Origin of the sequence: Mesorhizobium sp. AR07 (genome assembly GCF_024746815.1) — a bacterium.
In the GTDB taxonomy this organism is placed as follows: Bacteria; Pseudomonadota; Alphaproteobacteria; order Rhizobiales; family Rhizobiaceae; genus Mesorhizobium.
Genome location: NZ_CP080525.1, coordinates 2,820,809 through 2,877,345 on the forward strand (window position 1 = coordinate 2,820,809; position 56,537 = coordinate 2,877,345).

The 56,537-nt window shown below is 62.4% G+C and carries 51 protein-coding genes and 2 pseudogenes (2 of these 53 running past the window's edge); 25 read left to right on the forward strand and 28 right to left on the reverse strand.

Annotated features, from left to right (window positions below; genetic code table 11):
• Window positions 1–99, forward strand: the final stretch of a protein-coding gene (locus BPNPMPFG_RS14475; RefSeq protein WP_319945994.1) for a formylglycine-generating enzyme family protein. Its footprint begins 708 nt before the window's first position; the window shows 99 of its 807 coding nt (coding positions 709–807); the start codon falls outside the window, past its left edge; the stop codon is at window positions 97–99.
• A gap of 60 nt (window positions 100–159) precedes the next feature.
• Complete coding sequence (locus tag BPNPMPFG_RS14480; RefSeq protein WP_258596760.1) at window positions 160–603, forward strand: group III truncated hemoglobin; 444 nt, start codon at window positions 160–162, stop codon at window positions 601–603.
• A gap of 101 nt (window positions 604–704) precedes the next feature.
• Here BPNPMPFG_RS14480 and cydC read toward each other — a convergent pair whose 3' ends face one another.
• A complete protein-coding gene (gene cydC / locus BPNPMPFG_RS14485; RefSeq protein WP_258596103.1) occupies window positions 705–2,360 on the reverse strand; it encodes a thiol reductant ABC exporter subunit CydC in 1,656 nt (551 codons plus the stop codon).
• Window positions 2,357–4,129, reverse strand: coding sequence for a thiol reductant ABC exporter subunit CydD (gene cydD, locus BPNPMPFG_RS14490; protein ID WP_258596105.1), 1,773 nt, complete (start codon window positions 4,127–4,129; stop codon window positions 2,357–2,359). The genes cydC and cydD overlap by 4 nt, the downstream gene beginning before the upstream one ends.
• Window positions 4,130–4,298: 169 nt before the next feature.
• Here cydD and BPNPMPFG_RS14495 point away from each other — a divergent pair, with 169 nt between their 5' ends.
• From BPNPMPFG_RS14495 to BPNPMPFG_RS14510, 4 genes are all read left to right on the forward strand, one after another.
• Window positions 4,299–5,879: a cytochrome ubiquinol oxidase subunit I gene (locus BPNPMPFG_RS14495; RefSeq protein ID WP_258596761.1), complete on the forward strand. Its 1,581-nt coding sequence runs from the start codon at window positions 4,299–4,301 to the stop codon at window positions 5,877–5,879.
• Window positions 5,880–5,896: 17 nt separating this feature from the next.
• Window positions 5,897–7,045 (forward strand): cytochrome d ubiquinol oxidase subunit II, encoded by a 1,149-nt coding sequence (gene cydB, locus BPNPMPFG_RS14500; RefSeq protein WP_258596106.1) that lies wholly within the window; start codon window positions 5,897–5,899, stop codon window positions 7,043–7,045.
• 13 nt (window positions 7,046–7,058) lie between these two features.
• A complete protein-coding gene (gene cydX, locus BPNPMPFG_RS14505; RefSeq protein ID WP_258596107.1) occupies window positions 7,059–7,202 on the forward strand; it encodes a cytochrome bd-I oxidase subunit CydX in 144 nt (47 codons plus the stop codon).
• Between the two features lie 62 nt (window positions 7,203–7,264).
• Window positions 7,265–7,972, forward strand: a complete 708-nt coding sequence (locus BPNPMPFG_RS14510; RefSeq protein WP_258596108.1) for a CBS domain-containing protein — start codon at window positions 7,265–7,267, stop codon at window positions 7,970–7,972.
• 103 nt (window positions 7,973–8,075) lie between these two features.
• On the opposite strand, the gene BPNPMPFG_RS14515 is transcribed toward BPNPMPFG_RS14510, so the two are convergent.
• From BPNPMPFG_RS14515 to BPNPMPFG_RS14535, 5 genes and pseudogenes are all read right to left on the reverse strand, one after another.
• Window positions 8,076–8,627, reverse strand: a complete 552-nt coding sequence (locus BPNPMPFG_RS14515; RefSeq protein WP_258596109.1) for a substrate-binding periplasmic protein — start codon at window positions 8,625–8,627, stop codon at window positions 8,076–8,078.
• An 83-nt stretch (window positions 8,628–8,710) separates the two neighbouring features.
• On the reverse strand, window positions 8,711–9,451 hold the full coding sequence (locus BPNPMPFG_RS14520; RefSeq protein WP_258596110.1) for a GntR family transcriptional regulator: 741 nt from the start codon (window positions 9,449–9,451) through the stop codon (window positions 8,711–8,713).
• 25 nt (window positions 9,452–9,476) lie between these two features.
• Entirely contained in the window at window positions 9,477–9,860 is a 384-nt protein-coding gene (locus BPNPMPFG_RS14525) for a VOC family protein (protein ID WP_258596111.1), read from the reverse strand.
• A 20-nt stretch (window positions 9,861–9,880) separates the two neighbouring features.
• On the reverse strand, window positions 9,881–11,452 hold the full coding sequence (locus BPNPMPFG_RS14530; protein WP_258596112.1) for an AMP-binding protein: 1,572 nt from the start codon (window positions 11,450–11,452) through the stop codon (window positions 9,881–9,883).
• Between the two features lie 7 nt (window positions 11,453–11,459).
• Window positions 11,460–12,627, reverse strand: a pseudogene (locus BPNPMPFG_RS14535) (acetyl-CoA acetyltransferase).
• 429 nt (window positions 12,628–13,056) lie between these two features.
• On the opposite strand from BPNPMPFG_RS14535, the gene BPNPMPFG_RS14540 reads away from it, so the two are divergent.
• Window positions 13,057–13,692 carry a transglutaminase-like cysteine peptidase gene (locus BPNPMPFG_RS14540; protein ID WP_413776852.1) on the forward strand — a complete coding sequence of 212 codons (636 nt, stop codon included), beginning with the start codon at window positions 13,057–13,059 and terminating at the stop codon, window positions 13,690–13,692.
• Between the two features lie 37 nt (window positions 13,693–13,729).
• Here BPNPMPFG_RS14540 and BPNPMPFG_RS43160 read toward each other — a convergent pair whose 3' ends face one another.
• Complete coding sequence (locus tag BPNPMPFG_RS43160) at window positions 13,730–13,939, reverse strand: KUP/HAK/KT family potassium transporter (RefSeq protein ID WP_413776853.1); 210 nt, start codon at window positions 13,937–13,939, stop codon at window positions 13,730–13,732.
• A gap of 560 nt (window positions 13,940–14,499) precedes the next feature.
• Between BPNPMPFG_RS43160 and BPNPMPFG_RS14545 the strand changes: the two genes are divergently transcribed.
• From BPNPMPFG_RS14545 to BPNPMPFG_RS14555, 3 genes are all read left to right on the forward strand, one after another.
• Complete coding sequence (locus BPNPMPFG_RS14545; RefSeq protein WP_258596113.1) at window positions 14,500–14,760, forward strand: hypothetical protein; 261 nt, start codon at window positions 14,500–14,502, stop codon at window positions 14,758–14,760.
• 340 nt (window positions 14,761–15,100) lie between these two features.
• Entirely contained in the window at window positions 15,101–15,856 is a 756-nt protein-coding gene (locus BPNPMPFG_RS14550; RefSeq protein WP_258596115.1) for a CDP-diacylglycerol diphosphatase, read from the forward strand.
• A gap of 313 nt (window positions 15,857–16,169) precedes the next feature.
• Window positions 16,170–16,583, forward strand: coding sequence for a hypothetical protein (locus BPNPMPFG_RS14555; RefSeq protein WP_258596117.1), 414 nt, complete (start codon window positions 16,170–16,172; stop codon window positions 16,581–16,583).
• A gap of 260 nt (window positions 16,584–16,843) precedes the next feature.
• Here the strand turns inward: BPNPMPFG_RS14555 and BPNPMPFG_RS43165 are convergent, their stop codons facing one another.
• Window positions 16,844–18,913 (reverse strand): oxidoreductase, encoded by a 2,070-nt coding sequence (locus BPNPMPFG_RS43165; RefSeq protein WP_413776854.1) that lies wholly within the window; start codon window positions 18,911–18,913, stop codon window positions 16,844–16,846.
• Between the two features lie 271 nt (window positions 18,914–19,184).
• Here BPNPMPFG_RS43165 and argE point away from each other — a divergent pair, with 271 nt between their 5' ends.
• Complete coding sequence (gene argE, locus BPNPMPFG_RS14570; protein ID WP_258596118.1) at window positions 19,185–20,354, forward strand: acetylornithine deacetylase; 1,170 nt, start codon at window positions 19,185–19,187, stop codon at window positions 20,352–20,354.
• A gap of 24 nt (window positions 20,355–20,378) precedes the next feature.
• Here argE and BPNPMPFG_RS14575 read toward each other — a convergent pair whose 3' ends face one another.
• From BPNPMPFG_RS14575 to BPNPMPFG_RS14615, 9 genes are all read right to left on the reverse strand, one after another.
• Window positions 20,379–21,314 (reverse strand): LysR family transcriptional regulator, encoded by a 936-nt coding sequence (locus tag BPNPMPFG_RS14575; RefSeq protein ID WP_258596119.1) that lies wholly within the window; start codon window positions 21,312–21,314, stop codon window positions 20,379–20,381.
• Between the two features lie 48 nt (window positions 21,315–21,362).
• A complete protein-coding gene (locus BPNPMPFG_RS14580; protein ID WP_258596120.1) occupies window positions 21,363–22,853 on the reverse strand; it encodes an aldehyde dehydrogenase in 1,491 nt (496 codons plus the stop codon).
• Between the two features lie 21 nt (window positions 22,854–22,874).
• Entirely contained in the window at window positions 22,875–23,549 is a 675-nt protein-coding gene (locus tag BPNPMPFG_RS14585; protein ID WP_258596121.1) for a DUF1028 domain-containing protein, read from the reverse strand.
• A complete protein-coding gene (locus tag BPNPMPFG_RS14590) occupies window positions 23,546–23,971 on the reverse strand; it encodes a RidA family protein (RefSeq protein ID WP_258596122.1) in 426 nt (141 codons plus the stop codon). Before BPNPMPFG_RS14590 ends, BPNPMPFG_RS14585 begins: the two co-directional genes overlap by 4 nt.
• 56 nt (window positions 23,972–24,027) lie before the next feature.
• On the reverse strand, window positions 24,028–25,302 hold the full coding sequence (locus BPNPMPFG_RS14595; protein WP_258596123.1) for a flavin-containing monooxygenase: 1,275 nt from the start codon (window positions 25,300–25,302) through the stop codon (window positions 24,028–24,030).
• Between the two features lie 215 nt (window positions 25,303–25,517).
• Window positions 25,518–26,219, reverse strand: coding sequence for an ABC transporter ATP-binding protein (locus BPNPMPFG_RS14600; RefSeq protein ID WP_258596125.1), 702 nt, complete (start codon window positions 26,217–26,219; stop codon window positions 25,518–25,520).
• Window positions 26,212–26,997: an ABC transporter ATP-binding protein gene (locus tag BPNPMPFG_RS14605; protein WP_258596126.1), complete on the reverse strand. Its 786-nt coding sequence runs from the start codon at window positions 26,995–26,997 to the stop codon at window positions 26,212–26,214. The genes BPNPMPFG_RS14600 and BPNPMPFG_RS14605 overlap by 8 nt, the downstream gene beginning before the upstream one ends.
• The gene (locus tag BPNPMPFG_RS14610) at window positions 26,994–28,169 is read right to left on the reverse strand and encodes a branched-chain amino acid ABC transporter permease (RefSeq protein ID WP_258596127.1); all 1,176 of its coding nucleotides are present in this window, start codon (window positions 28,167–28,169) and stop codon (window positions 26,994–26,996) included. The genes BPNPMPFG_RS14605 and BPNPMPFG_RS14610 overlap by 4 nt, the downstream gene beginning before the upstream one ends.
• Window position 28,170: 1 nt before the next feature.
• Window positions 28,171–29,088 carry a branched-chain amino acid ABC transporter permease gene (locus BPNPMPFG_RS14615; protein ID WP_258596128.1) on the reverse strand — a complete coding sequence of 306 codons (918 nt, stop codon included), beginning with the start codon at window positions 29,086–29,088 and terminating at the stop codon, window positions 28,171–28,173.
• Window positions 29,089–29,280: 192 nt separating this feature from the next.
• Between BPNPMPFG_RS14615 and BPNPMPFG_RS14620 the strand changes: the two genes are divergently transcribed.
• The 6 genes from BPNPMPFG_RS14620 to BPNPMPFG_RS14645 all read left to right on the forward strand — a co-directional run bounded on the left by BPNPMPFG_RS14620 (window position 29,281) and on the right by BPNPMPFG_RS14645 (window position 36,109).
• Window positions 29,281–30,411, forward strand: a complete 1,131-nt coding sequence (locus BPNPMPFG_RS14620; protein ID WP_258596129.1) for a branched-chain amino acid ABC transporter substrate-binding protein — start codon at window positions 29,281–29,283, stop codon at window positions 30,409–30,411.
• Window positions 30,412–30,504: 93 nt separating this feature from the next.
• A complete protein-coding gene (locus tag BPNPMPFG_RS14625) occupies window positions 30,505–31,599 on the forward strand; it encodes an ABC transporter ATP-binding protein (protein ID WP_258596130.1) in 1,095 nt (364 codons plus the stop codon).
• Complete coding sequence (locus BPNPMPFG_RS14630; protein WP_258596131.1) at window positions 31,596–32,513, forward strand: ABC transporter permease; 918 nt, start codon at window positions 31,596–31,598, stop codon at window positions 32,511–32,513. The genes BPNPMPFG_RS14625 and BPNPMPFG_RS14630 overlap by 4 nt, the downstream gene beginning before the upstream one ends.
• Window positions 32,510–33,298 (forward strand): ABC transporter permease, encoded by a 789-nt coding sequence (locus BPNPMPFG_RS14635; protein ID WP_258596132.1) that lies wholly within the window; start codon window positions 32,510–32,512, stop codon window positions 33,296–33,298. The genes BPNPMPFG_RS14630 and BPNPMPFG_RS14635 overlap by 4 nt, the downstream gene beginning before the upstream one ends.
• Window positions 33,299–33,401: 103 nt before the next feature.
• Window positions 33,402–34,439, forward strand: coding sequence for an extracellular solute-binding protein (locus tag BPNPMPFG_RS14640; RefSeq protein ID WP_258596133.1), 1,038 nt, complete (start codon window positions 33,402–33,404; stop codon window positions 34,437–34,439).
• Window positions 34,440–34,492: 53 nt separating this feature from the next.
• Window positions 34,493–36,109, forward strand: a complete 1,617-nt coding sequence (locus BPNPMPFG_RS14645) for a GMC family oxidoreductase (RefSeq protein ID WP_258596134.1) — start codon at window positions 34,493–34,495, stop codon at window positions 36,107–36,109.
• A 121-nt stretch (window positions 36,110–36,230) separates the two neighbouring features.
• Here the strand turns inward: BPNPMPFG_RS14645 and BPNPMPFG_RS14650 are convergent, their stop codons facing one another.
• The 8 genes from BPNPMPFG_RS14650 to BPNPMPFG_RS14685 all read right to left on the reverse strand — a co-directional run bounded on the left by BPNPMPFG_RS14650 (window position 36,231) and on the right by BPNPMPFG_RS14685 (window position 46,403).
• On the reverse strand, window positions 36,231–36,710 hold the full coding sequence (locus BPNPMPFG_RS14650) for a DUF4189 domain-containing protein (protein ID WP_258596135.1): 480 nt from the start codon (window positions 36,708–36,710) through the stop codon (window positions 36,231–36,233).
• A 45-nt stretch (window positions 36,711–36,755) separates the two neighbouring features.
• The gene (locus BPNPMPFG_RS14655) at window positions 36,756–37,424 is read right to left on the reverse strand and encodes a hypothetical protein (RefSeq protein ID WP_258596136.1); all 669 of its coding nucleotides are present in this window, start codon (window positions 37,422–37,424) and stop codon (window positions 36,756–36,758) included.
• A 13-nt stretch (window positions 37,425–37,437) separates the two neighbouring features.
• Complete coding sequence (locus BPNPMPFG_RS14660) at window positions 37,438–37,983, reverse strand: invasion associated locus B family protein (protein WP_413776873.1); 546 nt, start codon at window positions 37,981–37,983, stop codon at window positions 37,438–37,440.
• A gap of 154 nt (window positions 37,984–38,137) precedes the next feature.
• Complete coding sequence (locus BPNPMPFG_RS14665; protein ID WP_258596138.1) at window positions 38,138–43,054, reverse strand: beta strand repeat-containing protein; 4,917 nt, start codon at window positions 43,052–43,054, stop codon at window positions 38,138–38,140.
• Between the two features lie 196 nt (window positions 43,055–43,250).
• Complete coding sequence (locus tag BPNPMPFG_RS14670; RefSeq protein WP_258596140.1) at window positions 43,251–43,670, reverse strand: helix-turn-helix transcriptional regulator; 420 nt, start codon at window positions 43,668–43,670, stop codon at window positions 43,251–43,253.
• 255 nt (window positions 43,671–43,925) lie between these two features.
• Window positions 43,926–44,663: a helix-turn-helix transcriptional regulator gene (locus tag BPNPMPFG_RS14675; RefSeq protein WP_258596142.1), complete on the reverse strand. Its 738-nt coding sequence runs from the start codon at window positions 44,661–44,663 to the stop codon at window positions 43,926–43,928.
• Window positions 44,664–45,224: 561 nt separating this feature from the next.
• Window positions 45,225–45,425, reverse strand: coding sequence for a hypothetical protein (locus BPNPMPFG_RS14680; RefSeq protein ID WP_258596144.1), 201 nt, complete (start codon window positions 45,423–45,425; stop codon window positions 45,225–45,227).
• A gap of 453 nt (window positions 45,426–45,878) precedes the next feature.
• Complete coding sequence (locus tag BPNPMPFG_RS14685; protein WP_258596145.1) at window positions 45,879–46,403, reverse strand: DUF1993 domain-containing protein; 525 nt, start codon at window positions 46,401–46,403, stop codon at window positions 45,879–45,881.
• Between the two features lie 125 nt (window positions 46,404–46,528).
• On the opposite strand from BPNPMPFG_RS14685, the gene BPNPMPFG_RS14690 reads away from it, so the two are divergent.
• A protein-coding gene (locus tag BPNPMPFG_RS14690; RefSeq protein ID WP_413776855.1) for an IS5 family transposase occupies window positions 46,529–47,294 on the forward strand; the annotation gives its coding sequence in 2 pieces (ribosomal slippage) (window positions 46,529–46,854 and window positions 46,853–47,294; 768 coding nt in all).
• Here the strand turns inward: BPNPMPFG_RS14690 and BPNPMPFG_RS14695 are convergent.
• Window positions 47,291–48,328, reverse strand: a complete 1,038-nt coding sequence (locus tag BPNPMPFG_RS14695; protein ID WP_258596147.1) for a LacI family DNA-binding transcriptional regulator — start codon at window positions 48,326–48,328, stop codon at window positions 47,291–47,293. The two genes, BPNPMPFG_RS14690 and BPNPMPFG_RS14695, sit on opposite strands and share 4 nt — an antisense overlap.
• A 273-nt stretch (window positions 48,329–48,601) precedes the next feature.
• Between BPNPMPFG_RS14695 and BPNPMPFG_RS14700 the strand changes: the two genes are divergently transcribed.
• The 7 genes and pseudogenes from BPNPMPFG_RS14700 to BPNPMPFG_RS14730 all read left to right on the forward strand — a co-directional run bounded on the left by BPNPMPFG_RS14700 (window position 48,602) and on the right by BPNPMPFG_RS14730 (window position 55,389).
• Entirely contained in the window at window positions 48,602–49,609 is a 1,008-nt protein-coding gene (locus tag BPNPMPFG_RS14700; RefSeq protein ID WP_258596148.1) for a sterol desaturase family protein, read from the forward strand.
• A gap of 102 nt (window positions 49,610–49,711) precedes the next feature.
• The gene (locus tag BPNPMPFG_RS14705) at window positions 49,712–50,809 is read left to right on the forward strand and encodes a sugar ABC transporter substrate-binding protein (protein ID WP_258596149.1); all 1,098 of its coding nucleotides are present in this window, start codon (window positions 49,712–49,714) and stop codon (window positions 50,807–50,809) included.
• A 116-nt stretch (window positions 50,810–50,925) separates the two neighbouring features.
• On the forward strand, window positions 50,926–51,873 hold the full coding sequence (locus BPNPMPFG_RS14710; RefSeq protein WP_258596765.1) for an ABC transporter permease: 948 nt from the start codon (window positions 50,926–50,928) through the stop codon (window positions 51,871–51,873).
• Window positions 51,873–52,241: pseudogene (locus BPNPMPFG_RS14715) on the forward strand (ATP-binding cassette domain-containing protein); the annotation flags it as partial. The gene BPNPMPFG_RS14710 and the pseudogene BPNPMPFG_RS14715, both read left to right, overlap by 1 nt.
• A 119-nt stretch (window positions 52,242–52,360) precedes the next feature.
• On the forward strand, window positions 52,361–53,824 hold the full coding sequence (locus BPNPMPFG_RS14720; protein ID WP_258596150.1) for a phospholipase D-like domain-containing protein: 1,464 nt from the start codon (window positions 52,361–52,363) through the stop codon (window positions 53,822–53,824).
• Window positions 53,825–54,037: 213 nt separating this feature from the next.
• Window positions 54,038–54,838 (forward strand): endonuclease/exonuclease/phosphatase family protein, encoded by an 801-nt coding sequence (locus BPNPMPFG_RS14725; RefSeq protein ID WP_258596151.1) that lies wholly within the window; start codon window positions 54,038–54,040, stop codon window positions 54,836–54,838.
• A 125-nt stretch (window positions 54,839–54,963) separates the two neighbouring features.
• Entirely contained in the window at window positions 54,964–55,389 is a 426-nt protein-coding gene (locus BPNPMPFG_RS14730; RefSeq protein ID WP_258596152.1) for a hypothetical protein, read from the forward strand.
• A 63-nt stretch (window positions 55,390–55,452) separates the two neighbouring features.
• Here BPNPMPFG_RS14730 and BPNPMPFG_RS14735 read toward each other — a convergent pair whose 3' ends face one another.
• On the reverse strand, window positions 55,453–56,537 hold the 3' portion of the coding sequence (locus tag BPNPMPFG_RS14735) for a glutamine synthetase family protein (protein WP_258596153.1). The gene runs 310 nt beyond the window's last position; only the last 1,085 of its 1,395 coding nucleotides appear in the window; its start codon lies beyond the right edge, outside the window; its stop codon occupies window positions 55,453–55,455.

Genomic DNA, 56,537 nt, shown 5'->3' on the forward strand with positions numbered 1-56,537 from the left:
TGCGCGGTCGGCACGCCGCCCGACAATCTGGGTTTCCGGCTTGTCCGCGAACGCCTCAACGTCGTGCGAGCCGCCCTGCGGCATCTTGGATTCTCTTGACCCGTGGATGCCGCGTTTCGAGGCGAGAATCGGAAGAGAGCACAAGCCGAAAGGACTAACATGAACTCATCTGCCATCGATCAGGCGCGACCGACCGCCGAGCAGCCTCTGGCTGATCTGGGAGTTGACCGGACGAGCATTGGCGCGCTGGTCCGCGAATTCTATTCCAGACTGCGAAAAAACGACCGGCTCGGGCCGATCTTCGCGCGCGAGATCACCGGCGACTGGGAGCCGCACCTTGAGAAAATGACCGATTTCTGGTGTTCCGTCATTCTCAAAACGGGCGACTATCACGGACGGCCGGTGCCTGCGCATTTGAAACTCAAGGATGTGACCGAGGCCGATTTCGATATCTGGCTAGGCATCTTCGGTGAGACAGCAACGGCGCTCTTTGTCTCGGAAACGGCTGCGGTATTTGTCGATCGCGCTGAACGCATTGCGAAAAGCCTGAAGCTGGCGATGTTCTTCCACGCCGGCCCAGTTCCGGTGGTTCGCGATCGGTAAGTGCCGAGCCGAGACAGGAATGATTTCGTGGCTCAAGGCAATCACCCAGGGGGAGATCGTCTTACGATGAAGCTTGCAGGCAGCGGAAAGCCGCCCGTCGCTCAAGCAGTCTCCAGCCGTCCATCGACGATACGAAGTATGCGATCAGCCGCACCCAGCGGCAGTGCGGCATGCGTGGCAAGGATGACGGTACGGCCCGCCGTTGCCGTGTTGAGATCGGCCAGGAATGCCAGCTCTGCTTCCCGATCGAGACCCGATGTCGGCTCGTCAAAGGCGAGGATCTCCGCTTCCGACAGCAGCGTCCGCGCCAGGCAAAGCCGACGTGCTTGACCGACGGACAAGGTTCGCCCGGTTTCGCCAATGAATGCGCTGAGCCCCTCGGGCAGCCCACGCACGAAATCCGCAAGCCGGGCGCTGGCCAGCGCATGCCAGAGTGCGGCATCGCTTGCTCCGGCACGGCCAATCAAAAGATTCTCGCGGATGGTCCCCAGCACAACAGGCGAGTCCTGGCTCAACAACGAAACCCTCTCGTGCAGATCACGCTGGGCGACGGTGCGGATGTCCGCGCCGCCGATGGAGATCGTTCCGGCTTGTGGGTCGTGCAGGCGCAACAGCAGAGCGAGGACGGTCGACTTTCCCGAACCGCTCGGGCCGATGATCGCGATACGGCTGCCCTGCTTCACGCAAAGGTCGAGGCCACGCAACACAGGGCGTCGGGGGTCGTGACCGAAGGTGACGCTTTCAAAGCGCACGTCGCCGTTGGGCAAGCGTTGCCGACAGACCGGGTCATTGACCATGGGCTTGCTGGTCGAGATGGCCTTGAGCCTTGTGGCGGCGGCGGCGGAGACACCCAATCTGGCCACGCCGCGGACGACCGCGCCGATTGCCTCGAAGCTGGCGATGGTGCCGAGTAGCAGACCCGCCAGAAGTGGACCGTTAATTGCACCGGCGTGAACGGCGGCAATGCCGAACCATAGCACGCTTATCATCGCGGCACCCGCAAGCGCCTGGGTGACTGCTGCCGCCAGCGTGCCGGCCATTCCCAATCGGCGCCGCGCGGATGCGAGCCGCGCCGCCGAACCCGCAAAGGATGCACGCGCCGTCCTCGTTTCACCAAAGGCGATCAGGTCGGCGTGACCGTCAATGCCATCCAGCACTGCGATGCGCGCCTCAGCGGACGCTTCGACGAGCTCCGTTCCCATGCGACGAGATGCCAGGATCAGCACGACCGGCATGGCCAGGACGGCGAGGCCAACCAATACGGCATAGGAAAGGCCCGCCGCGGGGATGAAAGCCCACAACGCGGTCGCCATGCCCGTACCAAGCACAAGCGCGGCGAGCATGGGACCGATGGCGACAAGAAATACCGTATCCAGCGCATCGACGTCAGCGGTCAGGCGACTGACGAGATCGCCATGGCGAAGGCTGCGATCGGCCAGCGGCACGCGTGGAAACAGGCTGGCAAACAGCCATCCCCGCAGATCGGCCAGAAGGCGCAGGGTCGTGTCGTGACCGAAGACCTTCTCGCCATAGCGCGACAGGATTCGAATGAAGGACAGCCCGCGTATCAGTGAGGATGGACCGAACAGGTTGAAACTCGCGGCGGCCGTTGTCAGCGCCGCCGCCGTCAGGAACCAGCCGGAAACCGAAAGAAGCGCAATCCCGGCGGCGAGCGTGAGGATGGACAACAACAGCGTCCACCCCAGTCGCGCGACGTGGCGCTGAAACAAGGGGCGGAAGAACCAGAACGCCGTCATGCCACGCTCTCCAATGCCACTGCCGGCCGCGCGGCACGCACATGCGGCCCCGGCAGGACCTTCGCCCCGACAATCCTGTAAACGTTGCCCATCCGCGCGGCGACGGCCGCCGAATGCGTTGCCACGATCATCGTCCTGCCGACAGCGAACGCCATCAGGGCATCGAGGACCTGAGTCTCAGTCTCGGCATCAAGATGCGCGGTGGGCTCGTCGAGAAGGATGAGGCCGGGGTCGCGCAGGAAAATCCGGGCAAGCGCCACGCGATGCGCCTCGCCGCCCGAAAGCCCGATACCACCCTCCCCGATCAGCGTATCGAGGCGATCCGGCAACGCGATCGCGAAAGGCAGCACCTCGGCGCGCCGGGCGGCTTCGTGTATTTCGGCATCACTGGCGGACCTACAACCCAGTCTTATGTTTTCGGCGATCGTGCCGTGGAACAAGCGCGGCCGCTGGCCAAGAAAGGCGATACGCGCCCGCAATTCAGGCTCAGCAATGTCAGCAAGGTCCCGACCGTCCAGCCGGATCGTGCCATCGACCTCCCGCATGCGGGCAATGGCCTCGAGCAGCGTCGACTTGCCGATGCCGCTCTCGCCGACCAGCGCCACATGTCGCCCAGCAGGGATCAGGAGCGACGTGCTGTCGATGACGAGGCGGCGAGAGTCCGGGGTGCGCAAGGAAACGCTGTCCATATCCACGGCAACTGGCGCGGCTGACGGGCCTGTGAAAGGCCGCTGACTGATCGCTTCGGGCGTGGCGAATTCCGGCAGGCCGTCGAATTGCCTGGCCAGTTCAGCCACCGCCGCCTTGGCAGCGGCACGGTCATGATAATGCGCCGCCAGCAGTCGCAGCGGCTGATAGACTTCCGGTGCCATCAAAAGGCAGAACAGCCCTGCCTGAAGCGTCAGCACCGAAGGGCGAAGATCGACGAAGCCGAGGAAGGTCAGACCGACATACAACGCCACCCCTGCCACTCCGAGTGCCGCGAAAAACTCCAGCACCGCGGACGACAGGAAGGCGATCTTGAGGACAGCCAGGGTGCGCAAACGCAGACCCTCGCTCGCCAGCATCACCGCACGGGTCTCGCTTTCGGCGCGGCCAAACAGCTTCAGGGTCACGATTGCGCGCAAGCGATCGGCGAACAGGCCGGACAGACGCGTAAACGCTTCGGCTTGCGCCCGGCTGGCGGCTTCGGCGCCCCAACCAACCAGTGCCATGAAAAGCGGGATCATCGGTGCGGTGACAAGAAAGAGCAGGCCCACGACCCAGTCGAAGGGCAGAACCATGACGGCGAAGGCGAGCGGCAGGATCGCCGCCTGTGCCATCGCCGGCAGGAAGCGGACAAGGAAGCCATCCAGGGATTCGATCTGGTCAATGATTGCCGAACTCAGCGCTCCCGATGACCGGGCGGCCGTCCAGTCGGGCCTGTGATCGAGCAAGGTCGCGTGAAATGCCGATCGCAGCAAGAACTTGATGCGCTCAGCGGCCACGATGCCGCAGCGCTCGGCTACGATCACAAGCCCAATGCGAACGGCGAAAAGGCCGGCAATGCCTAGCACGGGCGTCAGCAGAGCATGCGGCGAAGCGCCTTCGACGATCGCGCGATGAAGAACCGAAGCAAGAAGATAGGCCTGCCCGACCAGCAGCAAGCCCGAAATCAGAGGCAGCGCGACCGCGACGGCCATCGGGGCACGCGCGTGCCGCCACAGACGCATCATCCAGCGCCCTTGGTCGCGGAACGCCTCAGTCTGTTTTGAGCCTGTCTGCTGCATTCCGCTTGCCCTGCTGTCACGGCACCGATCCGCACGTTGCCACCGGTAAAGCTATTGCCCCCAGGCGCGGCGGATCGCTTTGATCGAGATCAATGCCGGTCCCATCGCCACGGCCTAGCTGAAGAGACGCCCGGCAAACGGCCGGCATCAATCGGGGCAGGCAGGCATGATCGATTTCACCGTTGTCGACCTTTCACGGCTGCAATTCGCAGCCACGGCGATGTACCATTTTCTGTTCGTGCCGCTGACGCTCGGCCTCTCTTTCCTGATGGCCATCATGGAGAGCGTCTATGTCATGACAGGCCGCGATATCTGGCGGCGCATGACGCTGTTCTGGGGCACGCTGTTCGGAATCAATTTCGCCATGGGCGTCGCTACCGGCATCGTCATGGAGTTCCAGTTCGGCATGAACTGGAGCTACTACAGCCATTACGTCGGAGACGTTTTCGGCGCGCCGCTCGCGGTCGAAGGGCTGATGGCCTTCTTCCTCGAGGCGACATTTATCGGCCTGTTCTTCTTCGGATGGGACAGACTGTCGAGGGTCGGCCACCTCACCGTCACATGGCTGGTCGCGCTCGGGGCCAATTTCTCGGCGCTATGGATCCTGATCGCCAATGGCTGGATGCAGAACCCGGTCGGCTCCGTCTTCAATCCCGATACGATGCGGATGGAAGTCACCGACTTCATGGCCGTGATCTTCAATCCGGTGGCGCAGGCCAAATTCGTCCACACGGTGAGCGCCGGCTACACCACCGGCGCCATGTTCATGATGGCCATCAGCGCATTCTTCCTGCTGCGCGGAAAACACATCGAGCTCGCCAAACGATCGATGGTGGTCGCGGCAAGCTTCGGCCTCGCCTCGGCACTGTCGGTCGTCGTGCTTGGCGACGAGAGCGGCTATGTGGCAACCGAACAGCAGAAGATGAAGATCGCCGCGCTCGAGGCCATGTGGGAAACGGAACCCGCGCCGGCAAGCCTCACGCTTTTTGCCATCCCCGGCAAGGACGGCAACCGCTTCGAGATCAAGATTCCTTGGGTGTTGGGCCTGATCACCACGCGCAGCCTCAACACCGAGCTCCCCGGCATCCACCAGCTCGTCGATCACGCCGAACAACGCATCCGCAACGGCATCATCGCATCGGCCGATCTCGACACGATCCGCAAGGACCCTGCCGACAAGCTGGCGCGCGCGGACTTCGCACAAAATTGGCACGATCTTGGCTATGCGCTTCTGCTCAAGCGCTATCGTGACGATGTGCAGGCTGCGACGCCCGAGGACATCCACAAGGCCGCGCTCGATACAATCCCCGATGTCGCCACCCTGTTCTGGAGCTTCCGGATCATGGTCGGGCTTGGCTTCTACATGATCCTGTTCTTCGCCACCGCCTTCCTGTTGAGCGCCCGCAACAAGCTCGGCGAGAACCGCACCCTGCTCAGGATCGCGCTGTTCAGTCTGCCAGTCCCCTGGATCGCGATCGAATCTGGGTGGCTGGTGGCGGAATATGGCCGGCAGCCCTGGGCGATCGAAGGCGTGCTTCCAACCTTCTACGCCGCATCGGGGCTGACGCTGACGGACCTTGCAATCAGCCTGGGTTTCTTCCTGACGCTCTACACCAGCCTTCTGATCGTCATGGTCATTCTGATGGTCAAGACCATCAAGGCCGGCCCCGGCCCGCAGGATGTTACCGCCGATGGCTTGGATGGCGCAGTCAAAATCCCCGAGGGCGCATTCGCCCGACCCGTCCGCTGAGCGAGGAGCACGCAACCATGAACACGATCCCCCTCGACTACGAAACCCTCAGGCTGATCTGGTGGCTTCTGCTCGGCGTCCTCCTGATCGGCTTTGCCGTCATGGACGGTTACGATCTTGGCGTCGGCGCGCTGCTGCCATTCGTCGCTTGCAACGACGACGAAAGGCGCGTCCTGATCAACCTGCTCGGCCCGACCTGGGAAGGCAACCAGGTGTGGCTTGTGCTGGGTGGTGGCGCCATCTTCGCCGCATGGCCGGCACTCTATGCCGCATCCTTCTCCGGCTTCTACCTGGCCATGATCACGGTCCTGTTGGCGCTGATATTGCGACCGGTCGCATTCAAGTTCCGCGGCAAGATCAAGGATTCGCGCTGGCGTGCTATCTGGGACTGGGCATTGTTCATCGGAGGCTTCGTGCCGGCACTGATCTTCGGCGTCGCGGTCGGCAATGTCCTGCTTGGCGTCCCTTTCAACCTCGATGCCACGCTCAGGCCCTCTTACGCGGGTAATTTCTTCGGCCTGCTGCGCCCCTTTGCGTTGGTATCGGGTCTGCTCAGCGTCGCCATGCTGGTCACACACGGTGCCGTTATCATCGCGGCGCGAACCGAAGGCACGGTCTCCATGCGGGCAAGGGTCTATGGCCGCTACGCCGCTATCGCGAGCATCGTCCTTTTCGCTCTTGCCGGGCTATGGGTGTCGTTCGGGATGGACGGCTATGTCGTTACCAGCACACAGGATCATTTTGGCCCATCAAATCCGCTTGGCAAAATGGTGACGACGGGCACCGGCGCATGGCTCGCCAACTATAGTGCCCATCCATGGATGATCATCGCGCCCGCTCTCGGCCTGCTAGGCTCGCTAGTCGCCTATATCGGTTTGAAGGGCGATGCCTGGAAAACATCCCTACTCGGAAGCACCCTGGCCATCGTCGGCATCATTTCGACCGCAGGCCTATCGCTCTTTCCCTTCCTGCTGCCAAGCTCGCTCAATCCGAATGCAAGCCTGACCGTCTGGGATGCATCCTCCAGCCACCTGACCCTGTTCGTCATGCTGCTGGCGACCATCGTCTTCCTGCCGCTGATCATCGCCTACACCGCGTGGGTCTACCGCGTCATGCGCGGCACCGTCACAGCCACTTCGATTGGCCGCAACCCGAACGCCTACTGAAGGATTGAACGTCATGTGGTATTTTTCCTGGATCCTCGGGGTCGGCCTCGCCTGCTCCTTTGCCATCCTCAACGCCATGTGGTTCGAGATGCGCGAGGACCGCCGAACCGTAGCCCTACATGCGAGCAGGCCCGGCACCGGCGGTCACGATCGATGAGCGCCCCAATGGCCAACACCGACCAATGACGAAATTCTGCAGGACGTTTGAAGGACACGAACATGCAAGTCGAAGCAGTCATGACATCACCAGTCGTCGGCATCGAACCATCAGCGTCGATCGCCGATGCGGCAAGGCTGATGCTCTCCAAGAAAATCAGCGGCCTTCCTGTCATTCGAAGCGACGGCGCTCTGGTTGGAATTGTCAGCGAAGGTGACTTTCTGCGCCGGGGAGAACTGGGTACGAAACGCAAGCGTTCGCGTTGGCTCGAATTTCTTGTTAGCCCCGGGAAAGTTGCCGACGAATACATCCACGCCAACGGGCGCCGGGTTGCAGAGGTGATGTCGGACAGCGTCGTCACGACGACCTGCGATGCATCCCTTGAGGACGTCGTCGAATTGATGACCCGACATCATGTCAAACGGCTTCCGGTCGTTGAAGGCGGGAGAGTTGTCGGCATCATCGCTCGTTCAGACCTATTACGTGCATTGCTTCGCGTCCTGCCAACCTCGGATTCGTCGGGCATGGGCGACGAACAGATTCGCCAGAACATAGTCGCTGAACTGGCTGGCCAAATCTGGTCAGGCACGAGCATGATCCACGTCAAGGTCGACAAAGGTGTCGCCGAACTGAGCGGAGCAATCTTTGACGAACGCGAGCGCCTGGCGGCTCGTGTCGCAGCCGAAAATGTCGTGGGAGTCAGAGCCGTGACAGACCACCTTTTCTGGGTTGAGCCTGTGTCTGGCATGGTAGTCGATCCGATGGCTTGAGACGCGACACGTTCTGAATGCACCTGCTTACGGTGAAGTAGTCAAATACGTTCCCTCACCGGAGAGGAAAGCCGTCAATGCAGCCTGCTCTGGCCGCTTCGTGCTACGCGCGGCAACGAAGTGCGAAACGCGGCGAGTCGGAGTGGGGGAAGGCACCCTCACCCAAGAGTGCCGTCAGCCGCCCGGAGATTTCGACTTCGATCCCGCCGATCCTCGATGGATCTCGAAACACCGTGACGGTCTCGATCAAGTCCCGCATCGCCTCTGCAGATTCGGAATCGCCAGTAGCAATGCCCTTTGCAAGCCCTGTTTGAAGCTGGCGCTTGACGGTGATCGCGATGTTGTCCGAGATCAGGTCGCAGCGGCTGGTATTCAGTGCCGAGATAATCCCAGAGATCGGCACTTCATAAAGTTCGATTTCCGGCACGCCCAGCGGTTCGAAGATGGCACGGACCATGTCGATGTCCGTGCCTTCCACCTTACCGCTGGTGGGGTTCTTGTAGGCGTATGGAACGTCGTTGGATGAGCAGACAACGACCTTCTTGGCCGCTTGAATGCGGCTGAGCGATTCGTCGGCAGCACTTGCGGCGGACGAGGCAAAGGCTGCGGCGGCGCAAAGCGACGCGGCGACCAGAAAACTGCGCTTAACTGACATGATCATTCCCCTTTTTGGTTATATGATTGATTGTTCATTGTTAACAATATTTTGCCGTGAAATGTGTCTCCTTTCGCTCGTTCCTAAGACGCCGAGAGACCGATATGGCCGCCGCGAATATGTTCTTCGGATCGGCCTGCCGCCTCGCGGAGCCATTCAACCAGACGTTCGCCATCTGCGGTGTTGTGTTGCGCGGCAAGCCGTTCGGCCTCGCCAGCCCGGCCTTCCCGCATCGCCGAGATAAGGGACTCATGGGTGACGATGTAGTCCTGCAGAGAAAGAAACTTGCTGACCAGGGACTGATAGAGGCGGACCTGGCCGGCGATCAGTGCGTAGTGTGCCTGCAGGGCGGAATGCTCGGTCAGTTCTGCGATCGTCAGGTGAAGTTGGAAGTCCGCTTCCACCGCGCGCGTCCGCACGCCGGACGTGACCGCCTTGACGACTTTGTCGTAGGCTTGGTCCAGCCGGCCCCGTTTCTCTTCGGTGATGGTCTCGGCGAGCAGCCGTGCAGCGAAGGCCTCCAACGTATTGCGTAGCGTGAACAGCTCCCACGCGTCGCGAGAGGTCAGCGACCTCACGCTGTAGCCGCGGTAGGGTTCCTGGACGATGAGCCCTTCGTGAACCAGAAGCCGCAGCGATGCGCGGATCGTTCCGCGGCTAAGCCCAAACGACTCGGCAATCACCTCTTCCGTCAGTTTCTCGCCGGGCGCAAACACGCCCGTCAGGATCGCGTCGCGCAGCTTGTCGGCGGCTTGCGCATCGAGACTGCGGCGGGTCACCTCCATTTGCGGAGCGGGTTTGCGATTCAGTTTGGGACGAGCCATGGAATGAGCCTTGAATGGATGCGGGTCAGGATGTGTAGCATGCAACTTCAATGAGATTCCTGTCTGGATCCCGAAAATAGACCGAGCGCATCGCGCCGCCTGCGCCGGTCTGATCCACAGGCCCCACCTCGATGGGAATCTTGAGCGCGCCCAATTCCTGCACGATGTCGTCGATGCCGCCTTCGGCTATGAGGCACAGATCGCCCGTCCCCGGCGCGGGAATGTCGGCATGCGGCGTATATTCGGCGCGATAAGGATGAAGGTTGATCTTCTGGTTGCCGAAATGCAGCGCATTGTAGGTACTGTCGAACACGACATGGCGCATGCCGAGCACATGCCGGTAGAAATCGATGGTCTGCGCCATATCCCTGACGGTGAGCACCACATGATCCAGACCTTTAATCTTCATTGTCGCCACCTTCTGCTTGGTCAGGCCGCGCGTTCGTGCTCTTCCGCGAGCCTTTTGATGATCTCCCGCTTCAGCACCTTGCCATAGGCGGACTTAGGCAGCTCCCGCCAGAACACCACATGGTTGGGAAACTTGTATCTTGCGATGCGGCCGTTGAGGCCGTCGATGACATCCTTCGCAGCAATCTCGCAGCCGGCTTTGGCGACCACCACCGCCACCCCGCATTCACCCCATTTTGGATGCGGCATGCCGACCACCGCCGCTTCGTCGATCCGCTCGTCGTCGAGGATCGCCTCTTCTACTTCGCGCGGATAGACGTTCAGTCCGCCGGAAATATACATGTCGGAAGCGCGACCGGTGATATGGAGAAACCCGCGCTCATCGAGGAAGCCGAGATCGCCGGTGTGGAACCAGCCGTGCCTGAAGGCTTTCACTGTCTCTTCCGGATCGTTGTGATAGCCGAGAAAAGCGGCTTGGCCACGAGCGCATATCTCGCCCTTTTCGCCGGAAGGAACGCGCCGACCATCGGCGTCAAGGATGGCGACCTCGACGCCGGTGCGGGGAACACCGCAGCTACCCACGGCCTCGTCTGACAAGTCGGACGCCGGCAACCCATGCTGGCTTGGTGACAACACGGTGATGTTCGCTGTGAATTCGCCAAGGCCGTAATGCTGAACCAGAACGTTTCCGAGCTTGGCAAGGGCGAGCGCCTGATCGGAGCGGAACATCGGCGCTCCGCCATAGTTCACATGACGCAGCGAACTATGATCATGCAAATCGACGGACGGGTGCTCGACAAGGGTCTTGAGAAGTGTCGGAACGGCAAAGAAGTTTGTCACCTTATGCTGCGCAACCGTCTTCCAGACCGTTTCGGGATCGAGCGACGCGCCGGTTAGGATGATCTGCGACGCCCCCCGCGCCACATGGGCCAGGGCATGAATCCCGGCGCCGTGCGACAGCGGCGTGATGACGAGCGAGGTGTCGCTCTCGCTGGTACCGGGAAACATGTCCGCCAGATGGTTGGCAACGACAAACGCCAACTGGCCATGCGTGAGCACGGCGGCCTTGGGGCGGCCGGTGGTACCCGATGTGTAGAAGAACCAGGCCGGCTGGTCCCGATCCACATCCGCCTCGACAAAGCGTTCGTCGCCGTATTCGACGAGTTGTTCGTAGACGAGACTGTCATCAAGTGCACAGTCAAGGCAGATGGATAACGGCGCCGGATCCAGCTCGGCGCGCGCCGCCTCGCAATGCTCCGCGAATTCGCTGTCGAAAACGATCGCCCGCGCCGATGCGTGTCCGGCCATGTAGGCGACCTCGGCCGGCGTCAGGCGGAAATTGACCGGAACCCAGATCGCGCCCAACTTGAAGCACGCCCATTTCACCTCGAAAGCGCGGTGACTGTTGCGCGCTTGGACCAGGATCCGGTCGCCTGGACTGATGCCGGATTTGACCAGTGCGTTGGCAAGCCGATTGACCCGCCGGTCGACCTGCGACCAGGTAAGAGTCCGCTCCGGAACGATGACGCCCGGACGATCGGCGAAGCGCCGTGCGTTCTGGGTCAGGAAATGGCCTATGTTGAAAGTCGACATCAGCGCCTCACCTGAGCGGTTCGAGGATAGTGGCGTAGTTGGCAACCGAAACGCCGCCCATGTTGAAGACCCCGCCCAGCGCAGCGTCCTTAACCTGCATGTCGACCCGCACCGCCGGTTACCTGCATGGCGGCGTTCACCAGCATCGAGACGCCGGTGGCGCCGACGGGATGGCCTCTGGCCTTCAGCCCGCCGAATGGGTTGACAGGGAGTTCGCCGCCCATTTCGGTCATGCCGTCCTTTATCGCCCGGGCACCCTCGCCTCGCGGCGCAATGCCCAGCGCCTCGTACTGGATGAGTTCCGAGATGGTGAAGCAGTCGTGCAGTTCGATGAAATCGAGATCGCGGGTGGTCAGGCCGGCTTGCGTCATTGCGCCGGACCAGGCACGCGCCGCTCCCTCGAAGGACGTAAGGTCTGACCGCCTCGACAATTGCAGGTAATCGCTGGTCTGGCACATGGCGCGCAGCGCCACGGCTTTCTTCATGCGCAATGCGATGGCGGCATCCGTCAGGACGAGCGCCGCAGCACCGTCGGAAATCAGCGCGCAATCGGTGCGCTTCAGCGGGCCTGCGACGACCGGATTGCGATCCGATGCGTTTCGGCAGAATTCGAAACCGAGATCCTGGCGCATATGCGCCAGCGGATTGGCGACGGCGTTTCGATGGTTCTTGGCAGCGATCCTGGCCAGCGCGTCGGACTGATCCCCGTATTTCTGAAAGTAGGAAGAGGCTATCTGTCCAAAGACGCCGGCAAAGCCGCCCTCGATCGACCTTGTCTCATCGACGTAACTCGCCTTCAGCAGCGCCGGGCCGACTGAGGCGCTATCTAGCGCCGTCATCTTTTCAGCACCGATCACCAACGCAAAGCGGGCCCGCCTCGATTCCACGGCGCGGGCCGCCTGATAGACCGCGGCCGAGCCAGTGGCACAGGCATTTTCAATCCTGGTCGCTGGCCTGAAGCGCAGATCCGGGCTGCCGTTCAGCACGAGGGAGGACGCAAAATCCTGTTCGACAAGGCCCGGATTGAAGGTGCCTACGAAAATCTCGTCGATCTCCCCAGCTTGAAGGCCGGCGTCGGCCATCGCGGCAGCGGCCACGCCTGCAATCAATTCCTCAAGGCCGGCGTCCAGCCTGCCGAATCTGGAGTGCGACCAACCAATGATGCATGTGAGCATTTCAAGCGCTTCCGGCTGCGAATTTCGAAGACCGTCGCGCGTTTTTAGTTAATTGTCAACAATTGATTTTAATTCACTCAAAACTCAGGATTTGGCTCGAGACTGAGGGGCATTCCGCTAACTGGACTTGGCAGCCGCTCTCTGCCCGTGTTGTGGCATCCACGCGCATACCAACCACACTGGTGCAGTGAACCGGAGTAACAGCCGATTCATGCCAATTATCTGCAATTGTAGGGATGGAAGTGGCTCAACGTTAACCTTTTATTAAACATTTAATTGACCTCGGCCGCCGTTTTGGGATTAGCTCATGGCTAATATGGGCGTTGCGGCGTGGTGGTGACGATGATGAGGCGTTGGCCTGTCGTTGGGATGTTTCCGATATTTCTTGGTTTGGCTTCGCTGGCAAATGCTGGATCCGTCGGGCCACAAATGGCCGCGCAACCCTACCCTTCTTCGTTCAGTAGTTACGCGATTGCCTTCGAAGCGACACAGCCTCGCAGCACGCCCATGGGTTCCGCGACCTTTGCCGCCGTCGGGGGGAAGACGAGCATTCCGTACGGCTGGGTGGATTTCTGCGGTCGGCGTCCGGAGCAATGCGAGGTCCCAGCCCTGCCGGCGGCGAACCTCAAGCTCACACCTGGGACCTGGAGCACCCTTGACCGCGTCAACCGGGAGGTGAATGGCTACATCGTACCGGAGAGCAATCTTGAGCATTGGGGCACGAAGCTGGATCACTGGGACTATCCGGTCGACGGCAAGGGCGATTGCAAGATCTACGCGCTGTTCAAGCGCAAACTATTGCTCGACGCCGGATTCCCACGGCAGACTTTGCTGATGACGGTTGTTTACGACCTGCACGGCGAAGGCCATGCCATCCTCACGGTGAAGACCGACAAGGGCGATTTCATCCTCGACAACCTCGTCAACAGCATTCGCTCCTGGGATGCCACTGGCTATTACTTTCTCAAGCGCCAGTCGCAGCAGAACCCCAACATCTGGGTATCGATCAACCTACGAGGCGACGCAGCTTTTGGATCCGGCAACAACCGCAACGCGGTGAATTGATCCTGAGCGAAGGCGCTGGCAACCGACCCTACGCCGGTCAAACTGGAATTTGCCGACCGATTTCGACAAGCCGATCGTTGGGCACTTTCAGGTAGTCGCTCATCTTCGCTGAATTGCGGCTCATGGCAGCGAATGGCTCCCTTTGCCAAGCGGGCAGGCCTGGGCGGCATAGAAAGGCTGAAAAAAGCGCGTTAGAACGCGACTGCATGATAGACGGCGTTCTCCACTGCCTTGCCACGCATTGCATCTTCCCTCACCTGATCACGACAGCTCCGTAGAACCGCGCTACCCGCTTCTGAAAGCGGAGTGGTCAAATTCCAGCCGCTTGAGGAAGGTCTGTCCCGACACCCCCTTGTAACCGAAGTCGGCGTTGGCTTAGGCCAGCGCCTTGACGTAATAGGTCTGCGCGGTGCCGTAGCGGTGCTGAGCCAATTGACCAAACTCCATAGGCTGGATCCGCTTGGGTCGGTGGTATGGTCGGTCATGGCCTGGACCGTCGGTGTTCCTTGCGGCCCTTGCTTGGCCGACCGCATTCTTGTCCTCGAGATTCGTTGACAAGAGCGAACGTGACTGCGTGCGCGAGCCTCATTGCGGGTGCGACCGGCGCCGCCAGAAGCCGGCTAGGCCCGGGCCCTATCCCTCGGCCACGCCTTGCTCCTGCGATAGACCGTCCGGTCCTCCGACACGTACTCGGCCTGCAAGGTGACGAAATCGGCGATGCCACCGATTCACGTCGGCCGACCGCAATATTACCAAACTGTAATGTTGCAGCAAGGTGTCAGACAGAATGCCTCGTCACAGTGTCCCATGGCCGATACGGGCCAAGTGGAGGAAAATAGAATGTACAAGAAACTTCTTTCCGCAACGATTCTGGCGATGCTCGCAACCGCTCCCGCGCTTGCGGCGACAGAATATTTCGTCGCCCAAAAAGCAAGCGACAAGACTTGTTCCGTCGCCAAGATCAAGCCTGACGGCAAGACCGCGATGATGGTCGGCAAGACGTCTTACAAAACCGAGGCCGAAGCGACGGCGGCGATGAAAGCAGCCGCCGAATGCAAGAAGAAGTAGGGTCTCGAAAAATGCCCGATGGCGCGCGTCGTGGCGGGTGCCTGTTGGCATAGGATTACGCTTCCATTAGCGTTGGGCGCGGATTACCGGCCGGCCGGGCGCTCTATCGCTCCGGTCAGGCCCGACAGCCCGATGGTAACCCCTGAAGGCTGTCGGGCCGTCCTTTGCTTCGATCGAAGTCGGCTTCCAGTCGCGATCCCGCTCCGGCTGCGAGGTTAACATCACCGATTGTGATTTCCTGACGGGAACGGAACTTCGCGCGCCCTGCGATTGTATGATGACCCGAACCATATCCTGAGAGATTCTCGCGCCGCTCGCTCCGGTCGTTTGAGAAGAAACAATGTTGCAGGGCTTCTTGCAATGCAGGGGTCTTCGGCTGTTCGTGACATTGTTGGTCGCTGTGTCAGCCACTGCCGGCTACGCTTTCTTCGAACGCAAAATATTATGGGAGGTGGTGCAGACCTGCGCGCTTGCAAGTGCGCGCCTTGGCGTTGCCTTCCCCTGCGAAGAGGTGATACTGAACAAGCAAGGGGATTATGGGTCGGTCCTCGTCAAATCACCTCTACACCGGACCGAGTTTCTGCTGGCGCCAATCACAGCAGTTGCGGGCTTGGAGAGCCCATCCGCCCGTTCCACTGATAGCGCCCAACTATGGAACCGGGCATGGGAAGCCCGACAGAAAGTTGAAGCAAGACTCGGACGCGGCCTGCCACGATCAGCCGTTGGCCTGGCGGTGAATTCCCGAATTGAGCGGTCCCAGGATCAGTTACACATCCACGTCGATTGCTTGCTAGCGTCGGTGGAAAGGACGCTTGCCTTGGATGGGCCGAAGAAAGACGCGCCTTGGCAACCCTTTCCACTGATGTTGAAGGGGCGACCATATTGGATAATGGCAGTGGATGAGCCGGATCTGCGAACCACTAACGTGGTCGGCCTGGTTGTTGCCGGTTTGCCTCAGGCACAACACGCTATGGATGATTTAAATGTTATCGTCGTCGGTGCAACGCTGGCTGACGCGAGGCCGGGATTCTACATTCTGGTGAACTGGGGAAAGGCAGCTGAGCGCCTCCTCGATCACAGATGTACATCGCGCTAGCCACCGCCTGGCGGTCAAAGCCGATCATTCGACCAACTTGCCCCTACCAGCGCGGCATCCGGCATCATGATCCTGGGGTCGGGGGTTCAAGTCCCTCTCCTGACTCGAACCTCCGGTGGCGAACGAACGCGCGCTAGATCAAGCAAGGCCCCGTCTCAAAATCCCTGACGACGGACATTGAGGATCACGTCAAAAGGCAGATCATGGCGCCGCGGCTCCATGGACAACCCTGCCCTCGCATTCTAAAAAGCGGTCGCGGGCACGCACCACATGAGTCGGACGCGGGCCGCGGTTTCAGTCCAGAGGGAAGAGCATGCGCATTCGGTCGATGATGATGGGTGCAGCCGCCTTGGTGGCGGTTGGGACGTTCGCTGTGCACGCGCAGGCCGAAGGGTTCGAAAACATCGTGCTGTCCGCAAGCAAGGACGCGAAAGAGACTCAGGCGACATTTGCGCCGGATACGGCCAAGATCTTCCTCTCCGCCGACCTGACCGACGCGGTGGCCTCGGGATCAAAGCTAACCGTGAGCTGGATTTCGGTGGATTCGGGCGGTGTCGCGCCGGCGAACTACAAGATCGACGAGGTCAGCTTCGAAATCGGCAAGATCGAAAACCATGTCGACGCCTCGATGACCAAGCCGGATGCCGGCTGGCCGGTCGGCACCTATCAGGTGCAGATCGCCGTTGACGGCACGATGAAGGAAGCGGTCGACTTTTCCGTGAAGTGACCGGGGCGCGCCAGGTGGCCCTACTCCACGAGTAGGGCGTCGCAGCCCGCCATCGACGCGCTTCAGATTTACTTTCAATGCCGGTAAGCCATACCATCCATTCAACAAAATCAAACAGTTGCGTGGGCAGTCGTGCGCGCGCAGCTCGTCCTTGTTGATGCAGCGGTCGACCCACTGGCCTCGACGGCCGACGCCCTGATGAGGCGCAGGCAGCTTTCGGCATTCGGGAACATACGCACGGAACAGGTGCGCCGGCGCACTTATTCCGCGGCCAACGCCGTGACCTCGCGACGGAAGGGCAGCGCATCGCCGATATCGGCTTCGTCCAGCTCGCGTGCGAAGCGGTGGCCGGCGTAAGTCGCCCAGGCGATCGGACCCGGCGCCTCGGCATCGCCGATGACCTTGATCGAGCGAATGCCGCTGTCGGCCCACGCCTCCCGCCGCGTCTTCAGTTCCTGCCAGACCCCATCGTCCTGTTGGCGCGACGTCACCAGCACCACGGCGTCCGCGGCGATGTCGTGCCGGATACCCGTATAGGCGCATGCTGTGGCAACGCCTCCCGGTACAATGCGCGTCACGGTCCGATTCAGCACGATCTCGACGCCGAGCTCGGCCAGCCGGCGATGGATGGCGCCCTGCTCCAGCGTGTTGCGGGTCCAGTCGGAGACATAGGCGGATGGCGTCACCAACGTCACCTTCGCGCCCTGGCGCGCCATCAGCTCGGCCAGAACGCCACCCATGTAGTAATGGTCGTCGTCGAACAGCACGACGTTGCCGGTCGGCACATTGCCACCCATCAAATCGTCCGGCGTGTAGACCGGCATGGCCGGATCCACCGGCATCGGCACGACATGCGCGCGCGCCACGCCGTCGCGGCGCCATGTCGAGCCGGTGGCGATGGCGATGTTTTGAAAGCCGAAATCCAGGATGTCTTCGGCCGACAACCGGCTTTCGAAATAGATGTCGACATTGGACATCTGGCTGAGCTGATACTGGCGATAGTCGCGCACGCGTCCCCATGCGGAGAGGCCAGGCAAGCGGCACTCGCGCGCCACGCGGCCGCCAAGTTCAGTGCCGGCTTCGGCGATGGCCACCTGGTAGCCGCGCTGGCCGAGTGCACGAGCGGCCTCCAGCCCGGCCGGACCGGCGCCGACGACCAATACGCTCTCGCTGTCGCCCTTGGCCTGCATCCGTTCCGGATGCCAGCCCTTGCGCCACTCCTCCATGAACGTCGGGTTCTGCGTGCAGCGCGAGATCGACATGGTCATGTCGCCGGTGATGCAGATGTTGCAGCCGATGCATTCGCGAATGTCCTCGATCCGCCCCTCTTCCACCTTCTTCGGCAGGAAGGGATCGGCAATCGATGGACGCGCGCAGCCGATGAAATCAAGCGTACCGGACCTGATCATCTTCACCATCACATCCGGCGACGTAAAGCGCCCGACGCCGACGACGGGCTTCGAGGTCAGCTTCTTGATGCCGGATACGAGGCTTTCCTGCGCGCCCTCCTCCTTGAACCGAGACGGCCCGGAGCAGTCCTCCCAGGCGCCATGCGCCAGATCCCAGAGATCGGGCAGGTCGGCGTGCATCTCGATCATGTCGCGCACTTCGGAATTGGCGAAGCCAAGCTCGCCGATCATCTCGTCCAGCGATAGCCGCAGCGTCAGGCCGCAGGTGTCGCCGATGGCATCCCTGCCCTCTTCGATCAGCTCGCGCATCAGCCGCGAGCGGTTTTCCAGCGAGCCGCCATATTCGTCGCTGCGCTGGTTGGTGGCGGTGGACAGGAAGTGCTGGATGATGCCGAAGCCGTGCGCGCCGTAGAGGCACACCAGATCGAAACCTGCCATCCTGGCACGTTTGAAGGCATTGCGGTGCCAGCGGCGCAGGTCGCGGATATCCTGCTTGTCCATGGCGCGCGCCTGAACCGGATCGTTGGTGAAGGTCCGAATGGGCAAGGCCGACGGTCCGCGTGGCACTTCCTTGGTGTAGAGGTTCGGGCCGTTGATGCCTGAATAGGCCAGCTGGATGCCGGCCAGCGCGCCATGCTGATGCATGGCCTTGGCCATCTTGGCCAGAGCCGGGATATCGGCGTCGTCCCACAGCCGGAGTTCGATGAAGGGCGTGATCTCCGAGGTATGGTGCATCTCGGTCTGCTCGGTGAAGATGACGCCCCAGCCGCCTTCCGATTTGATGCGGCGCATCTCGGCCGCGGCGGATGGATCGCGGTAGCCGCCGCCATTGCAATGCGGAACCTGATAGAAGCGGTTCTTGGCGGTCACCGAACCGATCTTCACAGGCTCGAACAGAATATCGTAGCGTGGATCGCGCATGGTGCTTCCTTCCTGCCAGCGTCGCATCGCGGCATGCGCGATCATGGGTTTGAGCCCTGGCGCAAGCCGGTATGCCCAGTGGGTAGATGCCGTGAACCTACTCATAAGTCGCGGCACGCCCTGGGAAACTACAGATTTCTTCTGTACCGATTAGGCGCGCCCTAATCGGCCTGGATTAGCATCCGGTGAATCCCGGCAGAGCCAAATGCGACTTCAAGGCCGCCACCGCGCGATGCTAGATAGCGCGCACGGGCAACGAGACATAAGACGCATGGACAGCATCCGGATTCTTGAAAAGCTGATCGCCTTCCCGACGGTGAGCCGCGTTACGAACCTCGACCTTATCGGCTTTGTGGCTGATATGCTCGACGCGCATGGCATTGCCTGCCAGATCATCCGAAGCGAGGATGGCCACAAGGCCAATCTCTTTGCCACCGTCGGACCGGCCGACGCTTCCGGCATCATGCTGTCCGGCCACACCGACGTCGTTCCCATCGACGGGCAGAACTGGACGCTGCCGCCCTTCGAGATGACCGAGCGCGACGGCAGGCTTTACGGACGCGGTGCGGCTGATATGAAGGGCTTCGTCGCCTGTGCGCTCGCGGCATGTCTCGCGGCCGCGAAAATGCCGCTGCGGACCCCGTTGCACCTGGCGCTCTCCTACGACGAGGAGATCGGCTGCATCGGTGTGCGCAGCCTGATCGACATGCTGCGGGCAGCCCCGCAACGGCCGCTGCTGTGTATCGTCGGCGAGCCGACCGACATGCGGGTGGCGACGGGTCACAAGGGCAAGCTTGCCGCACGCGCCATCTGCAAGGGACGCGAGGGCCATTCGGCACTGGCCCCGCTGGCGCTCAACGCCATCCATCTCGGCTGCGACTTCGTCGCCGCCTTGCGTCGGGAACAGGACCGGCTGGCGCGTGATGGCGCCCGCGACGGCGACTACGACATTGCCTACACAACCGTCCACGTCGGCAAGATGAACGCCGGCGTGGCGCTGAACATCGTGCCGAACCTCTGCCAGGTCGACTTCGAGATCCGCAATGTCGCGGCCGACGACCCGCACGAGATACTCGAACGCCTGCGCGCCGAGGCTTCGCGCATTGCCGTCGAAGCCTCGACCATCGCGCCCGAGGCGGCGATCGACATCGACATCACCAACACCTATCCCGGCCTGGATACGCCGGTCAGTTCGCAAGCCATCGCTTTCGTCAAATCGCTGACCGGCGCCAACGACACCATCAAGGTTGCCTTCGGCACCGAGGGCGGCCTGTTCAGCCGCGATCTCGGCACGCCGACGGTCGTGTGCGGACCGGGCTCGATGGCGCAAGGGCACAAGCCGGACGAATTCGTCAGCCTCGAGCAGATGCACCGCTGCGACGACATGTTGGAAAAATTGCTGCGCCGGCTGGCCGATCACCAGCTTCTTCTAGCGCACTGAGCGGCGCCGGTTTTACTGAAACGCTTAGCCGACTGCGCGCTCTGCGCCGAACACGCCTTGCTCGACCACAAAATGCCGGCAATGGTCGATGAACGCCTGGACGGTTTGCGTGCGATGTTCGGAGTTGGGCAGGGCGACGCCCATGGTCAGGGGCCGCAGGTCGCCGTCCAGCGGCACAAAGACAAGCGGCTTGCCATCCGGCGCCAGCGTGTTGAGCGGCCGCATATTGGCGATGCCGTAGCCGAAGCCGTTCGCCACCATCGAGCGCATGACCGCGATGTCGCCGGTGCGCTCGGCAATGTTGGGCCGGATTCCCCGTTGGTGGAACGCCGACAGGAAATATTCGCGACTGAACGGCAGGTCGAGCAACACCATCGGCTCGTCGGCCAGTTCCTCCGTCGTGATCGACGCCTTTGCCGCGAAGCGATGCCCCGCCGGCAGCATGACATAGGCCGGCACCAGCATCAGCGGCTCGAAGGTCATGTCCTGCGACAGCTCGAGATCGTAAGTCAGCGCAAGGTCGATTTCGCCGCGTTGCAGCATCTCGAGCAATTGCCCCTGATTGCGCTCGAACTGCCGCACGCGCACATCGGGATAGGCGCGCTCGAACCGCATGCGCAGAGCCGGCAGCACAATCTGCGCGAACGTCAGCAGGCATCCCACCGCCAGCGGACCGCGCACCTTTTCCGCAAAGTCGCCGGCAACGTCATGCAAGGCGTCGGCATCGTTGAGCAGCCGGGCGGCTTCCTTCAGGAAGACCCGGCCGCCAGCCGTGAGCGAGAGGCCGTGCGAATGCTTGCGGACAAAAAGCTGAACGCCGAACTCGGTTTCCAGCTGGGCGATGGAGGCCGAAATCGATGGCGGCGAGACATTGACCTGTTCGGCCGCCTTGGCGATGGAGCCCGCCTCGCCCACGGCGACGAAATATTCCAGCTGTCTGAGCGTGAAGCGTAGCGGCATGCTGGCTATGTTGCCGGTTTGGGTGCTTCGATCAAGCCTTGGCGCCCATCAGTATTTGATCCATGTCGTTTTGAGCGCGGTGTATTTGTCGAGCGCATGCAGCGACAGGTCGCGGCCGAAGCCGGATTGCTTGAAGCCGCCGAACGGGGTCATCGGGCTCAGCGCGTCGACCGTGTTGACGGAAACCGTGCCGGCATGGAGCCGGCCGGCGATGCGGTGCGCACGCGACAGGCTGTCGGTCCACAGCGATGCTGCCAGCCCGTATGGGCTGTCATTGGCGATACGGATCGCCTCGGCCTCGTCGTCGAAGGCGATGACCGACAGCACCGGACCGAAGATCTCGTCCCGGGCAATCATATCGGCAGGCGCGACATCGTCGAAGATGGTGGGCTGGACAAAGCTGCCGCGCCCGTTGACCGTGACCAGATCGCCGCCCGCGACCAGGCGCGCGGTTTTCTTGCCCGCCTCGACGAACCGCATGACATTGGCCGCATGGCGGGCATCGACCATGGCGCCCATTTTCGAAGCCGGATCGAGCGGATCGCCGGGTTGCATGGCCGTCGCGCGCCGCACCAGTTTGTCCACGAGAGCATCCTTGATGCCGCGTTGTACGAGCAAGCGTGAATTGGCGGAACAGACCTCGCCCTGGTTGAAGAAGATGCCGAAGGCCGCCATATCGGCCGCCGCATCGAGATCGCTGCAATCGGCAAAGACAAGATTGGGGCTCTTGCCGCCGGTTTCCAGCCAGACCTGCTTCATGTTCGACTGGCCGGAATACTGCAGGAACATCTTGCCCACTGCAGTCGAACCGGTGAAGGCAAGGCAATCCACATCCATATGGCGGCCGAGCGCCTGGCCGGCGGTTTCGCCGAGGCCTGGCACCACATTGAGCACGCCAGCCGGCAGGCCCGCTTCAACAGCCAGTTCCGCTAGCCGGAGCGCCGACAAAGGCGACTGCTCGGCTGGTTTCAGCACCACCGAATTGCCCGCCGCCAGCGCCGGCGCGCACTTCCAGGTCGCCATGTCGAGCGGGAAATTCCACGGCACCACCGCGCCGACCACGCCGAGCGGCTCGCGTCGCACCAACACCAGATCGCCTTCGCCGGTCGGCGCCACTTCGCCATAGATCTTGTCGATGGCCTCGCCATACCATTGGAAGATCGCGGCCGAGCCGGGAACGTCGACCGTGGCTGCATCCCTGACGAGCTTGCCCATGTCGAGCGATTCGAGCAGGGCCAGTTCATGCAGGTTTTCGCGCAGCAGCTGCGCCAGCCGCAGCAACACCTCCTTGCGGTGCGCCGGGCTAGTACGTGACCAGACGCCGGCGTTGAAGCTGCGCCGTGCAGCAGCAACGGCCAGATCGATGTCTTCCTCGCCACAGGACGCCACCTCGGCCAGCACTTCACCGGTTGCCGGATTGACGCTGGCGAAGGTCCGGCCTGAACGCGCCGCAACCGTCTTGCCGTCGATGAACGCCCTGTCGCGAAACCGGATCGCGGACGCTTTGCCGATCCAGTCCTTGTGGCTGAGTTCGCTCATCGCAGGCATCCCCTGTCTTGACTATTCATCGCCCGGCACGCCGTAGCTCGGCGCATCGGACGGGTTTATCGCGCGGGTCACATAGGCATCGAGTTGCGGCTTGTAGATTTCCCACAGCCTCGCCAGTTGCTCGATCGGGCAATCGTCGGTCCAGTCGCAGCGCAGGTCGGCGACCGGCCACGCGACCTCGCGCACCAGCTTCATGCCGGCCGAATGGACCGGGCCGGCCTCGCCACCCGCCTTCAGCGCGGCGCGCATGGTCGCGATGAGGCGGTCGCCCAGATGCCCTTCCGATGCCAGAAAGGCCTCGACCATGGCTTGCGGCACGCCGTCATGGGCCAGCATGTTGCCGCCGCAGGCGACATTGTCCGCATGCGCTTCAGCCCAGATGCCAAGCGCCCTCGGGCCGGAATGGATCGCGGTCGTCCCGGCGGCATCGACAGCCAGCACCTGCCGGTATTCGCTGTAGGCGCCGGTGCGCTTCAGGATGGCGACCGCCTCGGCGGCCGACGCGCCGCGCGCCAGCAATTCGAGTCCCCGCAACCCAAGCGTCGGATCGGTGACGTTCTGGCTGGCAATGGCGCCGACGCCCGCCTGCGCATAGGCGCAGCGCGCCGCCACCGCAGGGGACGAGGACGATACCGCGACCCCGAACATGCCGGTGCGCTCGCACCGCGCGACAATGGAAAAGGTCATGACTGCTCATCCGGGATCACGGCGGTGCCGTCGATCTCGACCAGCCAGTCCGGCCGCGCCAGGGCTTGCACGACAAGGCCTGTCGAGACCGGATGCACGCCCTTGATGTACTCGCCCATGGTGCGGTAGACCGCCTCGCGATGGCGCACGTCGGTGATGTAGACCACCACCTTGACCAAGTGCTCCATGGTGCCGCCGCACTCTTCGATCAGCTGGCGGATGTTCTGCATGACCTTGTGCGTCTGCTCGACCGGATCGTGGCTGTCGATGTTCTTGGCCGTGTCGAGGTCCTGCGGGCACTGACCACGCAGATACACAGTTCTGCCGCCCCGCGTAACGACCGCCTGACACAGATCGTTGTCGAGCTTCTGCTCGGGATAGGTGTCCTTCGTGTTGAACTTGCGAATTCTTGTATGCGCCATCTTGGTCTCCGTCGGATCAGGCTCGAGGTCAGGACGTCCGTTTCAGTTGCCGTTGCCTATGCCACCTTGGTCTCGCGTATCGCGGATGCGTGATAGGCTAGGTATTTGCGCTGCGTGGAAATATGGTCCGCCACATGCTGGGCGTCATGCCAGACGCCCCAGATGAAGCTGGAACCCCTGCGCGATTGCCACGGCAAGCCCAGGAAATAGATCCCGGGTTCGATCGAAACGCCGCGCTGATGCTTCGGCTTGCCTTTTTCGTCGAACACATCGACGCCGAGCCAATTGTAATCGACGGTAAATCCCGTAGCCCAGATGATTGAGCTTATTCCGGCTTCAGCCAGGTTCAGATCGAGAATGGGATCGGTCACGCATTGCGGATCAGGCCCGATCTTGCGGGCATCTGGCTCTTCGGGAAGGTCGAGGCCATTGCGGGCAACATAGACGTCGGCTTCGTCCAGCACCGACATGTAGTTCGCATCGCCGCGCGCGATATTCCTGGCCAGATCGGGTGCGAAGACCATGACACCGTCCTTGTACGATTCCGTCCGGCCAACCAGCGTCATTCCTTGCCCGGCAAGACGCCGGAAGTCGATCGTCTGGCCGCCACGCGCACCGCTCACCGCGATGGTGACATGTTCCGTGCCAGGCGCCGGGGCTTGGGCGTCCCATTTGCCTAAAACCCCCAGCCACCAGCAGAAGTCACGCTCGCGATAGGCCCGCGGCGGCCGATCATGCGGCCCGACCGAGAGGTAGACGCGTCGTCCCGCGCGCTGAAGTTCGTCCGCGATCTGCACCCCAGAAGACCCCGAGCCAACCACCAGCACCGCCCCCTCGGGCAACTGGCCGGGATTGCGATAGGCGCTGGAATGGATCTGCATGAGCCCGGCATCTCCGGAGACGATGGCCGGGACGACGGGATGCTGGAAAGCTCCGGTGGCGGCAACCACGCTTCTGGCCTCGATCACGCCATCCGAGGTCTCGACCTGGAAACCGGGCCGGCCGACCAGCCTTTGCACTTTCCTGACCTCCACGCCGCAGCGGACAGGGGCGGCGATCATGTTCGCATAGGCGACAAAATAATCCGCCACCTTTTCCTTGGCGATAAAGGCGTCGGGGCCTGCATCCGGAAACTCCATACCCGGAAAACGGTCGTGCCAGGCCGGACCATTGGCAACCAATGAGTCCCATCTTTCGGTGCGCCAGCGTTCGGCGATACGCTGCCGCTCGAGGACGAGATGAGGCACGCCGCACTTGCTCAGATGTTCGCTCATGGCCAACCCGGCCTGGCCGCCACCGACAACGAGCGTGTCTACCTTTTCGACTGGCATTTCAGCGGCCCTTTCTGGCTCTTCCCGAGAGTTTCTGCGCATGCGACGGAGGTCTGATCTTTGGTTTAACGGAGGGACCGGGCAGCGAAAATTACGATTTCATGTGGCAGTGGTTAGCCTGTCCCTAAATGCTGGGAGGCATGGCCGCAGATGTGGAACGCGGGACTTGGCATCGGAGATCATCGCCATGACGACAGACGCAATTGCCGGACGGCTCAGAGATAAAGGCTTCTGGCCGCTTTGGACGAGAGCAGCTCCCTTGCCGGTCCTTCCTGGGCGACCTTGCCCTTGACCAGGACATAGCCGCGATCGGCGATGCCCAGTCCCATTTCCGCGTTCTGTTCGATCAAAAGGATGGTCGTGCCGCGGCGATGGATCTCCCGGGTGATCTCGAAATACTCGCCGATGAGCTTGGGCGAGAGCCCGAGCGATGGTTCGTCCATGATCACCAGCCTGGGTTCGCCGATCAGCGCGCGTGCCAGCGCGACCATCGCCTGTTCGCCGCCCGACAGGGTGCCGGCGACCTGGCGCAAACGCTCCCGGATACGCGGAAACAGATTGCTCATCTTGTCCAGTTGCGCCGCGAAGTTGGGCCCCCGGCCGGACACCGCGTCGTAGCCCAGGCGCAGGTTCTCGATCACGGTCAGGCTGGGAAACAGCCGGCGCCCTTCCGGAACGAGGCCGACACCGAGCGACGCCAGGTTCTCCGTGCCAAGCGTCGCCATGTCCCTGCCCATCACCGCGACCTTGCCGCGCTGGGCCTGCACGACGCCGCAGACGGTCATGAAGGTGGTCGTCTTGCCGGCGCCATTCGGCCCGAGCAGGCAGACCAGTTCGCCGGGACGAACGCTCATCGCCACGCCGCGCAGCATCGGCACCGCACCGTAGGAGGTATCGACATCGCTGAGCTCAAGCATGGGCGACAGCCTTCCCGAGATAGGCTTCCTGGACGCGCGGATCGGCGCGCACCGCCGTAAAGTCGCCCTCGGCGATCTTGCTGCCATAGTCGATGCAGGTGACGTGGTGCGGGAAAGCCTCGACCACCCGCATGTCGTGCTCGATCAAGACCACCGACAGCTCGGGGTTTTGCGCGCGCAGCCGCGCGATGTCGGCCACCAGCGCGTCGGTTTCCGTATCGTCCATGCCGACCGACGGCTCGTCGAGCAGCAGAAGCTTGGGCTGCGAGGCCAGTGCGCGGGCGATTTCCAGCCGCCGCCTATCGGCCTGTGCCAGCGTGCCCGCCGGCCGGTAACGCTGTTCGAACAGGTCGCCGGATCCAAGCTTGAGCAGCGCTTCGGCCTTTACAACGCAGGCCGCCATCTCCCGGCGCGACGCGCTTGGCCGAAACAGCGCATCCAGAACGCCGGTCCTTGTGCGGGTGTGCATGCCGATGATGACGTTGTCGAGGACGCTGAGATCCGAGAACAGCCGCGACGACTGGAAGGTGCGGGCGATGCCGCGGTCGACGACTTCGTAGGACGGTCGGCCGGCGATCTCCGCGCCGTCGAACGTCACCCGGCCGGAGGTTGGCCGGTAGACGCCGGTCACGACATTGAACAGCGTCGACTTGCCGGCGCCGTTGGGGCCGATGACGGCGAGCACCGCGCCCTTGTCGATCGACAGGCTGACATCGTTGAGCGCGACCAGGCCGCCGAAGCGCATCGTCAGGTTCTCGACCTTGAGAAGCGCGCTCACAGGTCGCCTCCGTAGCGCCGCATGCGTTGCGGGAACAAGCCCTGCGGCCGGATCATCAGGAAGCCGATGATGACGACGCCGAAGAACAGCAGGCGATAGTCGGCGAAGGCGCGCAGTTTCTCGGGCAGGATGGTCAGCAGGAAGGCTCCGACGATGACGCCGAAAATATTGTCCATGCCGCCGACGATGACCATTGTCATGATGGTGACTGAGACCAGGAAGGTGAAATTGTCGGGGGAAATGTAAGAGACGTAGAAGGCGTAGATCGTGCCGGCGAAGGCGGCGAGAAAGGCATCGACCGCGAACGCCAGCACCTTGAACCACGCCACGTTGATGCCTTGCGCCTTGGCCGCGATCTCGTCGGCGCGCAGCGCGTTCCAGGCCAGCCCGATGCGCGAGCCATGCAACCGATGCGCGGTGACGATGGCGACGACGACCAGCGCCGCCGACAGATAGTAGAAGTTTGCCTGGCTCGGCAGTTTCCAGCCGAGGATCACCAGCGGGTCGGCAAAGGAATGGCCAAACAGGCTGGGCGCCGGAATGCCGACCAGTCCGTTGGGTCCGCCGGTCCAGCTGAAATTGTTCAGCAATTGCTGGACCACGACACCGAAGGCGATGGTGACGAGCGCCAGATAGGTGTCGCGCGTGCGCATCGACGGGATGCCGATAATGAAACCGAACAGCGTTGCCGCCAGCGCCGCGACCGGCAGTGTCAGCCAGAAGCTGACGCCGAAATTGATCGCCAGCAGCGCCGACACATAGGCGCCGATGCCGTAGGACGCGCCGGTGGCGAAGTTCGGAATGTTGGCGCTACCGAGCTGGAAATTGAGCGCCAGCGCGAGCACGGCATAGAGTTCGGCGACGATCAGCAGATGCAGGATATAGGTATTCGAGCCGACGAAGAATGGAAAAGCCAGGACGACGACCGCCGCGGTAATCATCGCCACGAGCGGAACCCGGGCAAAGCTCGCCAACGCGTAGTCCGCGATCCACGGCAGCCTCTCCAGCAGATAGAAGCCCAGTCCGAGCAAAGCCAGCAGGCCGACCACCTGCCAGCCGCCATCAACCCTGAGGATGAGGTAAAGGAAGGCTGCTCCGCACAGTTGCGAGGCAATGGTGAAGGCCGCGGCCGCCGCCTTGCCCGGCGCGGCAGGTGAAGCACGACGCTCCATGCTAGACTTTCTCCATGACGGTGCGCCCAAGCAGGCCGGCGGGGCGGAAGATGAGCACGGCGATGACGAGCAGGAAGACGAAGACCAGTCGATAGGAAGCGCCGTCCGGCACGAATGTCTGCGCAAGCACCTCGATGCCGGCGATGATCAGTCCGCCCAGTATGGCGCCCGGCATCGAGCCGAGGCCGCCGATCACCGCGGCGGAAAAGCCGAGCAGGCCGGCCATGACGCCGAAGTCGAACCGTGTGACGCCGGCATAGCTTGCGAACAAAAGCCCGGCGATGGCGCCAATCGCCGAGGCGATGAAGAACGTCGCGCGGAAGACGCGTGCATCGCGTATGCCCATCATCCGCGCCACGATCCGGTCCTCCGAGGCCGCCCGGATGCGCAGGCCGAGCGGGGTCATGCGCAGGAAGACAAACAGCAAGGCCACCAGCGCGACGGTCAGCACGACCACAAGCAGCGCGAACCAGCTGATGGCAACGCCGGAGACTTCGAAAGCCATGCCCGACACCAGGCGCGGGAAGGCATGCGGGTTCGATCCCTGCGGATAGAGATGGCGGATCAGTTCGCGGATGACGATGCCCAGCGCCACCGTCGCGACCAGCGCCATCATGGCAGGCGCGTCGCGGAAGCGCCTGATAACCACCTTGTCCAGCAGGACGCCGATCAAACCGACGGCGAGCACGGCTACCGGAACCGCAATGACCAGCCAGGCGGGGCTCGCGGCCCCAAGCGCGGTCGCCAACGCCTGGGCGAGGCCCAGGGTGATGAATGGCGCCGTCATCGCGACATCGCCGTGAGAGAAATGAATGACGTTCAAGACACCGAAGATCAGGCTGAATCCGATCGCCAGCAAGGCATAAATGCAGCCAAGGGTTATCCAGTTCACCAGTTGCTGGACAAGCAGTTCCGCCATGCGGTCCGTCTCTCGATTGAAGCCGACAGGTATCAACCGCGGCGCCGGCCGGACAGAACGAATCTCCGAACTCACGAGTCACAATTTCCGAATTTCATCACTGAATACGCGCCCATACAGTGATGATCAGCCGACGATCACGATCGGCCGGGTCGCTACGACGGCGGCAGATAATTCTATTGAGGTGGAACCATGCAAAACAGGCGCAGTGCGCTTATCCGCGTATCGTCAATTCTGGCCGGGTCTCTGTTCGCCATCGCACTGGGCGCCGCTCAGGCTCAGGCCGACCAGATCAAACTCGGCTTCATTGGACCGCTCTCCGGCGGCAACGCCCAACAGGGTCTCGGCGCCCGCAACGGCTTCCTGCTCGCGATCGAACAGGCCAATGCCAGCGGCTACCCGCACCAGGTGGAAGGCGTCGTTCTCGACGACGCCTCCGATCCGGCGGTCGGCGTTTCAGCCGCCCAGAAGCTGGTCAACGACCCATCGGTGATTGCGGCAACCGGACATTGGAACAGCTCGGTCGCACTGGCGACGATCCCGGTCTTCAACCGCGCGCAGATGCCGTTCATCGTCTGGGGCGCTGTCAGCCCGAAGATCACCGAGCAGAATTTCGCGAACGTGACCCGCGTGACGCCCACGCTGGTCAACGAGAACAAGCCGTTGGCCGAAGCCATCGCCAAGCAAGGCAAGATCAAGAAGATCGCGATCATCTCCGACACCACCGACTACGGCGCCGCCAACACCAAGTGGTTCGGGGATTTCTTCAAGGCCGCCGGCGGTGAGATCGTTTCCTCGGATGCCGCGGCCGTCGGCACGACCGACTTCCGCGCCATGCTGACCACGGCAAAGGCAGCGTCTCCCGATGCGGTCTACTTCGGCGGCGTTGTCACCGAAGCAGCACTTGTGCGCAGCCAGATGGCCGACCTTGGCATGGGCAATCTGCCCATGTACGGAATTTCGGGCATCTACGATCCGAAGTTCATCGAGATCGCCGGCGCCGCCGCCGAGGGCACCATTGCGGGAACCCCGGCCGTACAGTCGAACCCGAAGCTCGAGGAATTCAACAAGGCCTATGAAACCAAGGCCTATTCCGATCCGGCCGGTTCCTACGCCAAATATGCCTACGAGGCCACGCAGATCCTGCTCCAGGTCATCAAGGAAAAGGGCGTCGAGGACAAGGAGGCGCTGAGCAAAGCCATTCGCGACATCCATCACGACGGCATTCTGGGCAACGTCTCGTTCGATGCGAACGGACAGACCAACATGGCCATCGAGATCGACATGTTCGTCGTGCGCAGCGGCAAGTGGGAGAAGATGTAACCACCCGATCGACGCCGCGCCTGCTCTTGGGTAGCGCGGCGTCGAAACTTTCATCGCCGAGCTCGCAGAAGTCCTGACCGGAGCGCCCAGACCATGAATGATGAGGCCGGCCACCGCGCACCTCGAAAGGCCGTCGAGATCAAGGGCGTCTCCAAGGTGTTCGGCACCTATCAGGCGCTGAAGCCTGTTTCCTTCGACATCTACGACAATGAGTTCTTCACGCTGCTCGGCCCGAGCGGCTGCGGCAAGACCACCCTGCTGCGCATGATGGCCGGCTTCGAACAGCCGACGACCGGACAAATTTTCCTGCACGGCTCGGATATTCAGGGCCTGCCCCCGCACAAGCGGCGGGTCAACACCGTCTTCCAGAGCTACGCCCTGTTTCCGCACATGACCGTTGAGCAGAACATCGGCTTCGGGCTCGAAAACCTGGGCTGGTCAAAAGACCGCCGTGATGCGCGCGTCGCCGAGATGCTTCGTCTCGTTCATATGGAGACATTTGCCGGGCGCAAGCCGCAGCAATTGTCGGGCGGCCAGCGCCAGCGCGTGGCACTCGCCCGCGCATTGGCACCCGAACCGGAAGTGCTGCTGCTTGATGAACCCCTCTCGGCGCTCGACCTCAAGCTGCGCCAGGCCATGCGTGACGAACTGCGCACCCTGCAGCGCCAAACCGGCATCACCTTCGTCTTCGTCACCCATGACCAGGAAGAAGCACTCGACATGTCGGATCGCATCTGCGTTCTCGGCGATGGCGAGATCCAGCAGCTCGGCACGCCTGCCGCGATCTACGAGGAGCCGTCAAACCGCTTCGTCGCCGACTTCATCGGCGAGACCAACTTCCTCGACGCGGACGTGATTGCCGTGGACGGCGAGCAGGCGACCGTGAAAACGCAGTTGGGCATGACCTTGACGGCTTCTCACAAGAGAGCGGTCGCCGGCCAGAAGGCCTTCATGTCGATACGTCCGGAGAAAATCAGCCTGCCCGCCCAAGACAGCCCGATAGCTGTCGATGGAACGATCATGGCGACCAACTATCTCGGCGGCTACACATACTATCTGATTGAAACGGGCGGCACCAAGCTGCGCATTTCCAAGCGCAACAGCGTCAGCCGCGGCCAGATGTTCGAGATCGGGCAGTCGGTGAAAGTCGGCTTCGCCGCCGAATCCGTGCGGATCCTCGGTGCATGAAGCCGTCCACCAAAAGTCCGAACTGGCCCAAAAGTCCGAACTGGAACGTCCTCGGCTTGCTGCCGGCCCATGTCATCATGCTGCTGACGCTGATCATCCCGATCGGGATCATCATCGTCGTATCGTTCTCGACGCGCGGGCCTTACGGCGGATTCGAGTATGTGTTCACCTCCGCTCCCTACAAGCAGCTGCTGTTCAACGAAGGCTGGGCCGGCGAACTGGAGTTCAATCCGCAATATCTCATCGTCGTTGGCAGGACGCTGATCCTGTCGGCCGTGACAACATCGATCTGCCTGCTTGTGAGCTTCCCGGTCGCCTATTTCATCGCGCTCCAGCGATCGACCATCAAAGTCGCGCTGATCTATCTTGTCACACTGCCATTCTGGGTTTCGATGATCGTCCGCGTCTATTCCTGGATCATCATCCTTGGCAAGGACGGGGTCATCGAAAAGACCCTTCGGGGCGTCGGCCTCGTCGATCAGATGGACTCCCTGCTGTTCGGCAATACAGCCATGCTGGTTGGTCTCGTCTACAGCTACATTCCGCTGATGATCCTGCCGATCTTCGCCTCGATCGAGAAACTCGATCGCGCGCTCATCGAGGCATCGCATGATCTCTATGGCAACCGCCTCACCACATTGCGTCGCGTTATCCTGCCCCTCACCCGGCCCGGCATGATCGCCGGAGCGATACTGGTGTTCGTTCCCAGCCTTGGCGCGGTCCTGGAGCCGACCCTGCTTGGCGGCGGCAAGACGATGATGATGGGCAATCTCATCCAGTTGCAGTTCGGTGGTGCCCGCAACTGGCCGCTCGGCGCCGCCATTGCCATCGTGCTGATGGCCGCGGTCATGATCTTCCTGGTCTTCCAGGGTCTGCGCTCGATGCGGATCGAGGGGCTGGAGCGCGCCTCGTGAACGCGGACAATGATGTCAGACGCTATCCGGGCTTCGGTCTCTTCAGCGCGATCTTCTTTGCCTATCTCTATTTGCCCATCGCCGTCGTGGTGTTCTATTCCTTCAATGCGAACCGGATCGTCTCCAACTGGGGCGGCTTCTCCCTGAACTGGTACGCCACCGCCCTGTCCAACGCGAACCTTCTGGCGGCAGTGAAGACCTCCTTGCTCGTCGCCACGGTCGCCACCGTCGCCGCGACACTTGTCGCATTGATGGCGGCATTGGTCCTGGTGCGGGGCCGCAATGTCAGATTCCGCCGCATCTCCGAAACGGTGGTGAACCTTCCGCTGCTTTTGCCCGAAATCGTCGTTGCCGTCGCCGTCCTGATCCTCTTCTCGGAGGTCGGGCTCGCCAACGGAATGGTGAAACTGATGATCGCGCACACGACCTTCTGCATCCCGTTCGCCTTCTTGCCGATACGCGCGCGCCTGCAGGGGATGGACCTCGATCTGGAGGAAGCGGCCCGCGATCTCTATGCGACGGGTTGGGTCGCCTTTCGGCGCGTCACGCTGCCGCTCATCCTGCCCGGCGTCTTCGCCGGCGCCATGCTCGCCTTCGTCATCTCGATGGATGATTTCATCACCAGCAATCTGCTGAATTCCGGAGGCGCCACCACGCTGCCGGTCTACATTTTCTCCCTGATCAAGCAGGGCGTGTCGCCACAGCTCAACGCAATCTCGACCTTGATCATGATTGTTTCGGTGGTCCTGGCGACCGTGGCCTTCCTCCTGCAGCGGCGGCAGTAGAAGCGGCGAAGTTTTTCCTAATCAAGGCGTCGGGCAATTCGAATTTATCGAACCAGCCGCTTTGTTATCGTCGCCCCTGGGAAATAACAAACAGGGGAATGAGATGTCGACAAGAACCCATATTGCAGCTCTCGCTATGGCCGGTGCTATGAGCCTTGCCTTCAGCGTGCCGTCGCGGGCCGAGGGCAACCTGGCCATCTACGCATGGGCCGATTCCATCTCGCCAGAGATGGTCGCGAAGTTCGAGAAGGAAACCGGCATCAAGGTCACGGTTGACGCCTTCTCTTCCAACGAGGACCTGCTGACCAAGCTGCAGGCCGGCTCCTCCGGCTACGACATCGTCACGCCTTCGCAGCACTTCGTGAAAATCATGATCGACAGCGGGCTGCTCGAGGACATCGGCGCCAGCTCGATGACTGCTTACCAGCAAGTCCTGCCGCAATGGCAGAAGCCGTGGTGGGATACGACCGGCAATCATTCGATCCCGCTCGCCTTCGGCAACGCCGGCTACACCGTCAACCGCGACCTCTACAAAGGCCCGGTCGACAGCTGGAAAATCTATTTCGAGCCGCCGGCGGAACTGCACGGCAAGATTGCCAGCCTTGCGCAGCCCGACGAAGTCATTCCGGCCGCGGAGAACTATCTCGGAATCAAATATTGCAGCGAAGACCCGCAAGAGATGAAGCGCGTGCTCGACGTGCTGCTGGCGCAGAAGCCTTTCGTCGCGGCCTATTCCAGCGACAACATCGAAAATCGCATCGGCAGCGGCGAAGTCGCCGCTCATTTCTGGTGGGACGGCAATACTATGCGCCTTCGCCGCAACGACAAGGCCAATGTCGAATATGCGATGCCTAAGGAGGGCCTGGTGGGCTGGCTGGATTCCTATGTTGTGCCGAAGGGCGCGACCAACATCGAAAACGCCAAGAAGTTCATCGATTTCATGGCCCAGCTCGACAACGCAACGGCGCAGTACAATTATTACGGCCACTCCTCGCCGGTGAAGATCGACGAGAGCAAGGCGCTCTACAACAAGGAAAACGCCCCGGAACTGTTCCCGACCGTTCCGGTCAAGATGGGCCAGGCCTGCTCGCCGGCGGCACAGGAACTCGTCACCAAGGTCTGGACGCAGCTTCTGCAGTGAGCCGCTCCGCCGGGGCCTAGCGCCCCGGCATTTGTTTCTAAATGGGGCTGGGCATGCAGACCGAAAGTTATGATTACATTGTCATCGGCGCCGGCTCGGCCGGTTGCGTCCTGGCCAATCGGCTGAGCGCCAACCCGGCCAACAGGGTGTGCCTGATCGAAGCCGGCGGCAGCGACAACAGCCTGCGGGTCAAGGTGCCTGCCGGCATCCTCTCGCTCTACGGCAACCCGACCTATGACTACTGCTATGTCGGCGTGCCTCAGCCTTACCTCAACGACCGCAGGATTCCGGTCAATCGCGGCAAGGCGTTGGGCGGTTCGAGCTCGATCAACTCGATGGTCTACATCAGGGGTGCCGCGCAAGACTATGACGAGTGGTCGCGGCTCGGCTGCACGGGCTGGGCGTTCAGCGACGTGCTTCCCGTCTTCAAGAAGCTCGAGCGCAACCTGCTTGGCCAGAGCCCGCGATACCACGGCACAAACGGAGAATTGCTGGTCGACAACCCACGCGATCCGAACGTGCTTTCGCGGATGTTCGTCAAGGCCGGCAACGCTGCAGGCCTTCCGGCCAACGACGATTTCAATGCCGAAAGCCAGTTCGGCCTCGGCATCTACAATGTCACCCAGGATCGCGGCCAGCGCTTCAGCAGCTTTACCGCTTTCATGCGCCCGGTGCTCGATCGCAAGAATCTCGTGGTTCTGAGCGAATGCGAGGTCATCGACCTCGCCGTAACCGAGGGGCGTGCAACTGAGGTAAGGGTGCGGCACAAGGGCGAGCGGAAGGCGCTATCGGCCCGTCGCGAGATCGTGCTCTCGGCCGGCGCGATCAACTCACCGAAGATCTTGCTGGCTTCCGGGATCGGACCGGCGGCCGAGCTTCAGGCGATCGGCATAAAGCCGGTCGTCGATCTGCCGGGCGTGGGCAAGAACCTGCAGGACCATGTCGACGGCATGATCACGGTCCGCTCCTCGAGCACCAGGACGCTCGGCCTGTCGCTGCCCAACCTGCCCCGAATACTGGCGGCGCCGTTTCAGTATTTTGCCGGCCGCAAGGGCATGCTCACCACGAACTATGTCGAGGCCGGCGGCTTTGCCAGGACGAAGTACGCGAATGGCATTCCCGACATCCAGTTCCACTTCGTGCCCGGTTACCGCAGCCATCGCGGCAGGCTGGTGGAGTACGGCCATGGCTACGCGATTCACACCTGCGTGCTCAGGCCAAAAAGCGTTGGCGAACTCAAGATATCAGGCCGCGCCTCGAGCCGGGATGTGCTGATCGATCATCGGTTTTTCTCGCACGAAGAGGACGCCAGGGTGCTGGTCGAAGGCATCAAGATCGCGCGCCGGATCTTTGCCGCATCCGAGTTCGACGGGATCAGGGGCACCGAGATGCTGCCGGGCAAGGATGTCCGTAGCGACGATGGGATTCTCGCCTATCTGCGCGCCGAGGCGCTGACCGTCTATCATCCGGTGGGGACCTGCAAGATGGGCACGGACGCGATGGCCGTCGTCGATCCGGCAACGCTCAAGGTGCGCGGCATCGCCGGCTTGCGGGTCGCGGATGCGTCCGTCATGCCGAGATTGATCGGCGGCAACACCAATGCGCCCAGCATGATGATCGGACAACGGGCCGCGGACATGATGCTGCGTCAGGCGACGCTCCAGTCCTGATACACTTCGCGCAGAGACGACGGTCCATTCGAAGCAACCGCCGCCTGTTGCTGGGCCGACGCCGGCGACATCGGTGAGAATACGATTGCCCCGCATGCGGCGACGGCCTTGGGGCCACGCTTCATGTACAGACCCACTCACGGATCTTGCATTTGCCTCCTGCCGCCTCGCAGGCCTGCAAAGCAAGATCTTCCGCTTGCCGGCGGGTTTCAGCGGACTTCGCGCTCCACGGCGTGAGCCGGTTGGCTGCCTTCTCAGCCACGGCCAGGGCACCGCAGTGATTGTAGGGAAAGCCGGTCTGGTCGTCGTCATTCCAATGGCGATGATTGCGGAACACAGCCACGACTGAGCAGTCTTTCCCGCCCGCGTTCTCGCAATGCTTGAGCGCGATATCCGACGCCTCTTGCCGCTTGTCGGCGCCCCAGAAGAAGCCGTATCTGACATCGGCACTGGAATAGGCGATCGCCGCCCAGATGCCCTTTTCCTCCTGAGGTGGCGGAGCTGGCGGCTCCGGCGGTCCTTCCACCAGATCGGCCGAGATGACTTGCCCGGTCCAGAGCAAGGCAAAGCCAAGAACAGCAGCCACAGATCCCGATCTCATCGTCGGCAATCCTTCGCAGGGTTCGTCGCCATCAGCCTCGCCTCCTCACTTCGCCGCCGAAGCAACCGAGATCACCACACAGCTGTTGCCGGTCGGCAGGAGAAGAGCTTCTCCCGCGTTGCCGCCAAGCTCGTAGACCTCGACCTGCCCGAGGTGGTCGGTGATCTTGCTGCCTCGCGGAAGAATGGACGGGATGTCCGCACACGGGCTGGCGAACGGCGCCACCCGCACCATCGCCCCCTCACAACCCGAAGCGGTGGGCGATGCGAAAACGACGCCGGCGGCCGGCCCGCTATATCGGTCCGTCGCATAGTCCATGCCGACAAAGGCCTGGACGGCATGTTTGTCGGCAGCCTGGTCGTTCCACAATGATTTGACGCTGTATTTCGTACCGGTCGTCAAAATCTCTCCGAGCACCGGAAAGACGGTCGAACAGGCCTGCACACCGGCTTGCTTGACGTGCTGGAGGAAAGGTGTGTCCGGAAGCGCCGGGGCTGCCGCCTCGGCCTGTGCAGCCGTCGCGCCGCCGACCAGATTGGCGATCGCGGCATGGTTCGCGACGGCGAAACCGAGGCCTGCCATCGCCAGCCCCAGCAGCGAAAATCCGACGACGCGCGGCCACCGCCGCCGCGCGGGCTCGACCAGCTTCCGCCGATCCGGCTCGACGGTCGGGCTACTGCGTTTTGCGGACATCAACTGGTCCTGCTGGCTCATGGTGCTGCCCCGGTTATTTGACTGGCGAAAGGGCCTCTGTCAGCCCCTTGAGCGTTGCGGTCACGGTGATCGTCTCACCGTCGACGGTCGAGTAGGAGATCGCCGGCGTCGCATTCTGCGATATCTGTTGGCGCATGACGGGCCCAACCGGCAACATGCCGACACAGACCATTTCGTTGCAGCCGTTCAGGTGAACGTCGATCGCCTGGCTTCGGCCATCGAACTTCAGCGACACCAGGCCGTCGCTCTTGGCGTTCGGCGCGGTGCGCAGGATCATGTACGGCTTGCCGTCCTGCGTGGCGGCAAGCGACCAGCTGAAGGCCATCTTGCCGGCCATGTCCTCGATCACCTGCGAGACATTGCAGACCTTCTTGCGGGCTTTGAGGTTCTCGTCGCAGATCAGTGTCCAATTTTGGAAGGGACGGATGGTGCGCTGGTAGTCCCCGAGCTTCACCTCGGGAGGGACCGCCACGTCCGAGGACTTGATCCTGTACGTCGAGGCAACCTGCCCGGCAGCCGGCACGAGGCTGGCGCAGAGCGTCAGGCAAGTCAGAGCAATTCCAGGAAAAGTGTGAAACGGTTTCCCAAGGGAAAGCGCATAGCGCTTTCCCTTGGGAATTGCGCCAAAACAAAGAGACAGAGTGGTTCTGCGTTTCCGTGAAACGATGAACCGCTCTAATGCGGCAAGGCTGGTTTGCCTGTTCATTCCCGCCTCAGTTCAACGTGAAACTGATGCCGGCGCCGACACCGACATGTCCACCCGCCGCCGTGCCCGACAGATTGCCGCGGATGCGGCCGTCTTCGCTGGTGTAGCCCGCGCCGAAGGCGAACGCGCCCGCATCCCGCCAGAAGCCGCCACCCGCCGCGACGCTCAATTTTCCGGGACGGTCGTCGTAGCGCAGCGAGGCTGCGGCGAGCCCGATTGCTGCCGCTTGCCGCGCTTCATCCCGTATGCCGGCGACGTCCGTATTGAGCTGGCTGAGCTTCTGGTCGGTGTAATCGTTGGCCTGCTGCAAGGTCGTGGCGGCCACCTTGTCGGTATAGTTGTTGGATGTATCGATGGCATAGGCCACACGGTTGTCGGTGTAGCTCTTGCCCGTGGTCAGGCCCTGGTTCAGCTGGTTGACGTTGACCGCATCGGTGCCGACGACACCAGGTCCGACATTCGAGATGACAACCGGCGCGTTGACGTCCCCGCCCTGCAGCGTGATGCTGTTCTTTTTGCTGCCGTCTGGATTGGTGTCATACACCACCGCATTCTGGGTGAGACTTCCGACGCCGGTTTTCAGATCCTCGATCGCCGTGTTCGTGGCGAAGAGCTGGGAACCGTTTATCGCGTCGGTGCTGCCGGCGGAAACGCGTCCGGCAGCGACATTCGTGATCGTCCTCTCGGCGCCGGCATCGCCGACACTGACGGTTCCGGCTGGAGCCGTCCCGGCATAGGCGTAGGTCTTACCGTTGATGACGGTGCTGGACGTGCCGACGGCGGTCTGCGTCACCGAGCCGGATCCGAGAGCCACATCGCTGGCATTGTTGGCCTTGGCGTCTTGACCGAGCGCCACGGCGCCTTGCGCACTTGCCGTCGCACCGTGCCCGGCGGCCAGGCTATCGGTGCCGCTGGCCACGCTGGCCGGTCCGATCGCCACGCTGTCGGTGCCGCTGGCGGTGGAGTCGGCCAGCGTCGAATTGGCGTGGAAATACTTGATGCCGCCGCCATTGTTGATGTTGGTCAGCGCATTGTTGACGGCCGTGAAACCGTCATAGACGGTCGAATAGTTGTTGCCCTGGATGGTGTATGTCGGTCCCGTGATCGAGCCGTCGGGATTGACCGTGGTGCTGGCGCCGAACAGGTTGGCGACGTTTTGCGAGACGCCGCGAAGCTGGGAGACGTTGACGGCGTCGGTATTGGCCGAACCCGCCGCGACGTTGGTGAGCTTGCGTTCGGCCCCGGCGGCGCCGATCGACACCTCGCCGACCGAGGTCTGCGGGGCGGTGAGCGCAAAGGCCGTGTAGCCGGTCTGAGCGCCGACCGTGGTGACGGACTGAGCGCCTAGCGCCACGCTGTTGATGAAGGTGCTTTGGGCGCCGGCGCCGAGCGCCACCGACTGAATGCCGGAGGCGAGCGAATTGGTGCCGAGCGCCAGTCCGTCGGCCAGCATGACATGGGCGTTCTGGCCGATGGCCGTTCCGCCGGGCGCGGTCTGATCGACGATGGCGCCATTGCCGATGCCGACGCCATTGTCACCGTTGACGACCGTCGTCGGGCCGACCGCGACCGACTCCGCCCCGACCGCGAGCGAGTCGCCGGCCGTCGAATTGGCATGGAAATACTTGGTCGACGTCGCCGAGACCGAGGCGATCACCCCCTGCAGCTGGCGCACCGTCACCGCGTCCTGTTGCTGGGTGCCGTCCGCGACATTGGTGATCTGCCGGTAGGACGTGGCCGTGCCGACCGAAACGGCGCCGAGCAGCACCTTGTCGGTCGTGTTGTACTGGATGAAGTTGGACGGACCGGCCGCAATCTGGCCGGTGGCCGGAGCCAGTGGGCGATCGGAGACCGAGCCGGAACCAAGGGCGACGCCGCCGTCGATGCTGGCCTGGCTGTCGCGGCCGAGCGCCAGCCCGCTGACGCCGGTCGCCGTCGCCTGGTAACCGACGGCGGTCGAGCCGACGCCTTGAGCGAAGGAATCGGTCTGCGCCAGCCCGGTCTCGTTGGTGCGGGCATAGCGGATGCCTTCGCCATTGGCGTCGGTGAAGATGGTCGAGGTGTTGCCGGCGATGTTGTTGATCGTGTTGCCAAGATTGGTGATGGAGCCGCCGATATTGGCAATGGCCGTGGTGTTGGCCGTCACCTGCTGGTTGGTGGCGAACAGCTGCGAGCCGTTGACCGCGTCGGTCGAGCCGCCATTCAACTGTCCGGCCGCGACGTTCTGGATCTGGCGCTCGGCTCCAGCCGAGCCGACCGAGAATGCGCCCGCCGGCGTGCCGCCAGCGAAGGTGTAGTTCACGCCGCCGATCGTGGCTCCGCCGACATTGGTCGTTGCTCCTGACGTCGAATTCAGGCCGATCGCCACATCGCCGGCATTGTTGGCCACGGCGTTGGGTCCGACCGCGACGGAATTCGTTCCAAGGGCCTGGGAATCCGGCAGGGCCGAATTGGCGTGGAAATACTTGATGCCGCCGCCGACATTGATGTTGTTGAGCGTGGTGCCAATAGCGTCGACCGCCTGGTTGGTGGCGAAGAGCTGCGAGCCGTTGACCGCGTCGGTCGACGTCAAGCTGATCCGCCCCGCCGCCAGATTGGTGAGCGTGCGCTCCGCACCCGGCGCGCCGATGCTGACCGTCGAGGTCGGATTGACGCCCTGGAAGGCATAGGTCGTGCCGTTGATCACGGCATTGGGCGTGCCCGCCGCTGCGACGGTCACTGAGCCCGAGCCCAGCGCCACGTCGCCGGAGCTCGCCGCCGCCGTCGCGCCATTGCCGAGCGCGACATTGCCCGCAAGGCCAGCCGCACCCGCGGTGGATCCGTTGCCCAACGCGACGGAGCCCTGCCCGATCGCCTTGTTGTTGTTGCCGATGGCGACAGCGCCCGCCGCCATATTGGCCGCGGTGGCGCTCGCCGTGCCGTCGCTGTTGGCGATGTTGTTGGCGCCGCCAGTGAAGGCGCCGGTGCCGCTGGCGTAGCTCGGATCGCCGATGGCCACCGCGCCGTCGCCATAGGCGGTGTTGCCGGCGCCGATGGCCACGGCCTTGCCGCCATCGGCAGTCGCGCCCGTGCCGATGGCGACGGAGTCGGCGGAGAGCGCAGCGGACTGTAGACCGACCGCGATGGCGTTGGTTGCCGTCGCCTGGCTGTCGCGCCCCATTGCAATGGCGTCGTTCTCAGATGCCGTCACGTCCGTGCCGATGCCGATGGCGTTGTCTCCACTGGCGCTCGTTGCAAAAGTGCTTGAGCCGACATAGACGGCGCCTGTCCCGGACGCCCTCGTCCCAGCGCCGAGAGAGATGGAGTTCAGGGCGCTGCTTTGGGCGCCGCGGCCGAGCGCGGTACTGTTGAGTCCGGTGGCGCGGGATTCACGTCCGACGGCAGTGGAATTGTCGGCGCTGGCTACGGTGCCGATGCCGAGAGCGGTGCTGGCGCTTCCGCCGGCGTTGGCGCTGACGCCGGCAGCGAGAGAATTGTCTCCTGTCGCTTTCGCGCCGGACCCGAATGAGGAGGTGTTTGCGCCGCTGGCGACGGCCGTGTTGCCGATCGCTGTGCTGGCGGCGCCGCTCGCCTTTGAGGTAGTGCCCATGGCGATGGCGTCCTGCGCGCTCGCATTGGCCGACTTGCCGACCGCGGTGCTGTCTACACCATTCGCCGTAGCGCCCAGGCCCAGCGCACTTGCATTCGCGGCAGTCGCCGCGGCGTTGTTGCCGAGCGCCGTGGTCGAGACGTCCGTGGCCTGGGCTCCCGAACCTGCCGCCACGGAGCCTACTCCGCTCGACACGGCCGAATTGCCGAGCGCCAGCGCAAAGTTGCCCGAAGCATTGGCGACATTGCCGAGAGCTTGGGAGTTCAACCCCCCGGCGCTGGCCTGGTTGCCAATCGAAACGGCATTCGTCCCGGCGGCTTTGGCGAGGTAACCCATGGCTGTGGTCCCGACGCCGGAAGCAGCTGCCCCATTGCCGACCGCCGTGGACTGGTTCGCCGACGCTGTGGCGGAGGTTCCGAACGCGCTGGCCCCGGTCCCGGTCGCAGAAGAGCTCGAACCTACCGCGGCCGACCATGCCCCCGTTGCGGTTGAGGCTGTGCCGAGCGCAACGGCCTCGAACGTGAAGCCAGCAGGAGCAGTGCCACTTGCATTGGCATTCGTGCCAATGGCAACGGGAGAACCACCGCCCGTTCCAGCGTTTGCCTTGGCGCCGACTCCCATGGCTATAGCGGCACCGTTTGCAGATGAGGCGTTGGAGGACAATCCAATCGCCACCGAGGCACCACCCGAAGAACTGGCCGTTGAGCCGATGGCGACGGCGTTCGCCCCGTTTGCAGTGCTGTTGACACCAAAGGCTGATGCTCCATCCACCAGTGCGCGAGCATTCCCGCCGACAGCAAGAGCGTTGACGCCGGTGGCATTCGCGAAGACACCTATGCCTATGGCGTTGAGGCCAGTGGCACTCATCGTATAGCCGATGGCGATCGAAGCATCGCCCGTTGCGGTGATACCGGTGCCTAACGCCACGCCATTGTTGCCATTCACGTGGGCGCCAGCGCCGATGGCGGTTGAGGCGGAGCCGGGGGCGGTGCTGCCACAACCGATCGCTGTGCTTTGCCCGCCAGCAGAGGGAGTCGTGCAGTTCGCGACGTTGGTCAGAACCCCGTTACCAATGACAACCTGCGCGAACGCCGCCTGCGGGGTCACGATCCCCACCACGGCAAGCTGCGCCCCGAGCATCCCGCCGACGCCCAGCGTTCCCAACCCCAGGCGCTTGCGTCCCATGCCGAGTACACAATGAGCCATACGCAGCACCGCCATCAGGCGGCGGCGGAGCGAGCGAGAGCCATGATCGGCACCCGCGATCCAGTGCCCGGCGAAATGCACCACGCGACGCTGAACAAGCGAACCGCTCGAAATCTGATCGTCGGTCATGGTTCCCTCTCCGCTGGCCGGCATGAAATCGTCAGACAATTCCAATCCGCAGCAGGAAGACATGATTCCTGCACATAGTATTTCACGAAATTGCTGCTTCGTGAGAAAAAATGAAGCAAACTGACGGAGGTTAACGGTTCGTTACCTTAGCAAGCGCTTTAACACCAAGTAATCAAACAATGCCACAAACGGCATCTCATCTAACCTTCGAGTTAAGCTTGCCTGCCCTCGCCTGCAATGGCGTCACCTGCCGGTATTTCTTCATCACCGTGGTAAAATGGCTCTGGCTTGAAAAGCCGGCCAAATGGGCGATATCCGCGATCGTCATGTGGCTGTCGGCAAGCAGCCTTTCGGCGAAGTCGAGCCGCAAATCGAGAACGTATTGATGCGGCGGCATCCCGAACGTCTTGGAGAACGCCCGCACGAAATGGTAGGGCGAAAGCCCGCAAACCGCAGCCATCTCGGCAAGCGCCAGCTTGCGTGAAAAGTTCTCGTTCAGGAATTCCTGCACCCTGCGTGCACTGCGGACGGAAAGCCCACCTTTTACATTCAGTGCCGGCTGTCGCGCCGCATTGGTCACGGAAATCCGTTCCAGGAAATCATCATCGCGCCGCATTCTTCGGCCTCCTGAGACCTCCCCCGATGCAAAGCAATCTGCGAGCATACCGTGCGTGCCCTCAAGAAAACAAGCCGTGATCGATCGAACTGACTTATGGTGTTCACGCAGAGCATGGGCACATTCGTGATGGACGTATTTTGGAAAATTCCGGTTTTTTTGTAGGAAATTCCTGTCTTGGATCGCTGAGCATCAGCTGTCCCCGCTTTGCCACACCAATGCATGCCGCCCGTTTTCGATGCGGCGTGCAGCCTTTCAGTTTCTGACCGAAGCGTATCCGGCCTTGGTTGGCGTTCTTCCCCTGTACTTCTTCATGGTGGCGGCCAGATGGCTTTGATCCGAAAACCCAGCCAGGTACGCAACTTCGGCAATCGCGAACTCGCCATCGACGAGCAGCCTTTCCGCCAGGTCCAGGCGCAGATTGATCAGATACCGATGCGGCGGCATTCCAAACGTCCTGGCGAACCTTACTATGAAATGATTCGGTGAAATCCCTGCGACTGACGCGAGTTCCGTGACCAGTACTTTCCGCGTAAAATTTTCATTGAGATACTCCCGTACGCGCCGAGCGCCGTCCGAGGAGAGTCCGCCCTTGGGCGACGCAACCTGTCTCTTGCGGCTTGTGTAGGTGCGAAGCAGGTGAACGCCGAACACCGGGAGCAATGAGTCCAGATAAAGCTCGTTCGGAGGTGCTTTCCCAGTCAGTTCGGCAGTGAACCTCTGGGCTATATTGAGAGCCCAGAGGTCGACGGTACCGAACGCGGGCGGCTGGAGTTCCACATCGGTGAGATCGAACTCATGAGCGGCCAATTCGGATAGCGCTGCGGGAGATATGGAGACGACCGCATTTTCCCTGGTCGCCGACCAGGCGAGACTGCTGTCCACGCCCGCCGGATTGACGACGAGACATCCGGCCGGCGCGTCGTACTCTATGATCCTGTCGCTGCCGAGCGAGGCCCTCAACTTGCGTACGGGCGCCAGCACAATCCCCACGGAATGCTCCGTGGCGAGGAACTTCTGCGATCCAGGGGCGCGGACGGAGTATATCGCGCTCCCCCGCGGAGTGGCCCTTCTCGGGCCTGCATTTTCAGGAATTATGTCAAACACATGTCGAGCTGTCCGCGCCCGATCGACGCCCCGGGAATCGCCGCTTTCCCGAGCCTCATCCGCATTCCTCATCCGCCTCGCCTCAGCCGTCTTGCCTGCTGCCTGAAATCCCCTTTTTACCCAACCCGAAATCAGAGTAACGCACACGCTGAGGATAGGGAAGAACGTCCGTACGCAAACAAAAACTAAGTTTCACGGCAATAAGAAAAAAATTGCCCACAAGGGAGGTCGTTGAAATTTTCCCTACTTAGATAATGAGGTCTTCTCCACCGGCGCGCTGCGTACATCGACTTTGGTGTGAATCGGTCACACGCTTCGTGCAATCTATGCAAAATTTATGAAACGCTAATATAAAGCCCTATCTGACCTTTCGTCAGGCTACAGCTTGGTTTGCCATAGAGATCGGCGGCCATGCAAGGAGGCAGGATGGAGCTATCCGGTCCGCGGCTAGAGATCACCGCGACGATTTTCGTACAGATCCCACGCAAGTTCCACAAAGGCCAGAAGAACATCCTCCTGGCCCCACCCGGCGGCGACCGCCGCCTGGACGATTTCACGGATGAGAGGCAGCAATTGGGACTGGCATTCGACCGAGATGTCGATGCCAGCGTCACCCACTGGCGGCCCAACGAAGTTGAATTTCACCATTCGGCGCTCCCCTCGCCATCAATCAAAGTGTTATATCGTTAATTTCATTTCTGCTGATATACAATGACTTCTGAGCCAAGCATAGAAAGCCTTGCAGGACCGAAGCGGCACAGGGCGACGCCAGATCATACAGTCTCTTTGCTTCGCCGGGGATCGGATGGGCCATGGGGCATGGATTCCATCGGGCTTGATCGGTTCGACCTCTGCCCCCAAAATTGGAATTCTTCAGCTGAGCCGAGTGCCGCAAAGAGTAGAAGAATGCCTCTTCGGTAGTAGTGGTACTGCGATATAGGGGGCTCCCGCCTGTTCCCGCATGCCCTTGGTTTCGTTCGGATCGGCCTTCTCATGCACGCCGTTGCGGCGGCGCTTTGAACTAGGCCGTGAACTCATAAAAGGCGGGTGGTCGCGTTGTTCGAGTGGCAACGGTCCTTTTGCTGGAGACCAAATTTCGGCTCAGAATGAACTGGTGCGCAGCCGACCCTCGTAATCACGTTTACCGAGCGGCACGCCTCGCGAGCGCAGGATGTTGTATGCGGTGACGGCGTGGAAATGGAAGTTTGGCAGAGAGAAAGAGAGAATGAAGATCTCCGACGTGAAAGCAAGCCGTCGCGGGCCGATCTGGAGGTCTAGGTGCTTGCCCGCGCAGTCGTTAATCTCTTCGGGGACGAACGCCTCCAGCGCCGTTTCTGCCTTGCCGATCATCGCCTGTAGGTCAGTGAAAGGAACAGGTCCGACCAAAGCGGGAGGGGTGAACGCGCCGGTCTTGAGAGCCTCGACCCCCCACACGGAATGATGACATGCCGCTTCGATCTGAAAATGAAATGGCGCCATGTCGTCGAAGAGGCGGTTGTTCACGAAATTATCGGGATCGACACCGGTGTTTGAAAAGTGGGTGGCCGCACGGTCGAGAAAGCCTCCGACGGATCTTACGGTTTGCAGGAAGGTCGGCACGCTGAGGTCGTAGAGTGATGTCCGCATTGCCTTCCTCTCTCGAGCAATTTGAATCATAGTGAGTATGTGGCGTGATGGTCACAACGGCAAGGCAAGCGCGGTCACAGGCTGGCGGTCTTGCCCATTGGGTGGAACCCTGATTCAGCATCGGCATGAGCCGATACGATCCGACCGACTTCGAGTGGCGCGTTATCGAGCCGCTGCTGCCCAACAAGCCGCGAGGCGTGCCGCGCGTCGATGACCGCCGTGTGCTGAACGGCATCTTCTGGGTATCGCGGTCGGGTGCACCGTGGCGCGACCTGCCGGAGCGCTATGGCCCACGCACCACCTGTTACAACCGCTTCGTGCGATGGCGGAAGGCGGGCATGTGGGACCGGCTGATGGACGCCATCACCGTCGCGCACGACGGCGACATCCAGATGATCGACAGCACCTCCGTTCGGGTCCATCAGCAGGCCGCGACGGCAAAAAGGGGGTGCAGATCACTGTCTCGGCCGCTCCCGGGGCGGGCTCACGACCAAGATCCAGGTCGTCGTCGACGCGCAGGGGCTCCCGATCCGGCTCGGCCTGACGGCAGGGCAGGCGCATGACGTGCAGATTGCCGACACGCTGCTCGACCATCTCGTCCCGCGAACCATCGTGCAGGCGGATGAGGCTTACGACGCCGATCGCATCCGCGAGCTGATCCAAGACCAGGGCGCCACGCCCAACATCCCGCCCAAGAGCAACCGGCGCTGGAAACCCTGCTTCAGCAAGCGCCTCTACCGCGAGCGCAACCTGATCGAGCGCTTCTTCTCGAAGCTGAAGCCCTTCCGCCGCGTCGCAACCCGCTACGACAAGCTCGCCGCCAACTTCCTCGCCATGGTCCAACTCGCCTCGATGCGGCTGTGGCTGCGAGCTTATGAGGCTACGGCCTAGATGTTCTCGCGGGTGTAGATCTCGAACGGCAGTATCGTTGTGAAATTGCCGCCTTCGTTCGGGCCGGAGACGGCGCGGACCATGCCGGCCAGCGCTTCCTGCGCGATGCGGGCGAGCGGGTGTGAAATGACAAAGGTCAGCGTGCCGTCGAGCAGAGCCGGCCGCGTCGAGTCCATCAGCTCATAGCCGACGACGACCAGGCTGCCGGCTCGCCCGGTGGAGCGCAGCGCCGCAATCGCGCCGGTGATGCCGCCGCCGGCGACATACAGGCCGGACAGATCCGGATTTTCGTTCAGGAGTTTTTCGGTCATCTCCTGCGCGATGGCGCTCGATTCGAAGGTCAGCAACGGTTCCAGCAGCGTGAAGCCCGGGGCGTGCTCGCGGAAATAGGAGCGAAACCCGCTCTCGTTCATTTCCTGGCAGCGATAGCGATGATTGCCGACGAGGATGCCCAGCTTGCCGGGCGCCTTGCAGACATGCTCGAACGCCCAGGCTGCGGTGCGCCCGACCTTCCAGCCGTCCAGCCCGATGTAGCGCACCTGCGCCGTCGCCGATATCGGCGAGATCAGCGCAAGGACCGGCACGTTGCGGGCTTGCAGCGTATCGATTGCCTGGGCGACAAGAGGGTGAACCGCGGCTACGACCCCCACGGCATCGCACTCGGCGCCCAATGCCAATATGCGCGACGCGACGTTCTGCGGCGACAGATCGTCAAGAAACTCCGTTCTCAGCTCTATTTCGCAGTCGGGAATTGTCTCGACGGCCAAACGCAGTGCCTCGGCGATGTTGCGGTAGAAGGCGCGGCCGGGCTGGTGCAGAAGGAAGCCGAACCTGTAGCGCGGCCGAGCGGCCGCCACGCGGCTTCGCAGCGCGCCCATGCCATAAAAACCGATCTGCTCCGCCGCCAGCCTGACGCGCTCACGCGTGCCCTGGCGGACGGCGCCCGCGCCGCTCAGCACCCGGTTGACCGTGGCCACCGAAACATTCGCCTCGGCGGCTACATCTTTGATCGTCGGCCGCTTGTTCTGATCCATTTTGTCTCATCAGTCCGTCGCAACTGATACAAAGATATCATTTTTCCCGCAAGTTTGATATGAATGGCACAATCATTTTGGAATAAACATTCTATTCTTGATTCGTTTTGGATCAAGATGTTTATCTCAGGAAAAGCAAGCAAGGCGGCAGCACCGCCAGCCCAGGGATAGCATCAGCACAGCGCAGACAGGTTCTCGCCCTCCGCCCCGTGGCGGTGCGAGGCAGCGTGCGCGTGTGCGGCCATCCCAGGCATTGCGAGTGGAGGATCCGGGATGGACGATCTCAAATACGGCGTGCGCGACAAGCGCGGCGACTGGAAGCCGAACGGGCGCATCGAGGCGGTGCCCTTGTGGAACTGGCCGCCGAGGCTGCCGAAAATCCTGGCGTGGCTGCCTGGCTATATCTGGCCGTGGAATGCCTTTCACATGGCCACCGCGCTGATCTACTGGTTCTATGTCGTCCCCGGCGTCGAGACGATGAAAACCATAGGCTGGGGCTGGGCGCTGTGGCTCTACGCCGTCAACGCCGCGGCGATCCTCGTCTTCTACGGCATCTTCGAGCTGCGCTATTACATCAGGCGCGCCCAGGCGACGCGGTTCAAGTACAACCACAAATTCCCCAGCGATGCGCCGTCAGATGTGTTCTGGTTCCAGAGCCAGAACATCGACAACTTCCTGCGCTCGTTCTTCATCACGATCCCGCTATGGACGGTGGTCGAAGTCATTTTCCTGTGGTGCTTTGCCAATGGCTACGTGTCGTGGGTCGGCTGGCAGGATCACCCGGTCTACCTCGCGGCGCTGGTGCTGATCGCGCCGGCCATCCACGAAGTGCATTTCTTCTTCATCCACCGCCTGATTCACTGGGGGCCGCTCTATCGCTGGATCCACTCGGTCCACCACAATTCGATCAACCCGTCGCCCTGGTCCTCGCTGTCGATGCATCCGGTGGAAGGGTTCCTCTATCACGCTGTCGCCTTCTGGCACCTTGTCATCCCATCCAATCCGATCGTCGCGCTGTTCCAGCTGCATGTCGCCGGCTTCGGCGCCGTCAATGGTCATCTCGGCTTCGACAGACTGGAAGTGACCGAGGACACGGCTGTCGATAGCCACGCCTACGCGCATTACCTGCACCACAAATATTTCGAGGTGAACTATGGCGGCGACGGGCTGATCCCGCTCGATCGGTGGTTCGGCACCTGGCACGACGGCACCAGGGAGGGCGACGCCATGATGGACGCCCGATTCCAGAAGAAGAGGGAACGCGTGAACGCCAGGGCTTGAGCAGGCGCCCACCCACCACGCGGCGCGCAATCGGGAGAGAGGCGCGCTGAGGTCACCGATTTTCAAAACCCGTCTGAAGACGGCAAATGGGAGGAGAACGACATGAAGCGTATCACGAAACTCTTGGCGGCGATCATGCTCGCGGGCGTGGCAGCAGCGTCGGCCACATCGGCAACGGCCGGGTCGAAAGGGGCAAAGATCTTCGTCATCGGCGGCAAGGCGGACGACCCGTTCTGGTCGAAGGTCAAGAAGGGTGCAGATGACGCCGGCAAGGTCGCCGAACTGACCGGCGGCTCGGTGACCTGGCTCGGCCCGCAGAACTACGACAATCTAGGCCCGGACGCGGCCAAGCTCATCCGCACCGCGCTCAGCCAGAACCCGAGCGCCATCGTCGGCCCCGACTGGGTGCCCGAGGCCATGGACGACGCCTTCAAGGAAGTCGTTGCCGCCGGCGTGCCGCTCATCATCTACAATTCCGGCGGCATGGATGCAGCCAAGCGGCTCGGCGCCATGAACTATGTCGGCAATGAAGAATACACGGCGGGTCTCGGTGGCGGCACATATTACGGCAGCCATGGCTCCAAGAACGTGCTGTGCGTCAACACCTTGCCAGGTGCCACCAACACAGAAGACCGCTGCAAGGGCATTGCCGACGCCATCGGCAAGAGCGGCGGCAAATCAAGCCAGCTGCCGCTGCCATCCTCCAGTTTCGGCAACCCGACCGCTGTCGCCGAGGCGATCAAGGCCGCCGTGCTGAAGGACAACACCATCGACGGTGTCATCACCATCAGCGCCGGCGACGCCAACAGTGCCGCCAACGCCATCAGCCAGGCCAGTGTCGGCGACAAGGTCAAGCTCGCTTCGTTCGACATGGACGAAACCGGCCTGCAGCGCATCAAGGACGGCACCCAGCTGTTTGCTGTCGATCAGCAGCCCTATCTGCAGGGCTTTCTTGCCGTGTCGCTGCTCAACGGCTTCGTCAACTACGGGCTCGACCTGCCGACGAAACCGGTGCTGACCGGACCGGGGATCGTCGACGCCGCCAATGTCGATGCGACCATGGCCGGTGCGCGGCCGGCGCCCGCTAGGCACCGCGCACCGAGTGTCCGGCCCTCGGAGGGCCGGACATCATCAGCTCCGCGCCGCCGACGAAAGGCCGCGCCAGGCTCCCCATTTTTCAAGCCAGGGACATTTCGATGATATCCCAAGCCCATCACCACCCCGCCGCTGCCGCGACTGCGCCGCCCGTCGCGCGCTCTTCGACGCCCTCGATCGGCAGCCTCGTGCGCCGCCCAGAGGTCGGCTCGCTGATCGGCATGATCGCCGTGCTGGTCTTCTTCTCGATCTTCGGCGGTGCCAATTTCATGTCGGCCGGCGGCGCCGCGAGCTGGCTCAACGTCGCCTCGGAACTCGGCATCATCGCGCTCCCGGTCGGGCTGTTGATGATCGCCGGACATCTCGATCTCTCCGTCGGCTCGATGATCCCCGCCAGCTCGATGACCATTGCCATCATCTCGGGCCACTACGACCTGCCGATCATCGTCGGCATCCTCGCGGCGCTCGGTCTTGGCCTCGCCGTCGGCTTCATCAACGGCGTCCTGGTGATCCGCACCAAGGTGCCGTCCTTCGTCGTCACCCTGGCGACGCTGTTCGCACTGGCCGGCCTGACGCTCGGCCTCTCGGTCATCCTATCCGGCAGCACCAGCGTCGCGCTGAAGAGCGGACCGGCGGCCAAGCTGTTGTTCGGCGACTATCTCGGCGGCAAATTCCAGGTGACCCTGTTCTGGTGGATCGCCGTCATCCTGATCGTCGGCTTCATCCTGAACTTCTCGCGCTTCGGCAACTGGATCCTGGCCATGGGCGGCGACGCGGTCAGCGCCCGCAATGCCGGCATCCCGACGGACCGGGTCACCATCGCGCTGTTCATGAGCAGCGGCCTGTGCGCGGCCTTCGTCGGCATGTCGCAGGCCATCCTCTACAACAGCGCCCAAGTGGCCGCCGGGCAGTCTTTCATCTTCAACTCGATCATCGCGGTGGTCATCGGCGGCGTACTGCTCACCGGCGGCTACGGTTCGGTGGTCGGCATCGTGCTGGGCACGCTGACCTTCTCCATCGTCAACCAAGGCATCTTCTACACCGGCTTCGACGCCAACTGGGCGAGCCTGATCATCGGCGTCCTGCTGCTCGCCGCCGTGCTGATGAACAACACCTTCCGCACCATGGCGTTGACCTACGCGCCACGCAGCAAATCGAGGGCCCGCTGATGAACACGCCCCTGCTCAGACTGGCCGGAATCAACAAGTCGTTCGGACCGATCGACGTGCTCCATGACATTTCACTGGAGGTCAACAGAGGCGAGGTGCTGTGCCTGCTCGGCGACAATGGCGCCGGCAAGTCGACGCTGATCAAGATCCTCTCCGGCGTCCACAAACCGACTTCGGGCACAATGGAAATGGACGGCAAACCAGTCGAATTCGGCAGCCCGCGCGACGCCAGCGACCATGGCATCGCCACGGTCCACCAGTTCGGCGGGACGTTCCCGCTGATGAGCATCGGACGCTCCTTCTTCGTCGGCGCCGAGCCGACACGACGCTGGGGGCCGCTCACCATCTACGACCGCAAGCGGACGAGCAGCTTTCTGCTTTCAAGGTCGCCCTAGGTCTCTAGCGACTTGCCTGCGAGACACGCGGTCGGCTCGCGGCATCATCGGCTGCATTGCCTTCTGCAACCACTCGCTGGATAGTCCCGGCAATGTTCGAGACCCTAGCGACTCACTGGCCCCATATCCTTGCGATCATCTCGGTGGTGATGGCTACCGTTGGCATCATCCACGCCGTCATGACCAAGGAAGATGTCCGCGCGGCCACCGGCTGGGTCGGCGTCATGGTGCTGTCGCCGATCCTGGGCGTGCTGATCTATGCCGTCGCCGGCATAAACCGCATCCGTCGCGCCACGATCAGCGCGCAGCGTCCGCTTGCCGGCGGCGCGGTGTCCGCCAAGCATGAGCGCGATGTCGCCACCGAAGAGGCCCTGATCGTCGAGCGATACGGGCAGCGATTCACCGGGCTGCGGATACTGGGCGACAGGGTGGCGCGGCGCGCGCTCAACCCGGGAAACGCAATCGCGGTGCTGGAGACGGGCGACGAGGCCTATGCCGCCATGTGCGCGGCGATCGATGGCGCCGAGCGCAGCGTCCTGCTCGAGACCTACATCTTCGACAATGACGCCGTCGGCCTGGTCTTCGTCGACTCGCTGGCCAACGCCGTCCGGCGCGGCGTCAGCGTTCGCGTGCTGATCGATGCCGTCGGCGCCCGTTACTCCGTCCCCAGCATCCTCGGTCATCTGCGCAGTGCCGACATTCCGGCCGACGTCTTCAACGGCAACATCATCATGGGCATGCGCCTGCCCTATGCCAATCTCAGGACCCACAGGAAGATCCTGGTTGTCGACGGCACGGTCGCCTTCACCGGCGGCATGAACATCCGCAAGGGCTTCTCGGCCGAATTTGCCGGCTCCAACAGCGCCAGGGACACGCATTTCCGGGTGACCGGTCCGGTTGTCGCCGACCTGTTTTCGGTCGCCGCCGAGGACTGGCGCTTCGCCACCAACGAGGCCCTGAAGGACGATGCCTGGCGAATTGCGCCGCTGTCGCCGGCGCCTGGCCTGCCGATGCTGGTGCGGGCCGTCGCGTCCGGCCCCGATGCCAGCATCGAGACCAACCACAAGCTGCTGATCGGTGCATTTTCCGTTGCCCGCAAATCGATCCGCCTGATGTCGCCCTATTTCCTGCCGGACCGCGAACTGATCAGCGCGTTGATCACCGCGGGCAGACGCGGCGTCGAGATCGACATCGTGGTGCCGGCGGTGAACAACCTCTTCCTCGTCGACCACGCGATGACCGCGCAGTTCGACCAGGTTCTCAAGCACTATTGCCGCGTCTGGCGCACCGGGGGCCTCTTCGACCACTCGAAGCTGCTTTCGATCGACGGCGTGTGGGCCTATGTCGGCTCGTCCAATCTAGATGCCCGGTCGCTGCGGCTGAATTTCGAGATCGACCTTGAGATCCTCGACGCCGGCTTTGCCAGCGAGATCGAGGCGCGGATCGGATCGGCGATCGACTCCGCCGTGCCGGTGACGCTCGACGCCTTGCGAGCCCGGCCATTCCTTATCAGGCTGTTCGACCGGGTATTGTGGCTCGGTTCGCCCTATCTCTAATGCATGTCGCCCAAAAGTGGCCCCGGTTTTGGGACAACGACATGCATAAAAGCAAAGACCTAAAGCGCGCCGCTCGAATCCGTTCAAACGCGACGCGCTTTGGAAAGGTTCGCTCGTTGTAAAGTGCGCCTGTCATGGAACATACGCCGACGGCGCCTATTTTGACTGTATCCAGGTTCTGAATTGAAGCCAGCGAGGACGAACAGCACCGATATGCAGAGATCTGGACGCAGCCTCCCGGCAAACATGCTTCTCTCCATTCGCGACCGGAGGATGCAGAAGGCAAACGCCGCTGCGCCCAAGCGGATGGGCGCCACCGGGACGCTGGTTGCCTCCTACAACGTCCACAAATGCATCGGCATCGACAGGAAGTTCGATCCCGAGCGGACCAGTCGCGTCATCCGCGAAATCGACCCTGACGTCATTGCGCTGCAGGAAGCCGACAACCGCTTCGGCGACCGCGACGGGCTTCTCGACCTGTCGCGCCTTGAACTGGAAACCGGCCTGGTGCCGGTGCCGATCTCAGCCAACGGCAAGGGGCACGGCTGGCACGGCAATGTCCTGCTGTTCAAGAAGGGCGTCGTCCGCGACGTGCATCAGATCAGGTTGCCGGGGCTGGAGCCGCGCGGCGCCGTGGTGGCGGAGATCGATCTCGACGGAAACCGGACGCTTCGCGTCATCGCGGCCCATCTCGGTCTGCTGCGCCGCTCCCGCTCGCAGCAGGCGCGTGTCGTGCTCGATATCATGAACAGCCCCGACGCCAAGCCGACGCTGCTGCTCGGCGATCTGAACGAATGGCGGCTCGGCAACCGTTCGGCGCTCAACACGCTGCATGTGACATTTGGCCCTTTGCCGCCGGCCGTCCCCACCTTCCCGTCGAACCTGCCGCTGCTGGCGCTCGACCGCATCATGGCCAATCGGCACGGAATGATTTCGGCCGTGGAGGCGCATGACACGCCGCTCTCGCGGGTGGCCTCGGACCATCTGCCGTTGACGGCCTTTGTTCGCTTTTAGGGCCATTGTCCCGGCCGCTGATGACCAGACCGGCGTGCACGGCTGAGGAAAAGCTTACAAATTGGTATGGGAACGCTAAGTCTTCCTGCGAGTTGATACGCATTAAAACCGCAGGAGGACGAGACGTGAAGAAACTATTTCTGGCTTCCATGATGGCGTTGGCCGCGACAACCGCAGTCATCGCGCCAACGCAAGCCGCAAGCTTGATTATCCAGTCCGACGACAACAGCCAGTATGCACCGGACGATCAGTCCGACAATGGCCAAGTCATCATTCGCCGCCATCGTGACCGAAATAACAATGACAACCAATATGGTCAGGATCAGAACGGCGGCATGCAGTTAGGCGATAACCAGGGTAGCGACTATCGCCGCCACCACAGGCACAATTACGACAACCAGTATGGTAACGACCAGAACAGCATTCAGTTCGGTGATAACCAGGGCGGCGACTATCGCCGCCACCACCGGCATCACCGCTGCCACACCGAACTGGTCTCGCACTGGCGCCACCATCACAAGGTGATCGAGCAGGTCCGCGTCTGCGGCTGATCCCGCTTGCAAAACCCGGCCGGCGCAAGCCGGCCGGGTTTCGTTTGCGTCATCAACCGATAATCAACTGACGAAATAGCGCTGCCACTCGAAATCGGTGATGTGCGAGGCCTGCCAGGCGTCGAAGGCTGCCTGTTCGGCCCGCCGGCTCTCTGCGTAATTGTCGCGGAACGCCTCGCCGAAGGCATCGGCGCAGAAGTCGGATACAGCGAACGCCTCGATCGAGGCATTGAGCGTGCGCGGCAGTTTCGGCTTGTCGAGATTGGCGAGGTTCGATGTCACCGGCGCTTCGAGTGGCAGGTCCTTCTCGATGCCCTCGCAGCCCGCCGCCAGGATCGCCGCGATCGACAGATAGGGATTGATGTCGGCTCCCGGTGCGCGATGCTCCAGCCGGCAGGCGCCGTCATTGGGCGTGGTGATGGCGCGGATCGGCGCGGTGCGGTTCTCGAAACCCCAGGCGACGTCTTCCGGCGACCACGCGCCCCGGTCGAAGCGGCGGTAGGAATTGACCGTCGGCCGAAACAAAAGGTGTGTTTCCTGCATCCGGTTGAGCACACCGGCGAGGAATTTCTCGGCGACCGGCGTCAGCCGGTTCGGACCGGCGGCGAAGGCCGGCTTGCCGTCGCGCCACAGGCTGACATGGTGATGCGCGCCACAGGCGCTTTCCTTGCCCGGCGGCTGGAAGCGCGTCATGAAGGTGGCGACCAGGCCGCGCTCGGCGCACAATTCGCGCAGGTGCAGCTTGGCCCGCATGGCGTCGTCGGCTGCCTGCAGCGCCGACTTCGGCGTCAGGGCATATTCGTACATGCCATAGCCATATTCGGTGACCAGCGAGGCGACGCCGATGCCGATGCTCTTCATGCGGGTGATGAACTCGGCGGCGAAATCCTGATAGTCGCCGCTGCGCACCAGATCGTAGTTGATCAGCGAATGGCCCCACGGCTTCAGCTCGCGGTAGCGGCCGGCGCGCATCAAATCGTGGTCGGCGTGGAAGATGCCGAACTCGTATTCGAGCGCGAACATCGGCTCATAGCCGAGCGCCCTGGCGCGGTCCTCGACACGGGCCAGCACGCCGCGCGGGTCGAACGGGCAGACCGCACCGTCGAGCATGTAGGAGCGCGTGATGCCGGAGGCGAATTTCGGCTTCC

What these genes read in the sequence shown, in the direction of transcription:
- BPNPMPFG_RS14725 (WP_258596151.1), top strand. Translation starts at nt 54,038, where the DNA reads ATGCAGAGATCTGGACGCAGCCTCCCGGCAAACATGCTTCTCTCCATT.
- cydC (WP_258596103.1), bottom strand. Translation starts at nt 2,360, where the DNA reads ATGACGGCGTTCTGGTTCTTCCGCCCCTTGTTTCAGCGCCACGTCGCG.
- BPNPMPFG_RS14575 (WP_258596119.1), bottom strand. Translation starts at nt 21,314, where the DNA reads ATGCCGCTACGCTTCACGCTCAGACAGCTGGAATATTTCGTCGCCGTG.
- BPNPMPFG_RS14480 (WP_258596760.1), top strand. Translation starts at nt 160, where the DNA reads ATGAACTCATCTGCCATCGATCAGGCGCGACCGACCGCCGAGCAGCCT.
- BPNPMPFG_RS14510 (WP_258596108.1), top strand. Translation starts at nt 7,265, where the DNA reads ATGCAAGTCGAAGCAGTCATGACATCACCAGTCGTCGGCATCGAACCA.
- BPNPMPFG_RS14620 (WP_258596129.1), top strand. Translation starts at nt 29,281, where the DNA reads ATGCAAAACAGGCGCAGTGCGCTTATCCGCGTATCGTCAATTCTGGCC.
- BPNPMPFG_RS14555 (WP_258596117.1), top strand. Translation starts at nt 16,170, where the DNA reads ATGCGCATTCGGTCGATGATGATGGGTGCAGCCGCCTTGGTGGCGGTT.
- BPNPMPFG_RS43160 (WP_413776853.1), bottom strand. Translation starts at nt 13,939, where the DNA reads ATGCAATGCGTGGCAAGGCAGTGGAGAACGCCGTCTATCATGCAGTCG.
- BPNPMPFG_RS14670 (WP_258596140.1), bottom strand. Translation starts at nt 43,670, where the DNA reads ATGCGGCGCGATGATGATTTCCTGGAACGGATTTCCGTGACCAATGCG.
- BPNPMPFG_RS14615 (WP_258596128.1), bottom strand. Translation starts at nt 29,088, where the DNA reads ATGGCGGAACTGCTTGTCCAGCAACTGGTGAACTGGATAACCCTTGGC.
- BPNPMPFG_RS14625 (WP_258596130.1), top strand. Translation starts at nt 30,505, where the DNA reads ATGAATGATGAGGCCGGCCACCGCGCACCTCGAAAGGCCGTCGAGATC.
- BPNPMPFG_RS14695 (WP_258596147.1), bottom strand. Translation starts at nt 48,328, where the DNA reads ATGGATCAGAACAAGCGGCCGACGATCAAAGATGTAGCCGCCGAGGCG.
- BPNPMPFG_RS14665 (WP_258596138.1), bottom strand. Translation starts at nt 43,054, where the DNA reads ATGACCGACGATCAGATTTCGAGCGGTTCGCTTGTTCAGCGTCGCGTG.
- argE (WP_258596118.1), top strand. Translation starts at nt 19,185, where the DNA reads ATGGACAGCATCCGGATTCTTGAAAAGCTGATCGCCTTCCCGACGGTG.
- BPNPMPFG_RS14550 (WP_258596115.1), top strand. Translation starts at nt 15,101, where the DNA reads ATGTTGCAGGGCTTCTTGCAATGCAGGGGTCTTCGGCTGTTCGTGACA.
- BPNPMPFG_RS14655 (WP_258596136.1), bottom strand. Translation starts at nt 37,424, where the DNA reads ATGAGCCAGCAGGACCAGTTGATGTCCGCAAAACGCAGTAGCCCGACC.
- BPNPMPFG_RS14600 (WP_258596125.1), bottom strand. Translation starts at nt 26,219, where the DNA reads ATGCTTGAGCTCAGCGATGTCGATACCTCCTACGGTGCGGTGCCGATG.
- cydD (WP_258596105.1), bottom strand. Translation starts at nt 4,129, where the DNA reads ATGCAGCAGACAGGCTCAAAACAGACTGAGGCGTTCCGCGACCAAGGG.
- BPNPMPFG_RS14610 (WP_258596127.1), bottom strand. Translation starts at nt 28,169, where the DNA reads ATGGAGCGTCGTGCTTCACCTGCCGCGCCGGGCAAGGCGGCGGCCGCG.
- BPNPMPFG_RS14705 (WP_258596149.1), top strand. Translation starts at nt 49,712, where the DNA reads ATGAAGCGTATCACGAAACTCTTGGCGGCGATCATGCTCGCGGGCGTG.
- BPNPMPFG_RS14680 (WP_258596144.1), bottom strand. Translation starts at nt 45,425, where the DNA reads ATGGTGAAATTCAACTTCGTTGGGCCGCCAGTGGGTGACGCTGGCATC.
- BPNPMPFG_RS43165 (WP_413776854.1), bottom strand. Translation starts at nt 18,913, where the DNA reads ATGCGCGATCCACGCTACGATATTCTGTTCGAGCCTGTGAAGATCGGT.
- BPNPMPFG_RS14580 (WP_258596120.1), bottom strand. Translation starts at nt 22,853, where the DNA reads ATGAGCGAACTCAGCCACAAGGACTGGATCGGCAAAGCGTCCGCGATC.
- BPNPMPFG_RS14685 (WP_258596145.1), bottom strand. Translation starts at nt 46,403, where the DNA reads ATGCGGACATCACTCTACGACCTCAGCGTGCCGACCTTCCTGCAAACC.
- BPNPMPFG_RS14525 (WP_258596111.1), bottom strand. Translation starts at nt 9,860, where the DNA reads ATGAAGATTAAAGGTCTGGATCATGTGGTGCTCACCGTCAGGGATATG.
- BPNPMPFG_RS14520 (WP_258596110.1), bottom strand. Translation starts at nt 9,451, where the DNA reads ATGGCTCGTCCCAAACTGAATCGCAAACCCGCTCCGCAAATGGAGGTG.
- BPNPMPFG_RS14645 (WP_258596134.1), top strand. Translation starts at nt 34,493, where the DNA reads ATGCAGACCGAAAGTTATGATTACATTGTCATCGGCGCCGGCTCGGCC.
- BPNPMPFG_RS14545 (WP_258596113.1), top strand. Translation starts at nt 14,500, where the DNA reads ATGGCCGATACGGGCCAAGTGGAGGAAAATAGAATGTACAAGAAACTT.
- BPNPMPFG_RS14700 (WP_258596148.1), top strand. Translation starts at nt 48,602, where the DNA reads ATGGACGATCTCAAATACGGCGTGCGCGACAAGCGCGGCGACTGGAAG.
- BPNPMPFG_RS14585 (WP_258596121.1), bottom strand. Translation starts at nt 23,549, where the DNA reads ATGACCTTTTCCATTGTCGCGCGGTGCGAGCGCACCGGCATGTTCGGG.
- BPNPMPFG_RS14530 (WP_258596112.1), bottom strand. Translation starts at nt 11,452, where the DNA reads ATGTCGACTTTCAACATAGGCCATTTCCTGACCCAGAACGCACGGCGC.
- BPNPMPFG_RS14590 (WP_258596122.1), bottom strand. Translation starts at nt 23,971, where the DNA reads ATGGCGCATACAAGAATTCGCAAGTTCAACACGAAGGACACCTATCCC.
- BPNPMPFG_RS14710 (WP_258596765.1), top strand. Translation starts at nt 50,926, where the DNA reads ATGATCGCCGTGCTGGTCTTCTTCTCGATCTTCGGCGGTGCCAATTTC.
- cydB (WP_258596106.1), top strand. Translation starts at nt 5,897, where the DNA reads ATGAACACGATCCCCCTCGACTACGAAACCCTCAGGCTGATCTGGTGG.
- cydX (WP_258596107.1), top strand. Translation starts at nt 7,059, where the DNA reads ATGTGGTATTTTTCCTGGATCCTCGGGGTCGGCCTCGCCTGCTCCTTT.
- BPNPMPFG_RS14630 (WP_258596131.1), top strand. Translation starts at nt 31,596, where the DNA reads ATGAAGCCGTCCACCAAAAGTCCGAACTGGCCCAAAAGTCCGAACTGG.
- BPNPMPFG_RS14640 (WP_258596133.1), top strand. Translation starts at nt 33,402, where the DNA reads ATGTCGACAAGAACCCATATTGCAGCTCTCGCTATGGCCGGTGCTATG.
- BPNPMPFG_RS14515 (WP_258596109.1), bottom strand. Translation starts at nt 8,627, where the DNA reads ATGTCAGTTAAGCGCAGTTTTCTGGTCGCCGCGTCGCTTTGCGCCGCC.
- BPNPMPFG_RS14595 (WP_258596123.1), bottom strand. Translation starts at nt 25,302, where the DNA reads ATGCCAGTCGAAAAGGTAGACACGCTCGTTGTCGGTGGCGGCCAGGCC.
- BPNPMPFG_RS14540 (WP_413776852.1), top strand. Translation starts at nt 13,057, where the DNA reads ATGGCCGCGCAACCCTACCCTTCTTCGTTCAGTAGTTACGCGATTGCC.
- BPNPMPFG_RS14720 (WP_258596150.1), top strand. Translation starts at nt 52,361, where the DNA reads ATGTTCGAGACCCTAGCGACTCACTGGCCCCATATCCTTGCGATCATC.
- BPNPMPFG_RS14650 (WP_258596135.1), bottom strand. Translation starts at nt 36,710, where the DNA reads ATGAGATCGGGATCTGTGGCTGCTGTTCTTGGCTTTGCCTTGCTCTGG.